Annotated in this window: 52 protein-coding genes and 1 pseudogene (1 of these 53 running past the window's edge); 17 read left to right on the top strand and 36 right to left on the bottom strand. The window is 74.6% G+C overall.

Annotated features, from left to right (window positions below):
* Positions 1–1,312: the 5' portion of a type VII secretion integral membrane protein EccD gene (eccD, locus tag F1D97_RS16650; RefSeq protein ID WP_236121590.1), read on the bottom strand. It extends 38 nt beyond the left edge of the window; 1,312 of the gene's 1,350 nt are visible here — the first part of the coding sequence; it begins with the start codon at positions 1,310–1,312; its stop codon lies beyond the left edge, outside the window.
* A 233-nt stretch (positions 1,313–1,545) separates the two neighbouring features.
* On the opposite strand from eccD, the gene F1D97_RS16655 reads away from it, so the two are divergent.
* The 7 genes from F1D97_RS16655 to F1D97_RS16685 all read left to right on the top strand — a co-directional run bounded on the left by F1D97_RS16655 (position 1,546) and on the right by F1D97_RS16685 (position 6,373).
* The gene (locus tag F1D97_RS16655; RefSeq protein ID WP_236121591.1) at positions 1,546–1,857 is read left to right on the top strand and encodes a WXG100 family type VII secretion target; all 312 of its coding nucleotides are present in this window, start codon (positions 1,546–1,548) and stop codon (positions 1,855–1,857) included.
* A gap of 14 nt (positions 1,858–1,871) precedes the next feature.
* Positions 1,872–2,156: a WXG100 family type VII secretion target gene (locus tag F1D97_RS16660; protein ID WP_236121592.1), complete on the top strand. Its 285-nt coding sequence runs from the start codon at positions 1,872–1,874 to the stop codon at positions 2,154–2,156.
* A 256-nt stretch (positions 2,157–2,412) separates the two neighbouring features.
* Positions 2,413–2,724: a WXG100 family type VII secretion target gene (locus F1D97_RS16665; RefSeq protein WP_236121591.1), complete on the top strand. Its 312-nt coding sequence runs from the start codon at positions 2,413–2,415 to the stop codon at positions 2,722–2,724.
* Between the two features lie 14 nt (positions 2,725–2,738).
* Positions 2,739–3,023 (top strand): WXG100 family type VII secretion target, encoded by a 285-nt coding sequence (locus tag F1D97_RS16670; protein WP_236121592.1) that lies wholly within the window; start codon positions 2,739–2,741, stop codon positions 3,021–3,023.
* Positions 3,024–3,180: 157 nt separating this feature from the next.
* Positions 3,181–3,612: a hypothetical protein gene (locus F1D97_RS16675; protein ID WP_236121593.1), complete on the top strand. Its 432-nt coding sequence runs from the start codon at positions 3,181–3,183 to the stop codon at positions 3,610–3,612.
* The gene (locus F1D97_RS16680; protein ID WP_236121594.1) at positions 3,609–4,979 is read left to right on the top strand and encodes a S8 family peptidase; all 1,371 of its coding nucleotides are present in this window, start codon (positions 3,609–3,611) and stop codon (positions 4,977–4,979) included. Before F1D97_RS16675 ends, F1D97_RS16680 begins: the two co-directional genes overlap by 4 nt.
* 2 nt (positions 4,980–4,981) lie before the next feature.
* Complete coding sequence (locus F1D97_RS16685; RefSeq protein ID WP_236121595.1) at positions 4,982–6,373, top strand: WXG100 family type VII secretion target; 1,392 nt, start codon at positions 4,982–4,984, stop codon at positions 6,371–6,373.
* A gap of 258 nt (positions 6,374–6,631) precedes the next feature.
* Here F1D97_RS16685 and F1D97_RS16690 read toward each other — a convergent pair whose 3' ends face one another.
* Together F1D97_RS16690 and F1D97_RS16695 are read right to left on the bottom strand one after the other, a co-directional pair.
* A complete protein-coding gene (locus F1D97_RS16690; protein ID WP_236121596.1) occupies positions 6,632–8,065 on the bottom strand; it encodes an RDD family protein in 1,434 nt (477 codons plus the stop codon).
* On the bottom strand, positions 8,062–9,468 hold the full coding sequence (locus tag F1D97_RS16695; protein WP_236121597.1) for a hypothetical protein: 1,407 nt from the start codon (positions 9,466–9,468) through the stop codon (positions 8,062–8,064). Before F1D97_RS16695 ends, F1D97_RS16690 begins: the two co-directional genes overlap by 4 nt.
* A gap of 254 nt (positions 9,469–9,722) precedes the next feature.
* Here F1D97_RS16695 and eccCa point away from each other — a divergent pair, with 254 nt between their 5' ends.
* Complete coding sequence (gene eccCa / locus F1D97_RS16700; RefSeq protein ID WP_236121598.1) at positions 9,723–13,691, top strand: type VII secretion protein EccCa; 3,969 nt, start codon at positions 9,723–9,725, stop codon at positions 13,689–13,691.
* Between the two features lie 2 nt (positions 13,692–13,693).
* On the opposite strand, the gene F1D97_RS16705 is transcribed toward eccCa, so the two are convergent.
* Together F1D97_RS16705 and F1D97_RS17555 are read right to left on the bottom strand one after the other, a co-directional pair.
* Positions 13,694–15,184 carry an RDD family protein gene (locus F1D97_RS16705; RefSeq protein ID WP_236121599.1) on the bottom strand — a complete coding sequence of 497 codons (1,491 nt, stop codon included), beginning with the start codon at positions 15,182–15,184 and terminating at the stop codon, positions 13,694–13,696.
* 198 nt (positions 15,185–15,382) lie between these two features.
* Positions 15,383–15,595 (bottom strand): annotated as a pseudogene (locus F1D97_RS17555) (hypothetical protein); the annotation flags it as partial.
* A gap of 67 nt (positions 15,596–15,662) precedes the next feature.
* Between F1D97_RS17555 and F1D97_RS16710 the strand changes: the two are divergent.
* On the top strand, positions 15,663–15,830 hold the full coding sequence (locus F1D97_RS16710) for a hypothetical protein (RefSeq protein ID WP_236121600.1): 168 nt from the start codon (positions 15,663–15,665) through the stop codon (positions 15,828–15,830).
* A gap of 33 nt (positions 15,831–15,863) precedes the next feature.
* Here the strand turns inward: F1D97_RS16710 and F1D97_RS16715 are convergent, their stop codons facing one another.
* The 17 genes from F1D97_RS16715 to F1D97_RS16795 form a co-directional block, all read right to left on the bottom strand.
* On the bottom strand, positions 15,864–16,871 hold the full coding sequence (locus tag F1D97_RS16715) for a polyprenyl synthetase family protein (RefSeq protein ID WP_236121601.1): 1,008 nt from the start codon (positions 16,869–16,871) through the stop codon (positions 15,864–15,866).
* Positions 16,872–16,968: 97 nt separating this feature from the next.
* Positions 16,969–18,732, bottom strand: coding sequence for an NADH-quinone oxidoreductase subunit NuoN (gene nuoN / locus F1D97_RS16720; RefSeq protein WP_236121602.1), 1,764 nt, complete (start codon positions 18,730–18,732; stop codon positions 16,969–16,971).
* Complete coding sequence (locus F1D97_RS16725) at positions 18,729–20,267, bottom strand: NADH-quinone oxidoreductase subunit M (protein ID WP_236121603.1); 1,539 nt, start codon at positions 20,265–20,267, stop codon at positions 18,729–18,731. Before F1D97_RS16725 ends, nuoN begins: the two co-directional genes overlap by 4 nt.
* Positions 20,268–20,275: 8 nt before the next feature.
* The gene (gene nuoL / locus F1D97_RS16730) at positions 20,276–22,264 is read right to left on the bottom strand and encodes an NADH-quinone oxidoreductase subunit L (RefSeq protein WP_236121604.1); all 1,989 of its coding nucleotides are present in this window, start codon (positions 22,262–22,264) and stop codon (positions 20,276–20,278) included.
* A gap of 10 nt (positions 22,265–22,274) precedes the next feature.
* Positions 22,275–22,574, bottom strand: a complete 300-nt coding sequence (nuoK, locus tag F1D97_RS16735) for an NADH-quinone oxidoreductase subunit NuoK (protein ID WP_236121605.1) — start codon at positions 22,572–22,574, stop codon at positions 22,275–22,277.
* Complete coding sequence (locus F1D97_RS16740) at positions 22,571–23,569, bottom strand: NADH-quinone oxidoreductase subunit J (RefSeq protein ID WP_236121606.1); 999 nt, start codon at positions 23,567–23,569, stop codon at positions 22,571–22,573. The genes nuoK and F1D97_RS16740 overlap by 4 nt, the downstream gene beginning before the upstream one ends.
* Positions 23,566–24,393 (bottom strand): NADH-quinone oxidoreductase subunit NuoI, encoded by an 828-nt coding sequence (gene nuoI / locus F1D97_RS16745; protein WP_396022539.1) that lies wholly within the window; start codon positions 24,391–24,393, stop codon positions 23,566–23,568. The genes F1D97_RS16740 and nuoI overlap by 4 nt, the downstream gene beginning before the upstream one ends.
* Positions 24,386–25,729, bottom strand: a complete 1,344-nt coding sequence (gene nuoH, locus F1D97_RS16750; protein WP_236121607.1) for an NADH-quinone oxidoreductase subunit NuoH — start codon at positions 25,727–25,729, stop codon at positions 24,386–24,388. The genes nuoI and nuoH overlap by 8 nt, the downstream gene beginning before the upstream one ends.
* 1 nt (position 25,730) lies before the next feature.
* Entirely contained in the window at positions 25,731–28,325 is a 2,595-nt protein-coding gene (locus F1D97_RS16755) for an NADH-quinone oxidoreductase subunit G (protein ID WP_236121608.1), read from the bottom strand.
* Positions 28,322–29,662, bottom strand: coding sequence for an NADH-quinone oxidoreductase subunit NuoF (gene nuoF / locus F1D97_RS16760; protein ID WP_236121609.1), 1,341 nt, complete (start codon positions 29,660–29,662; stop codon positions 28,322–28,324). The genes F1D97_RS16755 and nuoF overlap by 4 nt, the downstream gene beginning before the upstream one ends.
* 3 nt (positions 29,663–29,665) lie before the next feature.
* Entirely contained in the window at positions 29,666–30,556 is an 891-nt protein-coding gene (gene nuoE / locus F1D97_RS16765) for an NADH-quinone oxidoreductase subunit NuoE (RefSeq protein ID WP_236121610.1), read from the bottom strand.
* Positions 30,556–31,917, bottom strand: coding sequence for an NADH-quinone oxidoreductase subunit D (locus F1D97_RS16770; protein ID WP_236121611.1), 1,362 nt, complete (start codon positions 31,915–31,917; stop codon positions 30,556–30,558). The genes nuoE and F1D97_RS16770 overlap by 1 nt, the downstream gene beginning before the upstream one ends.
* Positions 31,917–32,717: an NADH-quinone oxidoreductase subunit C gene (locus F1D97_RS16775; protein WP_236121612.1), complete on the bottom strand. Its 801-nt coding sequence runs from the start codon at positions 32,715–32,717 to the stop codon at positions 31,917–31,919. The genes F1D97_RS16770 and F1D97_RS16775 overlap by 1 nt, the downstream gene beginning before the upstream one ends.
* A complete protein-coding gene (locus F1D97_RS16780; RefSeq protein ID WP_236121613.1) occupies positions 32,714–33,265 on the bottom strand; it encodes a NuoB/complex I 20 kDa subunit family protein in 552 nt (183 codons plus the stop codon). Before F1D97_RS16780 ends, F1D97_RS16775 begins: the two co-directional genes overlap by 4 nt.
* 96 nt (positions 33,266–33,361) lie before the next feature.
* On the bottom strand, positions 33,362–33,724 hold the full coding sequence (locus F1D97_RS16785; protein WP_094180814.1) for an NADH-quinone oxidoreductase subunit A: 363 nt from the start codon (positions 33,722–33,724) through the stop codon (positions 33,362–33,364).
* Positions 33,725–33,767: 43 nt separating this feature from the next.
* Complete coding sequence (locus F1D97_RS16790) at positions 33,768–35,060, bottom strand: geranylgeranyl reductase family protein (RefSeq protein ID WP_236121614.1); 1,293 nt, start codon at positions 35,058–35,060, stop codon at positions 33,768–33,770.
* 271 nt (positions 35,061–35,331) lie between these two features.
* Positions 35,332–36,027: a demethylmenaquinone methyltransferase gene (locus F1D97_RS16795; protein ID WP_236121615.1), complete on the bottom strand. Its 696-nt coding sequence runs from the start codon at positions 36,025–36,027 to the stop codon at positions 35,332–35,334.
* Positions 36,028–36,212: 185 nt separating this feature from the next.
* On the opposite strand from F1D97_RS16795, the gene F1D97_RS16800 reads away from it, so the two are divergent.
* A complete protein-coding gene (locus F1D97_RS16800) occupies positions 36,213–37,604 on the top strand; it encodes an isochorismate synthase (protein ID WP_236121616.1) in 1,392 nt (463 codons plus the stop codon).
* 91 nt (positions 37,605–37,695) lie between these two features.
* Here the strand turns inward: F1D97_RS16800 and F1D97_RS16805 are convergent, their stop codons facing one another.
* The 3 genes from F1D97_RS16805 to F1D97_RS16815 form a co-directional block, all read right to left on the bottom strand.
* Entirely contained in the window at positions 37,696–39,297 is a 1,602-nt protein-coding gene (locus tag F1D97_RS16805) for a S1C family serine protease (RefSeq protein WP_236121617.1), read from the bottom strand.
* Between the two features lie 119 nt (positions 39,298–39,416).
* On the bottom strand, positions 39,417–41,330 hold the full coding sequence (gene menD / locus F1D97_RS16810; RefSeq protein ID WP_236121618.1) for a 2-succinyl-5-enolpyruvyl-6-hydroxy-3-cyclohexene-1-carboxylic-acid synthase: 1,914 nt from the start codon (positions 41,328–41,330) through the stop codon (positions 39,417–39,419).
* The gene (locus tag F1D97_RS16815) at positions 41,330–42,265 is read right to left on the bottom strand and encodes an o-succinylbenzoate synthase (protein WP_236123645.1); all 936 of its coding nucleotides are present in this window, start codon (positions 42,263–42,265) and stop codon (positions 41,330–41,332) included. Before F1D97_RS16815 ends, menD begins: the two co-directional genes overlap by 1 nt.
* Positions 42,266–42,382: 117 nt before the next feature.
* Between F1D97_RS16815 and F1D97_RS16820 the strand changes: the two genes are divergently transcribed.
* Complete coding sequence (locus F1D97_RS16820) at positions 42,383–43,348, top strand: 1,4-dihydroxy-2-naphthoyl-CoA synthase (RefSeq protein ID WP_236121619.1); 966 nt, start codon at positions 42,383–42,385, stop codon at positions 43,346–43,348.
* A 31-nt stretch (positions 43,349–43,379) separates the two neighbouring features.
* On the opposite strand, the gene F1D97_RS16825 is transcribed toward F1D97_RS16820, so the two are convergent.
* Together F1D97_RS16825 and F1D97_RS16830 are read right to left on the bottom strand one after the other, a co-directional pair.
* Positions 43,380–43,535 (bottom strand): hypothetical protein, encoded by a 156-nt coding sequence (locus F1D97_RS16825; protein WP_236121620.1) that lies wholly within the window; start codon positions 43,533–43,535, stop codon positions 43,380–43,382.
* Positions 43,536–43,678: 143 nt separating this feature from the next.
* Positions 43,679–44,764 (bottom strand): DUF3048 domain-containing protein, encoded by a 1,086-nt coding sequence (locus F1D97_RS16830; RefSeq protein WP_236121621.1) that lies wholly within the window; start codon positions 44,762–44,764, stop codon positions 43,679–43,681.
* Positions 44,765–44,859: 95 nt separating this feature from the next.
* Between F1D97_RS16830 and menE the strand changes: the two genes are divergently transcribed.
* Complete coding sequence (gene menE / locus F1D97_RS16835) at positions 44,860–46,083, top strand: o-succinylbenzoate--CoA ligase (protein ID WP_236121622.1); 1,224 nt, start codon at positions 44,860–44,862, stop codon at positions 46,081–46,083.
* Complete coding sequence (locus tag F1D97_RS16840) at positions 46,080–46,949, top strand: 1,4-dihydroxy-2-naphthoate polyprenyltransferase (protein ID WP_236121623.1); 870 nt, start codon at positions 46,080–46,082, stop codon at positions 46,947–46,949. The genes menE and F1D97_RS16840 overlap by 4 nt, the downstream gene beginning before the upstream one ends.
* Before the next feature lie 33 nt (positions 46,950–46,982).
* Here F1D97_RS16840 and F1D97_RS16845 read toward each other — a convergent pair whose 3' ends face one another.
* Positions 46,983–47,273 carry a DUF4229 domain-containing protein gene (locus F1D97_RS16845; RefSeq protein ID WP_236121624.1) on the bottom strand — a complete coding sequence of 97 codons (291 nt, stop codon included), beginning with the start codon at positions 47,271–47,273 and terminating at the stop codon, positions 46,983–46,985.
* A 77-nt stretch (positions 47,274–47,350) separates the two neighbouring features.
* On the opposite strand from F1D97_RS16845, the gene F1D97_RS16850 reads away from it, so the two are divergent.
* Both F1D97_RS16850 and F1D97_RS16855 read left to right on the top strand, forming a co-directional pair.
* Positions 47,351–47,692 (top strand): PLD nuclease N-terminal domain-containing protein, encoded by a 342-nt coding sequence (locus F1D97_RS16850; protein WP_236121625.1) that lies wholly within the window; start codon positions 47,351–47,353, stop codon positions 47,690–47,692.
* A 28-nt stretch (positions 47,693–47,720) separates the two neighbouring features.
* A complete protein-coding gene (locus F1D97_RS16855; protein WP_236121626.1) occupies positions 47,721–48,047 on the top strand; it encodes a hypothetical protein in 327 nt (108 codons plus the stop codon).
* 121 nt (positions 48,048–48,168) lie between these two features.
* On the opposite strand, the gene ccsB is transcribed toward F1D97_RS16855, so the two are convergent.
* From ccsB to F1D97_RS16885, 6 genes are read right to left on the bottom strand one after another with little or no spacing between them, the layout of a single operon-like run.
* Positions 48,169–49,227 carry a c-type cytochrome biogenesis protein CcsB gene (gene ccsB, locus F1D97_RS16860; protein WP_236121627.1) on the bottom strand — a complete coding sequence of 353 codons (1,059 nt, stop codon included), beginning with the start codon at positions 49,225–49,227 and terminating at the stop codon, positions 48,169–48,171.
* The gene (resB, locus tag F1D97_RS16865; RefSeq protein ID WP_236121628.1) at positions 49,214–51,037 is read right to left on the bottom strand and encodes a cytochrome c biogenesis protein ResB; all 1,824 of its coding nucleotides are present in this window, start codon (positions 51,035–51,037) and stop codon (positions 49,214–49,216) included. The genes ccsB and resB overlap by 14 nt, the downstream gene beginning before the upstream one ends.
* Position 51,038: 1 nt before the next feature.
* On the bottom strand, positions 51,039–51,920 hold the full coding sequence (locus tag F1D97_RS16870) for a cytochrome c biogenesis CcdA family protein (RefSeq protein WP_317618905.1): 882 nt from the start codon (positions 51,918–51,920) through the stop codon (positions 51,039–51,041).
* A complete protein-coding gene (locus F1D97_RS16875; RefSeq protein WP_396022540.1) occupies positions 51,917–52,561 on the bottom strand; it encodes a TlpA family protein disulfide reductase in 645 nt (214 codons plus the stop codon). Before F1D97_RS16875 ends, F1D97_RS16870 begins: the two co-directional genes overlap by 4 nt.
* A gap of 1 nt (position 52,562) precedes the next feature.
* The gene (locus tag F1D97_RS16880; protein WP_236121629.1) at positions 52,563–53,321 is read right to left on the bottom strand and encodes a histidine phosphatase family protein; all 759 of its coding nucleotides are present in this window, start codon (positions 53,319–53,321) and stop codon (positions 52,563–52,565) included.
* A gap of 49 nt (positions 53,322–53,370) precedes the next feature.
* Positions 53,371–53,895 carry a MarR family winged helix-turn-helix transcriptional regulator gene (locus F1D97_RS16885; protein WP_236121630.1) on the bottom strand — a complete coding sequence of 175 codons (525 nt, stop codon included), beginning with the start codon at positions 53,893–53,895 and terminating at the stop codon, positions 53,371–53,373.
* A gap of 237 nt (positions 53,896–54,132) precedes the next feature.
* Between F1D97_RS16885 and F1D97_RS16890 the strand changes: the two genes are divergently transcribed.
* A complete protein-coding gene (locus tag F1D97_RS16890; RefSeq protein WP_236121631.1) occupies positions 54,133–54,696 on the top strand; it encodes a YceI family protein in 564 nt (187 codons plus the stop codon).
* Between the two features lie 139 nt (positions 54,697–54,835).
* Here the strand turns inward: F1D97_RS16890 and F1D97_RS16895 are convergent, their stop codons facing one another.
* Both F1D97_RS16895 and F1D97_RS16900 read right to left on the bottom strand, forming a co-directional pair.
* A complete protein-coding gene (locus F1D97_RS16895) occupies positions 54,836–55,486 on the bottom strand; it encodes a redox-sensing transcriptional repressor Rex (protein ID WP_236121632.1) in 651 nt (216 codons plus the stop codon).
* Positions 55,487–55,498: 12 nt separating this feature from the next.
* Positions 55,499–55,771, bottom strand: a complete 273-nt coding sequence (locus F1D97_RS16900) for a glutaredoxin family protein (RefSeq protein ID WP_236121633.1) — start codon at positions 55,769–55,771, stop codon at positions 55,499–55,501.
* 91 nt (positions 55,772–55,862) lie between these two features.
* On the opposite strand from F1D97_RS16900, the gene F1D97_RS16905 reads away from it, so the two are divergent.
* Positions 55,863–56,690: an HAD family hydrolase gene (locus tag F1D97_RS16905; RefSeq protein ID WP_236121634.1), complete on the top strand. Its 828-nt coding sequence runs from the start codon at positions 55,863–55,865 to the stop codon at positions 56,688–56,690.
* Positions 56,691–56,747: the final 57 nt, after the last annotated feature.

A 56,747-nucleotide genomic window follows, 5' to 3' on the forward strand; every position in this document is an offset into this window, starting at 1 on the left:
GGACGGCCAGGCAGGTCATCTCGACGGTGTCCCCCACGCGCGCGAGCGCGACACGGCGTCGCGGTGCGACCAGCCCGAGCGCGACGAGCGCCGCGACGCCCACGGCCGCCGCGCACACGAGCGCGGTGCGCCACGACGGGTGCACGAGCGCCGCGACGACGAGCGTGAGCGCGAGCCCCGTGACCCCGAGGCACACCACGACGAGCACGTCGGCACGCGCGTACGACTGGCGCGTCGCGAGCAGCAGACCCACCCAGCCGACGACGAGCAGCGTCGTGCCGAGCAGCCCCGAGGCCACCAGCGCCGGCGTCGCGACGAGCGCGAGCACGCCCACCGCGACGCGCAGCGCGAGCTGGATGCGGTAGCCCGCGTCGAGCTGGCGGCGCACGCGGTCGGGGTCGACCGGGGCCGGGTCGAGCAGGATCTCCGCGTCGGTGCGCGGCGACACCACGCGCAGCGGCGTGCTCGCCAGCGCGAGCCAGGGCACGCCGATGCTCGCGGTGAGCACGACCGCGACGACGACGGCGAGGACGTCCTGCGCGGCCGTCCCGGTCAGCTCGACCGTGGCCCCCACGACGCCCAGCGCCAGGCCCAGGCCGATGGGCGCGATCGCGGTCTCCCGGCCCGAGGGCAGGGCGACGACGGCGAGCAGGCCCGCGACGACGAGGCCCGCGCCGGCCAGCGCGGCCGGCCAGCCCCACGACGGGCTCTGCGTGCCGACGGTCAGCCCCGCCACCGCGGCGGGCAGCCCCGCTGCGAGCACGAGCACCCGGCCCGCGGACGCGTCGCGACCCGTGCGCGCCACCACGGTGCCGGCGGCGACCGCGAGCAGCGCGGCGAGCGCCGCGACGACGGGCGCGAGCTGCGACGAGCGCTCGGCCGTCAGGAGCAGGAGCGAGGTGGCGGCGACGATCGCCGCGGCGCCCCACGCGGCGCCCAGGGCGCTGTCGTGCGGCGTCCACGGACGGAAACGCGCCTCGACCGCGTCCGCGACGGCCTCGACCACGTCGTCGTACACGCGCGGCTCGGGCTGCTCGGCGCCGGACTCGAGCGCGAGCACCGCGCCGTCCTCGACGCCGGACGCGATGAGGCTGCGCGCCGGGTCGAGGCTCTCGCCCTCCGCCGTCACGAGCCGGTAGCCGCCGTACACCGACGCGGCGTCCAGCACCCCGAGGGCACGTGCGAGCCCCGGCACGATCTCCACCACGGCCACGTTGCCCGGGGCCCCGAGGTCGATGCGGCGGTCGCCCGCCGTCACCGAGATCCGCAGCAAGGTGCCGACGGGGGCCGTCGGTGTGCTCGGATCGGTCATCGGCGTCCTCGTGCTCGTCGGCAGGTCGGCGGTCAGCATAGCCAGGCGAGCAGGGTGGCGAGGTGCGGTCGACGCGTGCGGCCGGTTGTCCACAGGGCGTCACCCGGCCCGAGCGCGGTCGTGCCCGGGTCGGTTACGTTGCCACCGGTTCGCGACGAAGCCGCGGACTCACGTGGCTCGTCCGGGTCGCGTGCCGGCGTCGGCCCGCAGGGGTCGGGCATGGGGGAGGTGTCATGGCCGCTGAGGTCTCCGCAGCAGATGGTGCGATCAAGCAGGGCGCGGACGTGGTCGCGCGTACGCGAAGCGAGCTGCGTTCGGAGCTGAGCTCGCTCGAGGGCAAGCTGTCCGGGATCGGGTCGCACTGGCAGGGCCAGGGCGCGGTCGCGTTCAACCAGCTGATGGTCCGCTGGCGCGACGACGCGTCGAAGATCGTCGCCGCGCTCGACGAGTTCGAGCAGAACCTGCGCACGTCGCAGTCCACGTACTCCGCGTCGGACGAGACGCAGCAGTCGACGTTCTCGCGCCTGTCCGGGCGCCTGGGCTGAACGAGGGGATGATCATGAGCGACCTGAAGGTGAACTTCGGTGGCCTGTCCACCGCCGCCGCCGACATCCAGTCCGGTGCCTCGCACATCGAGTCCAAGCTGAACGACATGGACTCCTCGCTGCAGCCGCTGCGCGCGAACTGGTCCGGTGAGGCCGCCGGTTCCTACGAGGCCGCACGGGCCAAGTGGACCGCCGCGATCACCGACATGAAGGCGCTGCTGGCCGAGATCGGCCGCGCCGTCGCCACGTCGAACGACGACTACCAGGCCACCGAGCGAGCCAACGCCGCCCGCTGGTGACCTGACCGGCGTCGGGCGGGTGACCGGGCGACCGGCACCCGCCCGACGCACGCACCACCCGCTCGACGGTCCCGAGCACCCGTTCGGGTCAACCGATCGGGCGAACCTGCCCACCAGGTGGTTGACCCATCCACCGGGTCGGGTCGGTCCGGTTAGGGTAGGGCCGGTTTCGCGACCGATTCGTCCGGAACCGACGTGGCTCGTCCGGGTCGCGTGCCGGCGTCGGCCCGCAGGGGTCGGGCATGGGGGAGGTGTCATGGCCGCTGAGGTCTCCGCAGCAGATGGTGCGATCAAGCAGGGCGCGGACGTGGTCGCGCGTACGCGAAGCGAGCTGCGTTCGGAGCTGAGCTCGCTCGAGGGCAAGCTGTCCGGGATCGGGTCGCACTGGCAGGGCCAGGGCGCGGTCGCGTTCAACCAGCTGATGGTCCGCTGGCGCGACGACGCGTCGAAGATCGTCGCCGCGCTCGACGAGTTCGAGCAGAACCTGCGCACGTCGCAGTCCACGTACTCCGCGTCGGACGAGACGCAGCAGTCGACGTTCTCGCGCCTGTCCGGGCGCCTGGGCTGAACGAGGGGATGATCATGAGCGACCTGAAGGTGAACTTCGGTGGCCTGTCCACCGCCGCCGCCGACATCCAGTCCGGTGCCTCGCACATCGAGTCCAAGCTGAACGACATGGACTCCTCGCTGCAGCCGCTGCGCGCGAACTGGTCCGGTGAGGCCGCCGGTTCCTACGAGGCCGCACGGGCCAAGTGGACCGCCGCGATCACCGACATGAAGGCGCTGCTGGCCGAGATCGGCCGCGCCGTCGCCACGTCGAACGACGACTACCAGGCCACCGAGCGAGCCAACGCCGCCCGCTGGTGACCTGACCGGCGTCGGGCGGGTGACCGGGCGACCGGCACCCGCCCGACGCACGCACCCACGTCTCCACCACGCTGCACCCCGCCCGGTGCAGCCGCGGGCCACCACCCTCGTCGTGGCCGGCCCGCACCGCATCTCGCATGACCACCCGGGGGGATCCGTGTCGAAGAACGACGTCGGCGTCGACATCGACCTGCTCGAGCAGCAGGTGAGCACGTTGCTGCGGTTGTTCGACCGCATCGACGTCGTCATCGGGCGGACGCAGGTCGTTCGCTCGAACCAGGACTCCGCGACCTGGTCGACGATGCCCGCCGCCCAGGACTTCGCCGCGGTGTATCGCGCCGAGATCACGCAGCTGGAGACCGAGTTCGCGACGCTGCGCGAACGCGTCGAGCTGATCCGCGACAACTTGCGCCTCAGCGCCAGTGCGCAAGCACGCACCGACGACGAGGTCCAGGGCCAGCTGGAGCGGTTCGACCCGAAGCCGTCGACGACCCCGTACTTCCCGCCCGGCTACCCCGGGCCGGTCGCGCCCGGCGCGGACCCGGTGTCCCCCTGGCGCCCCTCGGGGTCAGGCGACGACTTTCGATGAGAGCCGCGCGCACCGGTGCGGTGGCCGCGACCGGGCTGCTCCTGGCCGTCGCCGCGGGCGTCCCCGCGGTGGCGGCGGATGCCGACGACGGCATGTGGTACTACACCGCCACTCGCATGGCGGACCTCCACGAGCGCACCACCGGCAAGGGTGTGCAGGTCGCGGTGGTCGACACGGCGATCTGGCCCGACGCCGGCGACCTCGCCGGGACATCCGTGCGCGTGCACGAGCCGTCGTTCTGCGCCGACGAGGTGCTCGGCGACCCGTTGCCCGCCGCGCAACGCACGGCCGGAGCTGCGCACGGCACCAACATGACCTCGCTCGTCGTCGGCACCGGCAAGGGCCAGAACGGGCAACCCGGCATCCTCGGCGTCGCCCCCGACGCGGACGTCTGGTTCTACTCCACACTCGTCGGCCCTGACGGCGAGGAGGCCTGCAACCCGGAAGCCGTCGGCGACGTGAAGTTCGCGTTCGGTGAGGCGATCGACCAGGCGGTGACCGACGGGGCGGACATCATCTCGATCTCGCTGAGCAGCAACATCCTGCTGGACTACTGGGCCGTCACGCGCGCGTTGCACGAAGGGGTCATCGTCGTCGTGGCGCTGTCGGACGACCCCGGCCAGCCTCACCCGGGCTCGTTCAACGGGGTCGTCACGGTCGAGTCGGCCGGTCCGGACGGGAACGTGCGTCCTGGGTCACGTCCCGGGGCGGACGTCATCGCGCCCGGCGAGTCGATCCGCCATCTCGACGACGATCTGAGCTCCTACGTCCTGACGAACGGGTCGTCAGCCGCCACGGCCTTCACCGCCGGAGCACTGGCGCTCGTCTGGTCGGCCTACCCCGAGGCCACGGGCAACCAGATCATCCAGACCCTCATCCGCAACACCGACGGCCAGGACCACGAGCTCTACCACGACCCGCTCGCCGGGTACGGGATCGTCAACGTCCGGCACATGCTCGAGCACGACCCGACGACGTACCCGGACGAGAACCCGCTGCTCGACCACGACCCCGACAGCATCCCCACCTACGAGCAGGTCCAGGACCTCTCCCTCCTGGACGACCCCACCCTGCGCGACTCCCCCCGACGCGAGACATCCAGCCCCGCACCGACCACCCCCGCGCCCACGAGCACCGCAGACGCGACCGAGACGACGCAGCCCACCGCGACGGGGTCCGAGGGAACGTCGAGCACGAACGCCCCGGTGCTCCTGGCCGCAGGCGGTGGCATCCTGGCTGCAGCCATCGCCGCCATCGCGCTCCTGGCGGCACGCCGACGCCGCAGGGTCCCCGCACACGACATCCCACCCAGCGCCGCACAGACGGCAGACGAGCACGGTCCGGACCTACCAGAAGGGGGCAAGTGACGATGGCCGAGAAGTCCTCCGCCGAGCTCCAGCGGGCGCTCGACGCCAACCCGGACGCGGCGATCGCCGACGCCGAGAGGCTCGAGGCGCTCGGGGAGCCGCTCCAGGAGATCAGCACCGAGCTGCGCCGCCTCGCGAGCGACCTCGGGCTCGAGGGCATGTCCGGCGACGCCGCGCAGGCGAGCATCGCGGACACTGCCAGGAGCATGCTCGCGAAGGTCGACGCGTTGGCGGCGATCGCGGTCGTCGTCAAGGAGGCGGCGAGCACTGTCGAGACCGCGCAGAGCGAGTACCGGGCCCTCCCTCTCGGACGGCTCACCTACGCCGAGCGACGCGAGCTCGAGGCGAACGGCGCCTCGACCGGCATCCCCTACATCGAGAACGCTCGCGCGCAAGAGCGCGAGCGAGAGGCAGCAGCCGCTCTCTCGACGGTGAACGCGCGCCTCAACGAGCTCTCGCTCCAGGTGAAGGGTCTCGCGGACCAGGACCGCCAGGAAGAGCCCACTCCCAAGAACCCGGGTGACGACGGCGGTGGTCGCACGCCTCGGACGCCGTACGTGCCGCCGTCGGTCCCCAACCCTGGGGTCCAGAACCCTGTCGACCCGCCGGGCGGTGGAGGCAGGAACCCCGACCCCGACCCCGTCGACGCGCCGGTCCGGCCCCCCGTGACCTACGAGCCCCCGGAGACGGTGACGCCCTACGAGCCCCCGGAGACGGGGACGCCCGTCGGCCCGACTCCGATCACGACCGAGCCCGTCATCGGCAACCCGCGTGACACGCACGGCGACGACCGGCCCAGCCCCGGTTCGCCCGTCGCGCCGGTCGTCGGCGGTCCCGCGATCGGCGGTGGCGGCATCATCGGCGGTGACCCCGGCAGCGGCGGGACGATCGGTGGTCCCGGCGCCGGCGGCGGCACGATCGGCGGTCCTGGCTCGGGCGGGGTGGCCGGTGGTGCCCTCGCGGGTGGCGCTGTGGTCGGTGGCACCGCGCTCGGCGCGATGGGTGCGGCCCGCATCGGCGGTGGCGCGCTCGGCGGCGCGATGGGCGGCGTCCTCGCGGGCACGCCCGGGGCGGCCGGAGGTGTCGGTGGAGCAGCCGTGCTCGGCGGCGGTCCGGCAGGAGCCGGGGCGGCCGGACGCGGGGGCGCGCTGGGCGCCGCCGCGGGTGCGGGCGGCCGAGGGGGCGCGACGAACGGCATGGTCGGCGCGGCCGGCGGCGGGGCCGCGGGGAGCTCGAAGCGCAAGCGGCGCGCGGGCTCGCTCGGCTACGTCGCACCTGAGCTCGACGAGGACGAGCCCACGACGACGTCGCGCTCCGCAGGGCTCGCCCGCGGGTCGCGCGAGGACGCCCCGAAGGTCACCGTGAGCACGCCCGAGGAGGACGAGACCTGGTGACGACCCGCTGACGGGCGGAGGCCCCACGCCGCGGGTGCGGGGCCTCCGAGTCCACCTGCCGTGGCGGCGGCCGGGAGGCTGCTCCACGTGCACCGAGCAGTCCTCGATGCGCCGAGCAGTCCTCGATGCGCCGCGCACGACGTCGCACCCGGTGCCGCAGACGCGGCGCACGTGGACGGCTCGGACCCACTCGGCCCTCGTCACCCGTCCCGCCCTGGACCGCGCAGCGCAGAAGCCGTGCGCGGCCGTGTGAAGCGGTCAGCCCGGGAGCTGCTCCACGAGCACCGAGCGGTCACCGATGCGGATGGTCGACCCGCTCGGCACGGGCGTCGGGCGCTCGGGCTCGACCACGACGGACTGCCCCGAGGGCAGCACGACGACCGTGCCGTTGCCGGAGCCCGCGTCCGCGACCCAGAGCCCGCGCGCGTCGATCCCGAACCGCGCGTGCGTGCGGGACAGGGACCGCTGCGGGTCGTCGACCGTCACGACGTGGTCGCACCGCTCGCCGTCGCGCGGACGCGGCGCGCGCCCGATGACGCCCGGTCCGCTCACGCTCATCGCCTCGCCCGTGTCGAGCGTGAGGACGAACGTCCGCGGCCGCGCGGGTGCGGGCGGGTGCGACGGCTGCTGCGGCACGTGGTGCACCGGGGCGGGGTGCGGGGCGCCGGTCGTCGCCGCGGCGTGCGCGGGGCCGGCGGGCGGGGGCGGGAACCCGGCGCCGGGCGGCGGCGGGTAGCCACCGGGCGGCGGCGGGTAGCCACCGGGCGGCGGCGGGTAGCCACCGGGGGGCGGCGGGTAGCCGCCGGGCGGGGACGGGAAGGTCGCGGGCGGGGGCGGGAGGACCGCTGCGGGAGCCTGCCCGGCGCCCGGCCCTCCGGGCGCTCCGGCGTACGTCCCGCCGGCACCGCGTGCGAGGGGGGCCGACGACCCCGGCAGCGGCGGTCCCGAGTACGTGACGGACGGCGCGGCGGATGCCGCGGCGCGCGTGACGGTCGCCCGGGGGCTGCGCACGTCGACGACGACGGCCCGGCCGGCCCGGTCGTGCCAGCCCTGCCGCAGCGGGGAACGGTCCCCCGCGACGGACCCGACGACGACCCACTGCCCGACCCCGCCGACGAGGTGCCCGGCGCCGAGCACGAGCGCACGCCGCGCCGCGCGGCCCAGGCCGGGCGCGTACGGCGTCTCGACCCGGGCGGCGCGCAGGCCGAGCGCGAGGTTGCCGACGGTCCGGCCCGTGCGGGCCTCCCACACGACGAACCCGACCGCGAGCTCGAGCGCGACGAGCGCGGCGAGCACGGGCTGCTGCGTGGCCCCGAGCACCGCGCCCGCGGCGCCGAGCACGACGAGCGTGTCGATGAGGAAGGCGCCGAGCCGCGCACCGACGCCGACGGTCCGGACCCCGTCGAACGCGGCCCCCAGGCCGTTCACCAGGCCCGGCGCGCCGGCGAGGCCGGATCCGGCCGCAGCACCCGCCGTAGCGCCCGCCACGGGACCGGCAGCGGCCGTCGTCGGGACGGACGGACGCGACGACGACCGCGCGGCGGCGCGGCGGCCGCCCGACGCCTTGCGGCGGGTGACCGGCGGCTGCGCCTCGACGACGATCATCGGCGCGGCGGGCGCGCCGCAGCTCGTGCAGAACCGCGCGCCCTCCCGCAGCGCGCGTCCGCACGACGCGCAGGTCTGCTCGCTCATGAGCCCACCGTCCTCCGCAGCACCTCGACGAGCCCGGACGCGACGACCGCCGCCGGCAGCGCGAGCGCGACCGCGAGCCCTTCCACCATGTCCGCGAGCCGCGACGCGACCACGGACTGCCACCCGCGCGCGAGCGCGGTGCCGACGACCGCGACGACCGCCCCGAGCGCGAGCGCGCCGACCGCGACGGGCACGCGCCACTCGAGCGGCACCGCGGCCCCGGCCTCGACGAGCAGGGCTCCCGCGGCGAGCCGCGGCAGCCACCGCCCGGCGGTGTCCCGCGAGCTGCGCGGGACGAGCACGAACGCGAGCAGCACGCACGCGACGAGCGCGTACGAGCCCCATCGCTGCACGGCCGCGACCGGACCGTCGGCCTGCTGTGCGGCGGAGACGACGCCGGGCAGCAGCGCGACGGCGACGAGGCACGCGAGGGCGGTCGCGGTGATGACGCGCCGCTCGGCGCCCTCGACGGTGCGCGCGACGAGCCGCTGGCTCACGCGGCCGAGCGCGCGCGGGCGCGGGGCACGCACGGACTCCGCGGTGCGGGCGACCTGCGAGACGTCGACGAGCTGCTCGTCGGGGATCCCGAGCGCGAGGCGCGGCGCGATGCGCAGCACGAGGGGTGAGAGGCCGACGAGCAGCGCGGCGCCGGCCTGCGCGGGCAGGTCGAGCAGGAGCGTCGCGGACTGGGCGGCGACGGCGACGGTGAGCCCGCCGAGGACGACGACGGCGACGTCCTCGCCGTCACGCAGGCGCCGCGTCACGACGGTGCGGGCGCTGGCCGCGACCGTGGCGCACACCAGCGCGACCACGACGGCGAGCCGGCGTCCGGGTCCGTCGTCGGGCGGCACGGCCCACGCGCCGGCCGCGGCACCGAGCGTGGGCGCGGCGAGCGTCGCGGCGACGGACGCGGACGGTGCGGTTCCCCGCCCGGTGCGGCCCGTGACGGCGACGGCGAGCGCGACGAGCGTGAGCGCGACGGTGACGCCCGTCGAGGCCCATGCCGGCAGGTCCGGGACCGGACCGAGCATCGCGGTGAGCAGCAGGACGGCGCCGAGAGCGCCCGCGAGCGCGAGCAGCCCGGCCTGCGGGCGGGGGCGGCGCGCGAGCAGCTCGGGGTCGACGGTGCGGTGACGGCGCGGCTTCGGCGCGGGACGCACGACGTGCAGCGCGGCGCCGTCGGCGACCTGCTCCCCCACCGCGGCGCGCACGTCGAGGCGCTGCCCGGCGGAGTCGAGGACGAGGGTCGCGGGGTCGTCGAGCGGGACGAGCGCGGCGCGCAGGGCGTCACCGAGCACGACGTCGCGGCGCAGCGCCACGTGCCGCTGCTCGGTGCCGACGGCGACGACGAGCCGCACGTGCGAGTGCGGGCGGGCGTCGGTCGCCGAACCGGGTGCCGCCACGCCCACCTCCTCGTCCGTCCTGCTGGGTCCGTCCTGCTGGGTCCGTCCTGCTGGGTCCGTCCTGCTGGTCGTCGCGCTCGTCGTCGTGCTCGTCGTCGTGCTCGTCGTCCTGCGCCTTGCGCGGGCCCGCCACCTGCGAACCCGGTCGGGTGGCCGCCCACATGCTACGGGTCCGGATCGCCCCGGTGCGGGTACCGTTGCGCCGTCCCGTGCATGCTCGACCCCGGCGCACGCTCCGGGCAGCGAGGAGAGCGATGTCGATCACCGCCGACCGAGGCGTTCAGGCCGGCCCCCCGCCCGTCCCCACGGGCCAGGTGGTCATGCAGCCGCCCCCGGAGATCCAGCCGTCCGACGGCGTCAGCGGCGTGCTCTCCAACCTCGTGCCGATGCTCGGCTCGGTGGGCTCGATCGTCTTCATCTCGATGTCGCAGCCCGGCGGCAAGGGCATGATCGCGGGCGGCATGTTCCTGGTCGCGTCGCTCGGCTTCGTCGCGGTCAACGGGTGGCGTCAGCGCGCGCAGCACCAGGCGCAGGTCGTCGGCGCACGGCGCGAGTACCTGGCCTACCTGGCGGACCTGCGCCGCACGGTGCGCCAGGCGGCGCGTGCGCAGCGGCGCGCGGCGCAGTGGTTCGCGCCCGAGCCGGGCGCGCTGCCGGCGATCGCCGAGGAGCGTTCGCGCGCGTGGGAGCGCACGCCCGACCACCCGGAGTTCCTGCGCGCGCGCCTCGGGACGGGCGCGCAGCAGCTCGCGCTGCAGCTCGAGGCGCCGCAGACGCCCCCGCTCGCGCAGCTCGACCCGGTGGCGGCCTCGGCCGCGCACCGGTTCCTCGTGACGCACCGCGTGCAGCAGGACATCCCGTTGGCGGTCGACGTGCGCAGCGCGGCGCGCATCGAGGTCGCGGGCGCCGAGACCGAGGCCCGCGGGCTGGCGCGCGCGGTCGTCGCGCAGCTCGCGACGTTCCACTCCCCCGACCAGCTGCAGATCGCCGTCCTCGCGAGCGAGCGCGCCCTGCCCGCGTGGGACTGGGTCAAGTGGCTCCCGCACGCGCACTCGACCCGCGAGCGCGACGCGGTGGGCCCCGCGCGGATGATCGGCACGACGCTCGCCGAGATCGAGAACCTGCTCCCCGAAGGCCTCGCGGACCGGCCGCGGTTCGGCCGCGCGCCCGTCGGCTCGACGCCCCAGCCGCACCTGCTCGTCGTCGTCGACGGCGGTCACGTGCCGGTCGGCAACGGGATCCTCACGCCGGACGGCGTCCTCGGCATCACGGTGCTCGAGCTGCCGGAGCACTGGGAGGAGCTCGAGGACACGCACACGCTGCGGTTCCTGCTGGGCGCCGCGCTGCCGGACGGCGGCGTGCCCGTCGAGGTGCTGCGCGTCGGGATGGAGCCCACGCGGCTCAAGGGCGACCAGCTCTCGCTGCCGGAGGCCGAGGCCACCGCGCGCCGTCTGCTCCCCCTGTACGTGGACGCCGGGCCGCAGCGCGAGGAGGGCCAGGTCTCGGCCGAGCTCGTCGACCTGCTGGGCCTGGGCGACGTGCGCGACCTCGACCTGTCGCGCGCGTGGCGTCCGCGGCTCGCGCGCGACAGGCTGCGCGTCCCGATCGGCCTGACCCCGCAGGGGCAGCCCGTCGCGCTCGACATCAAGGAGTCCGCGCAGCAGGGCATGGGGCCGCACGGGCTCATCATCGGCGCGACCGGGTCCGGCAAGTCCGAGGTGCTGCGCACGCTCGTCCTCGCGCTCGCGCTCACGCACTCGTCCGAGGACCTCAACTTCGTCCTCGTCGACTTCAAGGGTGGCGCGACGTTCGCGGGCATGGCGGACATGCCGCACGTGTCCGCGATCATCACGAACCTCGGCGAGGAGCTCACGCTCGTCGACCGCATGCAGGACGCGCTGCAGGGCGAGATGGTGCGCCGCCAGGAGCTGCTGCGCGCGGCGGGGAACTTCGCGAACGTCGCCGACTACGAGAAGGCGCGCCGCACGGACCGGCCCGACCTGCAGCCGCTGCCCGCGCTGCTCATCGTGGCCGACGAGTTCTCCGAGCTGCTGGCCGCCAAGCCCGAGTTCGTCGACCTGTTCGTCGCGATCGGACGCCTCGGCCGGTCGCTGCAGATGCATCTGCTGCTGTCCAGCCAGCGCCTCGAGGAGGGCCGCCTGCGCGGCCTGGAGTCCCACCTGTCGTACCGGATCGGTCTGCGCACGTTCTCCGCGTCCGAGTCGCGCGCCGTGCTCGGCGTGCCCGACGCGTACGAGCTGCCGCCCGTCCCCGGCATGGGCTACCTCAAGCCCGACCCGACGACGATGATCCAGTTCCGCGCCTCCTACGTCTCGGGTCCGCCCAAGGCGCGGCGCCGCTCCGCCGCGGGCGCCGGTCCCGTCGCCACGGGTCGCGCGCGCCTCGAGTCGTTCACGGCCGCGCCCGTCCTGACCGCCGCCACGGGTCGCGACGAGCCCGACGAGCCGGAGATCGACGACGACGAGAAGCGCGCCACGTTCGACATCGCGGTCTCGCTCATGCGCGGCCAGGGTCCCGCCGCGCACCAGGTGTGGCTCCCGCCGCTCGTCGTGCCCGAGACGTACGACCGCCTCATGCCCGACCTCGCGGTCGACCCCCAGCTCGGGCTCGTCTCGCGCGGCTGGCGCGAGGCCGGTGCCCTGACGTTCCCGCTCGGCATCGTCGACCGCCCGCTCGAGCAGCGGCGCGAGAACCTCACCATCTCGCTCGCCGGCGCGGGCGGTCACATGGCCGTCGTCGGCGGCCCGCGCTCCGGCAAGAGCACCGTGCTGCGGTCCGTCACGACGGGCCTCGCGCTGACGCACACCCCGCTCGAGGTGCAGCTCTACGTGCTCGACTTCGGCGGCGGCACGTTCACGCCGCTCGTCGGGCTGCCGCACGTCGCCGGGGTCGGCACACGCGCCGAGCCCGACGTCGTGCGCCGCATCGTCGCGGAGGTCGAGGGGATCGTCGACGCACGCGAGCGGTACTTCCGGGCCCACGGCATCGACTCCATCGAGACCTACCGCCAGCGCCGCGTCGCGGGTCAGGTCGACGACGGGTACGGCGACGTGTTCGTCGTCGTCGACGGCTGGTCCACGATCCGTCAGGAGTTCGACGAGCTCGAGCCGCGCCTGCAGGCGCTCGCCGGTCGCGGCCTGACGTTCGGCATCCACGTCCTCGCGTCCGCGAGCCGCTGGATGGACTTCCGCACCCAGATCAAGGACCTGTTCGGCACGCGGCTCGAGCTGCGGCTCGGCGACCCGACGGACTCCGAGCTCGACCGCAAGGTCGCCGCCGCCGTCCCCACGGGCCGCCCGGGACGCGGCATGGTGGCGTCCAAGCACCACGTCCTCACCGCGCTGCCCCGCATCGACGGCGACGGCTCCGCCGAGACGCTCGGCGCCGGCGTGCAGCACCTCGTGCAGGCCGTCGCGCAGTCGTGGCGCGGCGCACCCCCGCCCAAGCTGCGCCTGCTGCCCGAGCAGGTCACGCTCGACGAGCTGCGCGCCCGCGCGCCGCAGGCGCCCGGCATCCTGCTCGGCATCGACGAGGCCGCGCTCGCACCCGTCGTCATCGACGTCCGCGAGGAGCACCACCTGTACGCGTTCGGCGACTCGGGCGCGGGCAAGTCCGCGTTCCTGCGCGCCGTCGCGAGCGAGGTGCAGCGCCTGCACACGCCCAAGGAAGCCCAGATCATCGCGGTCGACTTCCGCCGCGCGATGCTCGGCGAGATCCCCGAGCCGTACCTCACGAGCTACCTGACCACGCACGAGCAGGCGACCGCCGAGATCGCCGACCTCGCGGGCTACCTGCGCGGCCGCCTGCCCGGCCCGGACGTCACGCCCGACCAGCTGCGCGCGCGGTCCTGGTGGAGCGGCGCCGAGGTGTACGTGCTCGTCGACGACTACGACCTCGTCGCCACGTCGTCGGGCAACCCGCTCACGTCGCTCGTCCCGCTGCTCGCGCAGGCCGGCGACGTCGGGCTCCACCTCGTGCTCACGCGCCGCACCGGCGGCGCGTCACGCTCGCTGTACGACCCGGTGCTGCAGGCCGTGCGCGACCTCGCCGCACCCGGGATCGTCATGTCGGGCAGTCCCGACGAGGGCGCGCTCGTCGGCGCCGCACGGCCCGTGCCGTCCGTGCCGGGCCGCGCGCAGCTCGTCACGCGCGAGGCGGGGCTGCAGGTCGTGCAGCTCGCCTGGACGCCGTCGACGACCTGACGTCAGCGGGCCTCGACGCGCACGGTGCGCTCGCCGAGGCGCAGCGACCAGCCGGGGCCGACCGTCGCGCGCGTGCCCGCGGGCAGCGTCGCGGCCGTCCCGTCGGGGCGCACGACGAGCGTGCCGTTGGTCGAGCCGCGGTCCACGACCCACAGCGTGCCCGGCTCCGCCGGGCCGAACGCGAGGTGCGTCTTGGACAGCGACCGCGCGGGGTCGTCGATCGCGACGACGTGCGGGACCTCGCCCTGCGGCGCGCGCCCGACGACACCGTCGCCCATCACGTCGACGCGCTCACCCGTGTCGAACACCAGGCGCAGGCCCGGCGGGACGGGCGGCAGACCCGTGACGGGCGTGCGCAGGCGCGTGAGCTCGATGTCGTCGAGCTCCTCCGTCCAGCGCGGGTGCTCGCTCGCGAACCGCACGACAGGCTGCGCGGCGGTCGCCGTGGTCTCCGCGGGCTTCCGCGGCGGCTCGACCTGGTCGTGACCCGAGGGCGGGGTGTCGCCCGACGCGCGCCGGGCCTCGCCCGCGAGCGCGTCGGACCAGCCCGACGTCGCCGCGGTGGCCGCGGGCGACGCCGGCCCGGCGGCGGGCGACGGGGCGGAGTCCGGGGTGGACGCTGGGGTGGAGGCGGACGTCGGCGTGGTTCCTGGCGCCGCGGGCGCCCCGACGGGCGGGCCCGTGATGAGGCCACCGGCCGGCGGGCGCTCCGTGGGGCGGCCCGTCCCGACACCCGGCGGCAGCGGCACGAGGCTGATCGTCGGAGACGGCTCGGGCTCGTTCGCCGACGGGACGTCGGTCGCGGCCGGCGGGACCGACGCGTCGACCGAGCCGGCCGCGGGAGTGGTCGCGGCGGGCGTGCCGATCACGGGCGCGGCGACCGCCGGTGCGGATGCCGCGGGGGCGACGACGGGCGCCTGCGCGACGGGAGCCGGAGGCGGCGCAGATGCGGGTGCGGGGCTCGGCGGCGGCGGGGGCACCGGTCCGACGGCCCGCGCGACGGCCCGGTCCCACGCCTGCGCGGGGTCCTCGGAGCGCGCGACGCCCGTCGCGTTCGCGAGCAGGACGATCGTGCCGGCGGCCTTGTCGTGCCAGCCGCGCTGTGCGGGCGACTTGTCGAAGACCCCCGACGCGGCGACGAGCCACGACCCGACCCCGCACGCGATGCTGCCGAGGCCCACGACGAGCTGTCGCACGAAGATCCGCAGCAGGCCGGCAGGTCGGCCCGTCTCGGCCGAGACGGTGCGGATCCCGAGCAGCGCGCCGCCGAGGGTCGCACCGGTGACGGACTCGCCGACCCACAGCGTGAGCCCGCCGAGCCCGGCGAGCACGTGCGGCAGGAACGACACCGCGCTCGGCGTCGCGCCCGCCTCGGGGGTGCCTGCGACGGCCAGCGAGATCAGCACGCCCGCGCCGGCGAGCAGGAAGAGCGCGACCACGTCGATGGCGTACGCGGCGACACGACGCCCGACCGGCGCGACGCTGCCCGGCACGACGGGGAACGCACCGACCCCGCGGGCGTCCCGTCGCCCGCCGGGAGCGGCGGGACCGGCGGGAGTTGCGGGAGCGGCGGGAGCGGGCGCCGGTCCCGACGCGGCCACCGACGGAGCGGGAGCGACGGGCGCCGGCGGGACGGGAGGCGTCGACGCGGGGGCGGCCTGCACGCGTGCGCCGCACTCGGCGCAGAACATCGCTCCCGCCTCGAGCTCTGCCCCGCACGTGCCGCACAGCTTGACGCTCACGCTCGCCACCCTCCTCGTCGCGGTGGCCGGTCCGCTCTCGCGATCCCCGGCCTGCCGCGAGAATCGTGCCAGATGCGCCCGATCCGTTCGGCCGGTCCGCGCCCAGGACGGGGCGGGCTGGTCGTACCGCGAGACGGTCGTGCGGTCGGGTGTCACCCGCACGGGTGGCGGTGCCGGTGGGCGGGCCTAGCCTCGGGCTCCCCCGAGACCGACACGAGAAGGACGCCCCATGCGTTGCGACCACACCGGCGAGATCGACGTGCGATGGACCGAGCTCGGTCTGCCCAGCATCATCCGGACGAACATCTTCGAGTGCATGGACTGCCACGCGAAGGCCGTCCTGAACATCCACGTCGCCGACCCGTGGGACACCCTCACGGCGACGGACGGCTCCTGATCCCCGCAGCCGGCGAGGGCTCGGCCGGTCGCGTCAGGACGCGCGGTCGACCAGGGCGTCGGCGAACGAGACGAGCGCGTCCTTGACCGGACCGGGGGGCAGCGGCTCGAGCACGCGTACGGCGTCGTGAGCCAGCGCGACGGCCTGGGCGCGGGTCTCGCCGACGACCGCGTGGGCGCGCAGCAGCGCGACGGCCTCGGCGAGCGCGGCGTCGTCGGACAGGTCGCCGTCGAGGCGCGCGAGCAGCGCCTGGTCCTCGGCGGTGGCGTCCGGTCCGGCGCAGCGCGCGCGCAGCAGCAGAACGGGCATCGTGGGGACGCGCTCGCGCAGGTCCGTGCCGGGCGTCTTGCCGGTCAACGCACCGTCGGAGGTGAGGTCGATGACGTCGTCGGCGAGCTGGAACGCGACGCCGATGCGCTCGCCGAACTCCATGACGGTCGACACGACCTCGGGCGGGCAGCCCGCGAACATCGCGCCGAGCCGTGCGGACGTCGCGAGCAGCGACGCGGTCTTGTCCGCGAGCACCTGCAGGTAGTGCGCGACGGGGTCGTCGCCGTCGCGCGGGCCGACGGTCTCGTGGAGCTGGCCGAGGCACAGGCGCTCGAACGTGCGCGCCTGGATGCGCACGGCCTCGGGGCCGAGGCCCGCGACGGTCGTCGACGCGCGTGCGAACAGCAGGTCGCCGGTGAGGATCGCGACGGAGTTGCCCCAGACCTCGTGCGCGGCGGGTGCGCCGCGGCGCAGCGGCGCGGAGTCCATGACGTCGTCGTGGTACAGCGTCGCGAGGTGCGTGAGCTCGACGACGACGGCCGCGTCGATGACCTCCCGGCGCGCGCCGTCACCGAGCTCGGCGACGAGCAGGGTGAGCAGCGGGCGCAGGCGCTTGCCACCGGCGTTGACCAGGTGGCGCGACGCGGAGTCCGCAAGCGCGTCGGCGTTGCCGACGGCGTCGCGCAGCGCCTCCTCGACGAGCGCGAGGCGCGCGGTGAGCCGGTCGGCGAGGGCCTGGTCGGCCAGCGGGATGGCCGCGGTCGAAGTCACGAGACGAACCTATCCCGGCCGCGAGGGTGCTCCCGCACGGCCGACCGGGTGGAACGGACGAACCGGGCGGTGAGCTCGGGAATCGGGCCGGTGCCGGTCAGGGCAGGAACTTCGCGACGTCGGAGATGAGGTCGAGCACCGGGGTCGGGAAGACGCCGAGCACGACCGTGAGGACCGCGGCGAGGCCGATCGCGACCGCCGCGAGCCCCTCGGACGGCACGACGGTCGTCGTGGTCGTCGCGACGGGCGCGGCGACGAGCGTCGCGACGGCGACCGAGCCGTCGGCGCCCTCGAGCGCGACGTCCTCGTCGGAGGTGCCCTCGACGGCTGGCTCGACGGCGGGCTCCCCCGCCGACGACTCGGGCGCCGAGGCCGACGCGACCTCGTCGCGACCCGGCGCGGGCGTGAAGTACATGAGGACGATGATCCGCACGTAGAAGAACGCTGCCGCGGCCGAGCTCAGCACGCCGACGAGCGCGAGCGGCCAGGCGCCGCCGTCGATCGCGGCGGAGAACACGGCGAACTTCCCGATGAACCCGGCCGTGAGCGGGATGCCCGCGAACGACAGCAGGAACAGCGCGAACGCCCCGGCGAGCGCCGGGTGGGTGCGGCCGAGACCGGCCCACTGCGACAGATGCGTGGCCTCGCCGAGCACGGAGGTGCGCAGGTCCTCGTCGGACTCGCCGAGCTCGTCGTCGGACCCCTGCGGGACGGTGCGCTCGCGCACGAGCCACACGACGCCGAACGCGCCGACGGTCGCGACGCCGTAGGCCAGCAGGTAGAACAGCACGGCGCTGACGCCGGCCTCGTCGAGCGCGACCACGCCCGTGAGGATGAACCCCGCGTGCGCGATCGACGAGTACGCGAGCAGGCGCTTGATGTCGGTCTGGACGAGCGCGACGACGGTGCCGACGACCATCGTGGCGATGGCGACGGTCCACAGGAACACGTCCAGGTCCCACTGCAGGCCCGGGAAGATCGTGTAGTAGACGCGCAGCAGCGCGGCGAACGCGGCGGCCTTGGTGCACGCGGCCATGAAGCCGGTGATGGGGGTCGGGGCGCCCTGGTAGGCGTCCGGCGTCCAGGAGTGGAACGGCACCGCGCCGACCTTGAACAGCAGGCCGACGAGCAGGAGCACGGCACCGACGAGCAGCAGCGGGTCGAGCGCCGAGGGCTGGGCAGTGGCCGCGGCGATCTCGGAGTAGCGCAGCGTGCCGGAGTAGCCGTAGACGAGCGCGACGCCGAAGATCAGCAGCGCCGAGGCGAACGCGCCGAGCAGGAAGTACTTGAGCGCGGCCTCCTGCGAGAGCAGGCGGCGGCGGCGCGCCATGCCGGTGAGCAGGTACAGCGGGAGCGACAGCACCTCGAGCGCGACGAACAGCGTGAGCAGGTCGCCGGTCGCGGGCAGGATCATCATGCCGCCGGTGGCGAGCAGCAGCAGCGGGTAGACCTCGGTCTGCGTGAGACCCTTGCGCCGCGCGAGCTCCTCGTACTCCGAGCCGGGGATCGACGCCGCAGTGGGCGCGAACGCGTCCTGGCCGGTGGCCGTGCGGTCCGCGACGACGAGCAGCGCGAGGACCGTGAGGACCGCGATGACGCCCTGGATGACGAGCGTGGGGCCGTCGACGAGCAGCGACCCGTCCAGCACGTCCGTGCCGCCGGACGACGCGACGCCGTCCCACAGCGCGGCGACCGCGACGACCGCGCCGACGGGCGCGCCGAACGCGAGCACGAGCTGCGTGGTGCGGCGCGCACGGTCGGGCACGAACGCCTCGACGAGCACGCCGAGGATGCCCGCGACGAGCACGATCACGACGGGGCTGAGGGCGCCCCAGGCGATGTCCGGTGCGGTGAAGCTCACTGGTCGCTCCCTTCGAGAGCAGCGGCCGGGACGTCCTGCACGCCGACGACGTCGAGCGTCACGGACGCGGGCGGACGCACGAGATCGAGCGCGGGGCCGGGCACGAAGCCGAGCACGAGCATCGCGGCGACGAGCGGCGCGACGGCCCAGCGCTCGGTCGCGGTGACGTCGCGGAAGCCCGCGACCTCGTCGCGCGGCGGTCCCGTGAAGATGCGCTGGTAGGTCCACAGCACGTAGATCGCGGCGAGGACGACGCCGAGCGTCGCGACGACCGCCGCGGCCGGGTGCCGGCCGAACGTGCCGACGATGACCATGAACTCGGACACGAACGTCGACAGGCCGGGCAGCGACAGGGCCGACAGGCCGGCGACGAGGAACAGGCCAGAGAGCACCGGCACGATCTTCTGCAGCCCGCCGAACGCGTCGATCTGCTGCGAGCCGCGCCGCGCGACGAGGAACCCGGCGACGAGGAACAGCGCACCGGTCGAGAGCCCGTGGTTGACCATGTAGAACGACGAGCCGGCGACCGAGGTCGACGTGAACGCGAAGATGCCGAGCACGATGAACCCGAAGTGCGACACCGACGTGTACGCGATGAGCCGCATGAGGTCCTTCTGGCCGATCGCGAGCAGCGCGCCGTAGAGGATCGACACGAGCGCGAGCACGATGACCACCGGCGCGGCCCAGCGGGACGCGTTCGGGAACAGCGGCAGGCAGAGCGTCAGCATGCCGAACGTGCCGACCTTGTCGAGCACGCCGACGAGCAGCGTCGACGTGCCGGCGGGCGCCTGCTCGGCGGCGTCGGGCAGCCACGTGTGCACGGGGAACATGGGCGCCTTGATCGCGAACGCGATGAAGAACGCGACGAACAGCCACCGCTCGGTGCCGCTCGACAGGTCGAGACCGGTGAGCTTGTCCGTGAGGAAGCCGTCCTCGCCGCGCGGGCCCTGCAGGTACAGCGCGATGACGCCGACGAGCATGATGAGGCCGCCCGCGAGCGAGTACAGCAGGAACTTCACGGCGGCGTACCGCCGCTCGGCTCCCCCGTACCCGCCGATCATGAAGTAGACGGGGATGAGCATGGCCTCGAACAGCACGTAGAACAGGAACACGTCCCGCGCGGAGAACACCGCGACGATGAACGCCTCCAGCACGAGCGCGAGCGCGAGGTAGTTCCGCAGCGCGTCGCTCGTCGTGGTGTCCGAGCCCTGCTCGCGCCACGCCGCCAGGACGACGAGCGGGACGAGCAGCACGGACATCGCGATGAGCGCGAGGCCCACGCCGTCGACGCCGACCGCGTAGGACGCGCCGATCGCGGGGATCCACCGGTGCGTCTCGGTGAGCTGGACCGTGCCGGCGTCGGCCGTGTCGAACGCGGTGAACGCGAGGACGAGCAGGACGAGCTCGACGAGGGCGACGCCGAGCGCCACGACGCGCGCCCGGGGACGCAACGCCTTCGGCGCGAACCACAGCACCAGCGCACCGAGGACCGGCCACGCGATCAGCGTGGTCAGCCAGGGGAAGTCGGGCGACATCGCTCTCCTCAGCTCTGGACGGCCAGCACGACGACGAGGAGGACCACGAGGCCTCCGAGCATCGTCGCGGCGTACGTGCGGACGTATCCGGTCTGCAGGCGGCGCAGCAGCGCGCCCAGACCGACGGTCGCGTGCGTGACCCCCTTGACCCCGCCGTCGACGACCGCGTGGTCGGCGTAGACCAGCGAGCGTGTCAGGTGCTGGCCGGGCTCCACGAGGACGGCGTCGTTGACGGCGTCCTGGTACAGGTCGACGCGCGCGGCGCGCGTGAGCGCGGTGCCGAGCGGCGGGACGACGGGCACGGTCGCGGTCGCGTACCGGCGCCACGCCAGGACGAGACCGGCGACGACGACGAGCAGCGTGAGCGCGATCAGCACCCCGGCGGGCAGGACGGGCTCCTCGTGCTCGACGTGCCCCGTGACGGGCTCGAGCCAGCCGGTGAACCGGTTGCCCAGCGCGAGGAACAGGCCGAGGCCGACGGAGCCGACCGCGAGGATGATCATGGGCCACGTCATGAGCGCCGGGGACTCGTGCGGGTGCTGCTCGGAGCCGTCCTTGCGGGTGGTCCAGCGGCGCTCGCCCTCGAACGTCATGAAGAACAGGCGCGACATGTAGAACGCGGTGATGCCCGCGCCGACGAGCGCCACCATCCCGAACACCCACGCGCGCCACGTGGCACCGTCGGTCGGGATGAACGCGGCCTCGATGATCTTGTCCTTGGAGAAGAACCCGGAGAACGGCGGGATCCCGAGGATCGCGAGCCAGCCCATCATGAACGTGACCCACGTGATCTTCATGTAGCGGGCCAGGCCGCCGAAGCGCCGCATGTCGACCTGGTCGTCCATGCCGTGCATGACGGACCCGGCGCCGAGGAACATGCCGGCCTTGAAGAAGCCGTGCGTCACCAGGTGGAAGATCGCGAACGCGTAGCCCACGGGGCCGAGGCCCGCGGCGAGCACCATGTAGCCGATCTGCGACATCGTCGAGGCCGCGAGGGCCTTCTTGATGTCGTCCTTCGCGCAGCCGACGATCGCCCCGAACAGCAGGGTGATCGCGCCGATGACGACGACGACGAGCTGCGCGGTCGGCGCGGCCTCGAACACGGCCCCGGAGCGGACGATCAGGTAGACGCCCGCGGTGACCATGGTCGCGGCGTGGATCAGCGCGGAGACGGGCGTCGGGCCGGCCATCGCGTCGCCGAGCCACGACTGCAGCGGGAACTGCGCCGACTTGCCGCAGGCCGCGAGCAGCAGCATCAGGCCGATCGCGGTGAGCGTGCCCTCGCTCGCGTGCGCCGCCGGGTCGGCGAGGACCGTGCCGAAGTCGAGCGCTCCGAAGTGCGCGAACATCAGCCCCATCGCCACGAGCAGACCCACGTCACCGACACGGTTCGCGACGAACGCCTTCTTCGCGGCGACCGCGTACGGGGTGTTGTGGTTCCAGAACCCGATCAGCAGGTACGACGCGAGACCCACGCCCTCCCACCCGACGAACAGCAGGGCGAACGAGTCGGCGAGCACCAGCAGGAGCATCGCCGCGACGAACAGGTTGAGGTAGGCGAAGAACCGGCGCCGGTCCGTGTCGTGCTCCATGTAGGCCACGGAGTACACGTGGATGAGCGTGCCGACGAACGTCACGAGCAGCACGAACGTGAGCGACAGCGGGTCGAACCGCAGCCCCGCGTCCAGGTGCAGCGCACCGGCGTCGATCCACGTCCCGAGCCGCAGGTCCCACACGCGGGACGACGCGTCCTGGCCGAGGACCTCGAGCATCGCGAGGAGGCCGACGACGAACGCACCGCCGGACGCGAGCACGCCGAGCCAGTGTCCCCACCTGTCGGAGCGCCGGCCGAGGAGCAGCAGCACGGCCGCGGACGCCAGCGGCAGGGCCACGACGAGCCAGGCGAACGACCAGACGCCGCCCGAGGCGGTGGCCCCTGCGGGGTTCACCACGGGGGACAGCGCGGGCAGGGTCGCCGCGAGAGCAGTTGAGTGCACAGCCGTCCCCTCAGCTCTTCAGCAGGTTGACGTCGTCGATCGACGCCGATCGACGGGTACGGAAGATCGCGACGATGATCGCGAGGCCGACGACGACCTCGGCGGCGGCCACGACCATGACGAAGAACGCGAGCACCTGGCCCGTGAGCTCGCCGTGCATGCGCGAGAACGTCACGAGGCAGAGGTTCGTCGCGTTGAGCATGAGCTCGACGCCCATGAACGCGATGATCGCGTTCCGGCGCAGCAGCACGGCCGCCGCACCGACGGAGAACAGGATCCCCGACAGCACGAGGTAGTGGGTGAGCGTCACTTGCCCTCCTCCGAGTCCGGTGCGCCCGCGTCGACGCCGGCGACGGCGTCACCGATGCGCGGCTCGCCGATCGGCGCCGATGCCGGCTCCGCGTGCGGGGGCGGGGTGGTGCCCTGCTCGTCGTGCGCGGTCACGCCGCGGTCGACAGCGGCCTTGCCGGCGAGCACCCGGTCGATGCGCGCGGCGTACTCCGCGGCGTCGGCCTCCTGCCCGCGCACGCGCAGCACGCGCGGCACCGAGCTCTCGATCGGCTGCCCGTACGGGTCGAGCGCGGGCACGTCCATCGCGTTGTGCTTGGCGTACACACCGGGTGCGGGCAGCGGTGCGAGGTGCTCGCCGTCGCGCACACGCGCCGCGGCGCGCTCGCGCTGGCCGACGCGCGGCGTGAGCCGGCGGCGGTGCGTGTAGACGAGCGCGCCGAGCGCGGCGGTCACGAGCAGCGCGCCCACGACCTCCATCGCGAACACGTACCTGCCGAAGATCAGGTGCGCGAGGCCCACGGGGTTGGACGCCTCGTTCGCGCTCGCCAGCCCTCGCGGCGTCGGGTACGCGGCGGTGCCGATCACGCCCGCGAGCACGACCAGCAGCCCGAGCCCCGCGACCCAGCCGATCCAGCGCTGCCCGCGGATGGTCTCGACGAGCGAGTCCGCGGTGCTCACGCCGACGAGCATGAGGACGAACAGGAACAGCATCATGATCGCGCCGGTGTAGACGACGACCTGGACGACGCCGAGGAACACCGCGCCCTGCGTGACGTACATGAACGCGAGGCTGATCATCACGAGGATGACCGAGAGCGCGGCGTGCACCGCCTTGCGGGCGAACAGCAGCCCGAACGACGCGATCACCATGATCGGCGCGAGCACCCAGAACAGCACGGCCTCGGCCGTGGAGGGGTCGCCCGCCGAGTCGATCGCGCGGGGCAGCACGCCCGCCGCGGGCACGCTCGACGTGAGGTCGGTGGCCAGGGTGGCCGCCGAGACCAGTGCGCTCATCGGGCACCGCCCTGGCGGTGCGCGGCGGCGACGCTCGCGGCCATGACCGCGGCGGTCGGGCCGACCTGGTCGGCCGGGGTGAGCCCCGAGCCCTCGGGCAGCGTCGGGTCGTCGGGCCGCTGCTCGCGGACCCACGCCTGCTGCTCGGCCGTGGCTCCCGTGACCTCACCGCGGTAGTAGTCGGTGTCCGTGGTGCCCTCGACCATCGGGTGCGGCGCGGCGAGCATGCCGTCGCGCAGCGGGGCGAGCAGGTCGTCCTTCTCGTAGATCATCCCGGCGCGCGTCGGGCCGGCGAGCTCGTAGTCGTTCGTCATCGTCAGCGCGCGGGTGGGGCACGCCTCGATGCACAGCCCGCAGAAGATGCAGCGCAGGTAGTTGATCTGGTAGACGCGGCCGTACCGCTCGCCGGGCGAGTACTGCGCGTCGGGGGTGTTGTCCCCCGCCTCGACGTAGATCGCGTCCGCGGGGCACGCCCACGCGCACAGCTCGCAGCCGATGCACTTCTCCAGCCCGTCCGCGTAGCGGTTGAGCTGGTGGCGGCCGTGGTAGCGCGGCTTCGTCGGGACCGTCTCGCGCGGGTACTGCTCGGTGACGGTCTTGCGGAACATGTTCGACAGCGTCACGCCGAACCCGCCGACGGGTGCGAGCAGCGCGCGCAGACCCGAGGACTGCGGGATGAGCGACTCGTACCGCGGTGCGGCGGGCGCACCCACCTCACCGGCGGGCTTGCGGGCGACCGCCTTGCCGCCGGCGGGCGCGCCCGTCCGGGGCGCACCGGCCCGCTGCGGGCGCGGGGCGGGCGGCTTCTTGCGCGGCTCAGCCACCGTGCACCTCCTTCGTGTCGGTCTGCGCATCGTCGTCGGGCTCACCCGGCGCGCCCGCGGGCACGCGCGCACGGCGCGGCGACGGCGGGAGCACCTGGCCGGGCAGGGGCGGGACGGGGTAGCCGTCGGCGAACGCGTCGAGGACGCGCGGCGGCGCGGCCGCCTCCTCGCGCTTCTTCTCGGGGATGAACAGCGAGATCACGACGCCGACGATCACGATGCCCGCGATCACGAACAGGATCGTGCGCAGCTCGAGGTCCGCGAACTCCGGGAACTGGCGCAGGCCCTGGACCACGGCGACGAGCACGAGCCACGCGAGCGCGGCCGGGATCAGCACCTTCCAGCCGAGCTTCATGAACTGGTCGTACCGGAACCGCAGCACCGAGCCGCGCACCCAGACGAAGAAGAACATGAGCGCCCACAGCTTGGCCAGGAACCACAGCACGGGCCACCAGCCCGTCTGCAGGACGTGGTCCGCCGGGATGAACGGCGCGCGCCACCCGCCGAGGAACAGCGTCGTCGCGACGGCCGAGACGTTGAGCATGTTGATGTACTCCGCGAGGAAGAACCACGCGAACTTCATCGACGAGTACTCGGTCATGTAACCGGACACGAGCTCGCCCTCGGCCTCGGGCAGGTCGAACGGCAGGCGGTTGGTCTCGCCGACCATCGAGACCACGTAGATCACGAACGCGGGCAGCAGCGGCAGGAACCACCACAGCTGCGTCTGCGAGGAGACGATCTGCGAGGTCGACATCGACCCGGCGAGCACGAACACGCTCACCAGGGACAGGCCCATCGCGAGCTCGTAGGAGATGACCTGCGCCGTGGAGCGCACGCCGCCGAGCAGCGGGTACGTCGAGTTCGACGACCAGCCGCCGAGCACGATGCCGTACACGCCGACCGACGCGCACGCGAGGATGTAGAGCACCGCGACCGGGAAGTCCGTGAGCTGCAGCGGCGTCTCGACGCCGAACATGTTCACGCTCGGCCCGAGCGGGATCACGGCGAACGTCAGCAGCGAGCAGAACACCGCGATGAGCGGCGCGACGATGTAGACGACCTTGTCGGCCGCCTTGACCGTCATGTCCTCCTTGAACAGGAGCTTCATGGCGTCGGCGAGCGACTGCAGCAGGCCGAACGGGCCGTGCACGTTGGGGCCGGGGCGCACCTGCATGCGCGCCACGACCTTGCGCTCGAACCAGATCGCGAACAGCACGCTCGTGAGCAGGAACACGAGGATCGCGACGGCCTTGATGAGCCAGATCCACCACGTGTCGTTCGAGAAGTCGGCCGTCACCGGCGCGACCGGCTCGGCGAGCAGGATCGTGTGCACGTCAGACCTCCTCGTCCACGGCGTCGACGACGGCGCCCGGCGCGAGCCGCACCAGGTCCCCGCCGACCGCGTGCAGCGTGTCGCGCACGGCCGAGCCGGGCGCGTTCGTCGGCAGCCAGACGACGAAGTCCGGCACGTCGCTGACCTTCACCGGCAGGGTGATCGTCCCCGCGTCGGTGCTCACGGCGAGCGGCGCGCCGTCGGCCACGCCGACCGACGCCGCGGTCGCGGCGGACACGCGGGCGACCGGGCGCTTGGCCGTCCCGGCCAGGTGCGGCTCGCCGTCCTGCAGCCGGCCCGCGTCGAGCAGCTGGTGCCACGTCGCGAGGACGGCGTGGCCCGCGGGCACCGCGGGCGGCTCGCCGGGCTGCACGGTGGGCGCGTCGGTCCGCGCACCGTCCCAGCCGCCGAGCTGGTCGAGCTCGGCGTGCACGTCGGTCACCGAGCCGAGGCCCAGGTCGAACCCGAGCTCCGCGGCCAGGCCGTGCAGGACACGGTGGTCGCTCAGCGCGTGGGACACGAGCGCCTGGGGGAACGGCCGCGGGCGGCCCTCCCACGTGACGAACGTGCCGGGCTTCTCGACGGGCGGCGCGACGGGCAGCACGACGTCCGCGCGGTCGGTGACGTCGGACGGGCGCACCTCGAGCGAGACGACGAAGCCGACCTTCTCGAGCGCGTCGCGCGCGAGCGCCGGGTCGGGCAGGTCCGCGGGGTCCACGCCGCCGACGACGAGCCCGCCGAGCGAGCCGTCGCGCGCGGCGGCGACGATCTGCGCGACGCTGCGGCCGGGCGCCTCGGGCAGCCGGTCGACGCCCCACACCGCGGCGATGTCGACGCGCGCGGCCGCGTCCGCGACCGGGCGGCCGCCCGGCAGCAGCGTCGGCAGCGTGCCGGCCTCGACCGCACCGCGCTCGCCCGCGCGGCGCGGCACCCACGCCACGCGCGCACCCGTGCGGGCCGCGAGCCGCAGCACCGCGGACAGCGCACCGGCCGACGAGGCCGCGCGCTCCCCGACGAGCACCACGGACCCGGGCGTGGCGAGCGCCTCGGCGGCGCGCGCCAGGACGGGCTCGTCGGAGCCCGCGTCGATGCCCTCGAGCACCTCGGCCTCGGTGCCCGGCGCGGCCGGCACGAGCGTGCCGGACAGGCGCTCGAGCCCGCGGGTCGCGAGCGCGGCGACCGAGTACACGGCCGTGCGGCGCTTGACGACCGCGTCGCGCAGCCGCAGGAACAGGATGCCGCCCTCCTCCTCGGCCTCCAGGCCGACGAGCAGGACCGTCGGGGCGGTGGTGACGTCCGCGAACGTCACGTCCAGCGTGCGGCCCGCGACGTGGTGACCGAGGAACGCGGCCTCCTCGTCGGAGTGCGGGCGCGCCCGGTGGTCGACGTCGTTCGTGCCGAGCACGACGCGTGCGAACTTGGCGTACGCGTACGCGTCCTCGAGCGTCACGCGACCGCCGGGCAGCACGCCCACGCCGCCCGCGGCGAGAGCGTCGCGCAGGCCCGCGGCCGCGGCGCCGTACGCCTCGACCCAGCTCGCGGGGCGCAGCTCGCCGCGCGTGCCGTCGGCGTTGCGGTCCCGCACCAGCGGGGTCGTGATGCGGTCCGGCGACGACTGCCAGCGGAACGCGAAGCGGTCCTTGTCGGTGATCCACTCCTGGTTGACCGCCGGGTCGTCGCCCGCGAGGCGGCGCATGACGACGCCGCGGCGGTGGTCGACACGGATCGCGGAGCCCTGCGAGTCGTGCTCGGAGACGCCCGGCGTGGAGACCAGGTCGAACGGGCGCGCGCGGAACCGGTACGCGGCCGACGTCAGCGCGCCGACCGGGCAGATCTGGACGGTGTTGCCCGAGAAGTACGACGCGAACGGCCGGCCGCTCGTGTCGACGGTCGCCGCACCCACCGGGGTGTCGCCGGCGAAGCCGAGGACCTCGGTGTCGAACGTGCCGATCTGCTGCTGCGCACCGCGCTTCTGCAGGTCGATCCACACGTCGCCCGCGATCTCCTCGGAGAACCGGGTGCAGCGCTGGCACAGGACGCAGCGCTCACGGTCGAGCAGGATCTGCGTCGAGATCGCGATCGGCTTGGGGAACGTGCGCTTGACGTCGACGAACCGGCTCGTGGCGCGGCCGTTGCTCATCGCCTGGTTCTGCAGGGGGCACTCGCCACCCTTGTCGCACACCGGGCAGTCGAGCGGGTGGTTGATGAGCAGCAGCTCCATGACGCCGTGCTGCGCCTTGTCCGCCTCGGGCGACGTGTGCTGCGTCTTGACCTGCATGCCGGGCGTCGCCTCGAGCGTGCACGATGCCTGCGGCTTCGGCATCTTCGCCAGGTTGCCGTCCCGGCCGGGCGCCCACACCTCGACGAGGCACTGGCGGCACGCACCGGCGGGCGCGAGCAGCGGGTGGTCGCAGAACCGCGGGATCTGGACGCCCAGCTGCTCGGCGGCGCGGATGACGAGCGTGCCCTTCGGCACGGTCGTCTCGACGCCGTCGATGCTGAACGTGACGGTGTCCGTCGGCTCGGGCTGCGCCACGGGCGGCGCGGCCGGGACGAGCGGCGCGCCCGTCTGCGAGCGGTCCGAGGTGATCGTCATGCGTGCACCCCCGCGAGAGCCGCGCCGCGACGGCGAGGCGTGTAGTCGAACAGCGCGCTGCGCTCGGGCGGGAACAGGACGTCGGCCGGCGTGTGGCACCCGGCCTCGAACTCCTCCCGGAAGTACTGGATGGCGCTCGTCACGGGGCTCGTCGCACCGTCGCCGAGCGCGCAGAACGCGCGACCCAGGATGTTGTCGCACAGGTCGAGCAGCAGGTCGATGTCCGCCGGCGTGCCCTGTCCGCGCTCGAGGCGCTGCATGACCTGCGCGAGCCAGAACGTGCCCTCACGGCACGGCGTGCACTTGCCGCACGACTCGTGCTTGTAGAACTCGATCCACCGCGTGACCGCACGGACCACCGAGGTGGTCTCGTCGAAGATCTGCAGCGCGCGCGTGCCGAGCATCGACCCCGCGGCGCCCACCGACTCGTAGTCGAGCGGGACGTCGAGGTGCTCGGCCGTGAAGATCGGCGTCGACGACCCGCCCGGGGTCCAGAACTTCAGCTCGTGACCCTCGCGGATGCCGCCCGCCATCTCGAGCAGCTCGCGCAGCGTGATGCCCAGCGGCGCCTCGTACTGGCCCGGCCGCGCGACGTGCCCCGACAGCGAGAACAGGCCGTGGCCCGTCGAGCGCTCGGTGCCCATCTGCTTGAACCAGTCCGCGCCGCCGACCACGATCGCCGGGACCGACGCGATCGACTCGACGTTGTTCACCACCGTCGGGCGCGCGTACAGACCCGCGACCGCGGGGAACGGGGGCTTGAGGCGCGGCTGGCCGCGCAGGCCCTCGAGCGAGTCGAGCAGCGCGGTCTCCTCGCCGCAGATGTACGCGCCGGCGCCGGCGTGCACCGTGAGCTCCAGGTCGAAGCCCGAGCCGAGGATGTTCGTGCCGAGGTAGCCCTTGGCGTACGCCTCCTCGACCGCGCGCAGCAGGCGGCGGTACACGTGCACGACCTCGCCGCGCACGTAGATGAAGGCGTGGTGGCACCCGATCGCGTAGGACGTGATGATCACGCCCTCGATGAGGTGCTGCGGGCTCGCCATCATGAGCGGGATGTCCTTGCAGGTCCCCGGCTCGGACTCGTCCGCGTTCACGACGAGGTAGCGCGGGCCGCCGTCGGGCGCGGGCAGGAAGCCCCACTTCATGCCCGTCGGGAAGCCGGCGCCGCCACGTCCGCGCAGGCCGGAGTCCTTGACCGCGGTGACCACGTCGGCCGCGGGCATGCCGAGCGCGCGGCGCAGGCCGCGGTACCCGCCGTGGGCCTCGTAGGTCGCCAGGGTCCAGGAGCGCTCGGCGTCCCAGTGGTCGGTGAGCACCGGTGCGAGGGTCGTCGCCATCGCTCAGTCCTCCTTCGCGTCGGACGAGGCCTGCTTGGTGTCCTGCTGCTGCGACGAGGCGTCGCGCTCGCCCGTGACGGGGCGCTCCGCGCTCGACTGCTCGTCGCCCGTGCGGGGCTTCGCGGCCGCACGGCCCGTGCCCGCCGCGGCGCGCGTCCGCGGGGCCTTCTTCTCGGGCTTCTCCTCGCCCGGCAGCGGCGGCGCCGTCCAGCCCTGCTCGTGCGCGAGCACCGTGCCGCGCAGCGACGCCTCACCGGCTCCTACGCCCTCGTCGGCCCGGCCGTCGGAGAAGCCCGCGAGCACGCGCGACATCTCCTTGAACGTCACGACCTGGTCCGCCCCGCGCGTCGGCGCGACCGGCTCGCCGGCGCGCAGCGCGTCGACCACCGCGGCCGCCGACTCCGGCGTCTGGTTGTCGAAGAACTCCCAGTTGACCATCATCACGGGCGCGTAGTCGCACGCCGCGTTGCACTCGACGCGCTCGAGCGTGATCGTGCCGTCCTCGGTCGTCTCGTCGTGCCCGACGCCGAGGTGGTCGCACAGGTGCTCGTAGATCGCGTCGCCGCCCATGATCGCGCACAGCGTGTTCGTGCAGACGCCCACGGTGTAGTCGCCGTTGGGGTGGCGCTTGTACTGCGTGTAGAACGTCGCGACCGCGGACACCTCGGCCGTCGTCAGGCCGAGCGTCTGCGCGCAGAACGCGATGCCGCGCGGGCTCACGTACCCGTCCTGCGACTGCACGAGGTGCAGCAGCGGCAGCAGCGCCGAGCGCTCCTGCGGGTAGCGCGCCTTGATCGCGGTCGCGTCGGCCTCGAGCCGGGCGAGCGTCTCGTCGTCGTACGACGCGGCGTGCACCTGACCCGGCTCGCGCGGGACCAGCTCCTCGACGGACATCAGCGGTCCACCCCTCCGAGCACCGGGTCGATCGACGCGACGGCGACGACCACGTCGGCCACCTGCCCGCCCTCGCACACGATCGACGTCGCCTGCAGGTTGTTGAAGCTCGGGTCGCGGAAGTGCGCGCGGTACGGGCGCGTGCCGCCGTCCGAGACGAGGTGCACGCCGAGCTCGCCGCGCGGGTGCTCGACCGTCTGCCACACCTGGCCGGCCGGCACGCGGAAGCCCTCGGTCACCAGCTTGAAGTGGTGGATCAGGGCCTCCATCGAGGTGCCCATGATCTCCTTGATGTGCGCGAGCGAGTTGCCCATGCCGTCCGAGCCGATCGCGAGCTGCGCGGGCCACGCGATCTTCTTGTCCTCGACCATGACCGGGCCGGGGTTCTTCTCGAGCCGGTCGAGCGCCTGCCGGGCGATCTTGATGGACTGGTAGATCTCCTCGAGGCGCACCTCGACGCGACCCCACGCGTCCTCGCTCGTCACGGTCGGGACGTCGAAGTCGTACGTCTCGTAGCCGCTGTAGGGGGCGGCCTTGCGCACGTCGTACGGCAGGCCGGCCGAGCGCAGCATCGGGCCCGTGATCCCGAGGGCCATGCAGCCCGCGAGGTTGAGGACGCCGACGTCCTTCAGGCGCAGGTGCAGGATCGGGTTGGCCAGCATGAGGTCCTCGAGCTGGCGCAGGTAGTGCTCGACGTTCTTGAGCGCCTCGCGCGTCGCCTCGACGCCGCCCGCGGGCACGTCCTGCGCGACACCGCCGGGGCGGATGTACGCGTGGTTCATGCGCAGGCCGGAGATCAGCTCGAAGATCTTGAGCAGCTCCTCGCGCGCCGTGAACCCGACGGTCATGATCGTCGTCGCGCCCAGCTCGTTGCCGCCGGTCGCGAGGCACACGAGGTGGCTCGTGATGCGGTTGAGCTCCATCATCAGGACACGGATGACGCTCGCGCGCTCCGGGACGTCGTCCGTGACGCCCAGCAGCTTCTCCACGGCGAGGCAGTACGCGGCCTCCTGGAACAGGGGCGCCACGTAGTCCATGCGCGTGCAGAACGTCACGCCCTGGGTCCAGGTGCGGAACTCCATGTTCTTCTCGATACCTGTGTGCAGGTATCCGATGCCGGCGCGCGCCTCGGTGACGGTCTCGCCGTCGATCTCGAGCATGAGCCGGAGCACGCCGTGCGTGGACGGGTGCTGCGGACCCATGTTGACGACGATGCGCTCCTCGCCGAGGCGGGCGGCCTCCTCGGCGATGTCGGACCAGTCGCCGCCGGACGCCTCGAACGAGGGGATGCCGGTGGTCTCGTCGTCGACGATTCCCGAGGTCGCGCGCGGGGCGTGGGGGGCGGGGCGTGTGGTGCTCATCAGCTGTAGGACCTCCGCTGGTCCGCGGGCGGGACGGTCGCGCCCTTGTACTCGACCGGGATGCCGCCCAGCGGGTAGTCCTTGCGCTGGGGGTGGCCCGGCCAGTCGTCGGGCATCTCGATGCGGGCGAGCCCGGGGTGGCCGTCGAAGATGATCCCGAAGAAGTCGAACGTCTCGCGCTCGTGCCAGTCGTGGCCCGGGTAGACGCCCGTCGTCGACGGGACGTGCGGGTCGGCCTCGCTCACCGCGACCTCGAGCCGCAGGCTGCGCGAGTGCGTCACCGACGTCAGGTGGTACACGGCGTGCAGCTCGCGGCCCGTGTCGTGCGGGTAGTGCACCCCGGAGACGCCCAGGCCGAGCTCGAAGCGCAGGTCCTGGTCGTCGCGCAGGTGGCGGCACACCTCGACGAGGTGGTCGCGCACCACGTTGACGGTCAGCTCGCCGCGGTCCACGACCACGGACTCCACCGCGTTCGCGAAGCCGGTGCCCGACGCGTCGAGCAGCTCGGCGAGGATGTCGACGACCTCGTCGAACCAGCCGCCGTACGGGCGCTCGCTCGGCCCCGGCAGGACGACCGTGGTGACCAGCCCGCCGAAGCCCGAGGTGTCCCCCGAGCCCTGCGCGCCGAACAGGCCGTGGCGCACGTCGACCACGTCGAGCGGGGTGCGCGGGGCGCCACCCGTCGCGGGCACGTGCTGCGACCCCGCCTCGAGGGCCGCCTCCGTCGTGGACTGCGCGTCGGTCGTGCCCTCGCCGGGCTTGACCGCGTCCGCGGCGTCCTTCTTCAGCTCGTCGCTCATCGCAGCAGACCCGTCATGTGCGAGGTGGGCGTGGCCGCGAGCGCCGCCGCCTCGGCCGCCGCGGCGGCCTCCTTGCGGTTCACGCCGAGCGGCTCGTTCTGGATCTGGTCGTGCAGCGTGAGGATCGCGTTGATGAGCATCTCCGGCCGCGGCGGGCAGCCCGGCAGGTAGATGTCCACCGGCACGATGTGGTCGACGCCCTGCACGATCGCGTAGTTGTTGAACATGCCGCCCGACGAGGCGCACACGCCCATCGACAGCACCCACTTCGGCTCGGACATCTGGTCGTAGACCTGACGCACGACTGGCGCCATCTTCTGGCTCACGCGCCCGGCGACGATCATGAGGTCCGCCTGGCGCGGCGACGCGCGGAACACCTCCATGCCGAACCGCGACAGGTCGTAGCGCGGTGCGCCCGCGGCCATCATCTCGATCGCGCAGCACGCGAGACCGAACGTGACGGGCCACAGCGAGCCCTTGCGGAAGTAGCCGACGAGGTCCTCGATCGTCGTCAGCAGGAACCCGGAGGGTGCCTCCTCGATCCCCATGTCAGGACCTCCTCGTCGTCGTGCGTGTCGTGATCGTCGCCGCCCCTGACCGGGCGGTCCGTGACCTTGGTCCTACGTGCGGCCGCTGGTCCTGGTTCAGTCCCACTCGAAGCCCCCGCGCCGCCACTCGTAGACGAACGGCACCGTGATGAGCACCAGGAACGCGAGCATCGCCACCAGCCCGTACAGCGCGAGCTCCACGAAGCTCACGGCCCACGGGTAGAGGAAGACGACCTCGACGTCGAACACGATGAACGTCATCGCGACCAGGTAGTACTTGATCGGGAAGCGGCCGCCGCCCACGGCGTGCGGGGTCGGCTGGATCCCGCACTCGTACGCCTCGAGCTTGGCGCGGTTGTACCGCTTGGGTCCGATGATCGCGCTCGCGCCGACGCCCCCGAGGGCGAGGACCGCGGCGATGCCCATGAGCCACAGGAGCGGCACGTACGGGTTGGTCATCAGGCGTCCTTCCTCAACGCTGAGGTGCAGCTGGTCATGTCGGTCAGGCCGCCGGCGCGATCCGGGCCAGGGCGGCGATCGTCCGGTCCACCACGTCTCCGCCGTGCGGCTCGTAGCAGTCGGACAGGAGCTTGAGCACGAACTTCATGAGCAGGGGCCGCGGCAGGCCGTAGCGCGTGCAGATGCGCATGACCTCGGGGTGCTCGATGAGTCGCACGAACACCCGGCCGAGCGTGTAGTACCCGCCCAGGTCGTCCTTCATGCGGCGCTGGTACGTGGCCAGCGCGCGCTCGCGGCCCGCGACCGTACCGCGCGCGAGGCCCTGGGCGATCGCGTCGGCCGCGACGCGTCCCGCCTGCAGGCCGTACGCGATGCCCTCGCCGTTGAACGGGCTGACCATGCCCGCGGCGTCGCCCGCGAGCAGCAGGCCGTCCGCGTACAGCGGGCCGCGGTTGAAGCCCATGGGCAGCGCGGCGCCACGCACGGGGCCCAGCTGGTTGTCGGGCGTGAACTCCCACTCGGCGGGCGTGTTCGCCATCCACGCCGCGAACAGCGTCTTGTAGTCGACCTTCGTCGCGGCGGCCGTCGAGCTCACCGAGCCGAGGCCCACGTTCGCGGTGCCGTCACCGAGCGCGAAGATCCAGCCGTAGCCCGGCATGAGGTGGGAGCGGCCCGGCTCGCCGTCCCACAGCTCGAGGTGGGACTCCATCCACGCGTCGTCGTGCCGCGGGGTGCGGAAGTACGTGCGCACGGCCACGCCCATGGGGCGGTCGTCGCGCTTGGTGCGGCCCACGCCGGTCGCCAGCCGCGCGCTCACGCCGTCCGCCGCGACGACGACGCGGGCGCGGTAGGTCACCTCGTCGCCGGCCCGCTTCCCGTTCTCGTCGACCGGCCGCGCCGTCACACCCACGACCCGGCCCGTGCGCTCGTCGCGCACCGCGCCCGTGACGTTCGTGAGCTCGTGCAGCTTGGCGCCCGCGGCGCGCGCGTGCTCGGCGAGGATCTGGTCGAGGCTCGTCCGGGAGCGCGCCAGGCCGAACGACGGGTACGACGAGATCTCGGGCCACGCGAGCTCGAGGCGGTGCCCGCCGCCGATGACGCGCAGGCCCTTGTTGCGGATCCAGCCGTCCTGCTCGCGGATCGGCACGGCCATCCGGACGAGCTCGGCGACCGCGCGCGGGGTCAGGCCGTCGCCGCACACCTTGTCGCGCGGGAAGGACGCCTTCTCGAGCAGCAGGACGTCGAGTCCCGCGAGGGCGCAGTGGTACGCGGTCGCGGCCCCGGCAGGACCCGCGCCCACGACGATGACGTCGGCGTCATCGGTTGCGACCACCACGGACTGACCTCACTTGTGACGATGTTCACGTGCGACTCCGGGGAGTCTAGTCACGCCCTCGGGAGGGTGTCTGCGAAGGCTTACCTCACCTCGTCCGGGTGTCGCGGGAGCGGGTGAGGAACGCCCCGCGAACAGCCGGTTCGCGCACCCGTGGCGACCCGACGCGAACGGGCGTGGGGCCGCGACGTCCGCCTGTCGGACGTCGCCCGACCGCCAGTCGGTCGCCCGGGCCGACCACCGCGCGACGGGCGCCCGGAGCCGGCCGACGACGTCAGGCCGGACGCGTCCCCCGGTGCAGCGCGACGATGCCGCCCGACAGGTTCCGGAACGCCACGTGGTCCCAGCCCGCGCGCTTGATCGTGCGGCCCAGCTCGCGCTGGTCCGGCCAGTCACGGATCGACTCCGCGAGGTACGTGTACGCGTCCGAGTCGCGCGTCACCGCGCGCGCCACGCGCGGCAGCGCCTGCGTGAGGTACCCCGTGTAGACCGCCCGGAACGGCGCGAACGTCGGCGTGGAGAACTCGCACACGACGAGCCGCCCGCCCGGGCGCGTCACGCGCAGCATCTCCGCGAGCGCCGCCGGCACGTCCGGCACGTTGCGCAGCCCGAACGAGATCGTGACCGCGTCGAACGACGCGTCCGCGAACGGCAGGTGCAGCGCGTCGCCCGCGACGAACGGCAGGTCCGGGCGGCGGCGCTTGCCGACACCGAGCATCCCCTCGGACAGGTCGCACGGCACGACGAGCACGCCCGCGTCCGCCAGCGGCTCCGACGACGTGCCCGTGCCCGCCGCGAGGTCGAGCACCTTCTCCCCCGGCTGCGCGCCGAGGGCGGTGAGCGTCGCGCGCCGCCACTGCCGGTCCTGCCCCATCGACAGGACGTCGTTCGTCAGGTCGTAGCGCTGCGCCACGGAGTCGAACATCGCCGCGACCTCGTCGGGCTTCTTGTCCAGGTTCGCTCGCGCCATGCCCCCATCGTGCCAGCCCGCCGGGCACGTCACCGACCACGCGCGCGCCGCGCCGGGCGTCCGGAGCGCAGCCGGGTGTGACGAACGGACCAGTGTGACGAACGGACCAGTGTGACGAACGGACCAGGCCACGGGCTCGTCACCGCGACGAGCGCGACGCCGACGCGGGCATACCCTGGGACGCGATGAGCACGACAGCCTCCGCGCCCGCGGAGCGACTCCCGCATCCCCTCGTCGTCCGCACCGTCCCCCTGGACGCGCTCGCGCCCGACGCGGTCGCCGACCCGTCCGGCGAGCACCTGCCGGACCCCGCGGACCTCCTCGAGCTGCTGCCCGCACCCGGTGCGGAGCGCGCCGAGGGCGCCCCGCCGCTCGCGTGGGTGCGCCGCGGCGACGGGCTGGTCGCGTGGGGCGAGGTGCTGCGGTTCGAGGTCGCGGGTCCCGACCGGTTCGCCGACGCCGAGCGCGCGTGGCACGACGTCCTCACGCACGCCGTCGTGCGCGACGAGGTGCGGCTGCCCGGCTCGGGTCCCGTCGCGTTCGGCTCGTTCGCGTTCGACGACGAGTCCGCGGCCGGCGGCGTCGTCGTCGTGCCGCGCGTCGTCGTCGGGCGCCGCGGCCGCCGCACGTGGCTCACCACGATGACCACGGGCCCCGCGCTCGGCCCCGTGCCGGACCTCGAGGAGCTCGCGGGCGACCGCGTGCCTCCCACCTCCCCCGGCCGGGTCACCTACTGCGACGGTGCCGTGCCCGCGCACGGCTGGCGCGACGTCGTCGCCGCCGGCATCGCGGCCGTCCACGCCGACGAGGTCGACAAGGTCGTCCTCGCGCGCGACGTCGTGGCCCGCACGCAGCGCCCGCTCGACGTGCGCTGGGCGCTCGGACGGCTCGCGGACCGCTACCCGTCGTGCTGGACGTTCAGCGTCGACGGCATGATCGGCGCGACCCCCGAGCTGCTGGTGCGCTCCGAGAAGGGCCTCGTGACCTCGCGCGTGCTCGCCGGCACCATCCGGCGCACGGGCGACGACGCCGCCGACCTCGCGCGTGCCGCGATCCTCGCGCACTCGTCCAAGGACCTCGAGGAGCACGAGTACGCGGTGCGGTCGGTCGCGCACGCGCTCGAGCCGTTCTGCTCGTCGACGAACGTGCCGGACGTGCCGTTCGTGCTGCACCTGCCGAACGTGCTGCACCTGGCCTCGGACGTCACGGGCGTCCTGACCGACGGCTCGGACGGCGTCGTCGGCGCCCCGACGCACCCGTCGTCGCTCGCGCTCGCCGCCGCGCTGCACCCGACCGCCGCCGTGTGCGGGACGCCGACGCGCGCCGCCGCGGCGCTCATCCGCCGCATCGAGGGCATGGACCGTGCCCGGTACGCCGGACCGGTCGGGTGGTTCGGCGCCGACGGCGACGGCGAGTGGGGCATCGCGCTGCGCTCGGCTCAGACCTCGCCCGACGACCCGACGCGCGTGCGGCTGTTCGCGGGCTGCGGGATCGTCGCCGCGTCCGACCCGGCCGCCGAGCTCGCGGAGTCCGAGGCCAAGCTCGTCCCGATGCGGACCGCGCTCGCGTCCGACTGACCACCGGTCCCCGGCGGGCGCGCGCTCGTCGTCGGGACGCGCGGAGCCCGGCCGGACCAGGGGGAGTCCGACCGGGCGGCCGCGCACCGGGTCAACGACCCTGACCCGCCCCGTTCTCCTGCAGCCACTGCCACAGCTCGTCGGGCGTCATGTTCTGCAGGTCGGGCAGCTGCGAGCCGTCGCCGAAGCCCGGACGACCCTGCCCGTCGCCCTGCCCGTCGCCCTGCCCGTCGCCCTGCCCGTCGCCCTGCCCGCCACCCGGCTGGTCACCCTGCTGGTCACCCTGGCCGTCGCCCTGCTGCCGCTCGGGCGTCGTCGCCGGGGCGTCCTCGCGGGTCGCGAGCGTGACGTCGACGTCCCTCGCCTCGCCGTCGCGCACGACCGTGAGCGTCACGGACGCGCCCGACGCGAACGACCGCACGTACGCCGTCAGCGACTCCGCGCCGCCCACGGCCTTGCCGTCGATGCCGACGACCACGTCGTCGACCTGCAGGCCGGCCTTCGCGGCGGGCGAGCCCTCGTTGACCTGCTTGACCACCGCACCGGCCCGCGTGACGCCGTCGACGGTCGCCGTGCCGTCGTCGAGCCCCACACCGAGGAACGCGTGCTTGGCCGTGCCGGTCTCGACCAGCTGCCCGGCGATGTTCTTCACCAGGTTCACCGGGATCGCGAAGCCCAGGCCGATCGAGCCGGACTGCTGCGACGTGGTCGCGATGGACGAGTTGATGCCGATGACGCGGCCCTGCGCGTCGAACAGCGGGCCACCGGAGTTGCCGGGGTTGACCGACGCGTCGACCTGGATCGCGTTGGTGACCGTGGCCTGCGAGCCGTCCTCGCTCTGCGTCGAGACCGGCCGGTCGACCGCGGAGACGATGCCCGTGGTGACGGTGTTCTGCAGGCCGAGGGGGTTGCCGACCGCCATGACGGCGGCACCCACGCGCACCTGCGCCGAGTCGCCGAGCGCGGCGGGCTCGAGGTCGCTCGGCGGGTCGACGAGCTTGACGACCGCCAGATCCGTGGTCGGGTCGGTGCCGACGACCTTCGCGGTGAAGATGCGCCCGTCGGTGAGCGTCACCCGCACCTGGTCGTCCTGCGCGCCGGCCACCACGTGGTTGTTGGTGACGATGTGGCCCTCGTCGTCGATGACGACGCCCGAGCCGAGCGACGTCCCGCCCGCCGTGGTCGTCTCGATCGCGATGACGGACGGCTGCACGGCCGCGGCGACGGCCGACCAGTCCGGGGCGTCGTCCGACGAGCCCGCGACCGGCACGGTGTCCGTGGACGCGTGGCCGAGCTGCGCGAACGAGCTGGTGCCGTCCGACGAGCTCGGGGCGTCGTCGTCGCCGAACGCGCCCGTGAGGCCGAGCGTCGCGACGGCCGCGACGAGCGCGGCCGCGGCGGCCGACGTCACGGGGATCCAGACGCGGCCGCGGCGCTCGCGGCGCGCGGGGTCGGCCGGCGGCTGCTCGGCGGCGGCCCACGGGCCGGTCGGCGCGCCGGGGCCCGGCTGCTGCGCGGCGGGCGCGTACGGGTGGGCGACCGGGGCCGGCTGCGGCGGGACGGGCTGCGGCGGGACGGGCTGCGGCGGGACGGTCGGGTAGGCGGCCGTCGGCGTGGTGGGCGGCGCGGGGACCGGCGGCAGCGGCTGGGTCGGCTCCGCCTGCGGGTGGTTCTCGGGCGTAGGGGTGGTCATGTCGAGCTCCTCCTCGGGTCGGACTCCATGACACGTCGCTCTTCTGGGCGCAGCCTTCGGCGTACCTGTGAGTTCCCTGGGAGTTCGTCGGACGCGTGGCCGGTCGCGCGCAGGAGGCGTCAGCGGGCGCCCAGGACGCGCGCGGCGGCCGCCGCGACCTCCTGGGCGAGCAGCGTCGACTGCGCGCGACGCCCGGCGCGGTCGACCCGCACCTCGACGACGCTCACGCCACGCCCGGGCGCGGCCAGCGCGGGCAGGAGCCCGTCGACCTCGACGACGCGCGTGTGCCGCACGCCGTACCCGGCGCACAGCGCGGCGAGGTCCGCGCCGTGCGGCGTGCCGAACACGCGCTCGAACACCGCGGCGCGGTGCGGCTCGCCGTGCTCGAGCGTCGCGAAGATCGAGCCGCCGTCGTCGTTCGCGACGACGAGCTGCAGGTCGACGGGCGGCTCGGCCGGCCCGCGCAGCAGCCCGCCGACGTCGTGCAGGAACGTCAGGTCGCCGAGGAGCGCGCGCACGCGGCGGCGCGGCAGCGCGAGCGCCACGCCCGTGGCGGTCGACACGGTGCCGTCGATGCCGGCGAGCCCGCGGTTGGCGAGCACGAGCGGCGGGTCGTCCCAGCGGGCGACGAGGTCGAGGTCGCGCACCGGGTTGGAGGACCCGACGACGACCACGTCCTGCGGCGTGCTCGCCGTGGCGAGCGCGCGGGCGAGCACGGGCCCGGTGATGCGCGCGCCGGTGCGGGAGCGGCGGCCGCGCACGGCCTCGGGGCCGTCGTCGAGCACGCCGTCGACCGCGGCGCATGCGGCGGCGTCGGCCGCGAGCCACGACTCGAGCCAGCCCGCGGGGCCGGGCATGCGCCCCTGCCGCATGCGCGCGGACGTCTCGAGCAGCACCTGGTCGGCGGAGCGCGCGGCGTCGTACCAGTCCGCGCCGCGCGGGGCGAGCACGACGACCTCGACGTCCTCGCGGGCGAGCAGCGCGGACACGGGCCGCGAGAGCGTGGGGTGGCCGAGCACGACGACGCGGCGCACGCGGCCGCCGAGCTCGGGGTGCGCGAGCAGCAGCCGGTAGGCGCCGATCGCGCACGGGCCGCCGCGCGCGCCCGAGGACGGCTCGGCGAGCAGCGGCCACGCGTTGGCCTCGGCGATGCGTCGCGCGGCGAGCCCGGCGCCGTCGCCCGCGACGACGACGGTCGGCACTCCCCCGAGCCGTCCGGGCGCGCGGCGCGTGGGGCGCTCGTCGTCGGCGACGCGCTGCGTGGCGGCGACGACCGCGGGGATCGCGCCGGTCGCGGTCGGGACGCTCGGGCCCGGGCGGGACTGCACGTGCGTGAGGCCCGCGGTGCCGGGTGCGGGCCACGGCTCGTCGCCGGGGACGAGCGGCTCGCGGAACGCGAGGTTGAGGTGCACGGGTCCGGGGTCGCCCGTGCGCGCGCCGGTCGCGGCCGCCACCGCGCGCGCGGCGGCGTTGCGGACGTCGCGCGCCTCGTGCGGCAGGCCGGCGGGCGCGGGCACGTCGAGCAGCAGGCGCAGCGCGCTGCCGAAGATCCCGGGCTGGTCGGTGGTCTGGTTGGCGCCCGTGCCACGCAGCTCGTGCGGGCGGTCGGCGCTGAGCACGACGAGCGGGATCCCGCTGTGGTGCGCCTCGAGCACCGCGGGGTGCAGGTTGGCCACGGCCGTGCCGGACGTCGTCACCACGGCGACGGGGCGGGCCGTGCCGGGGCCGCCGTCGGCGTGCGCGGACGCCTTCGCCAGACCGAGCGCGAGGAAGCCCGCGGCGCGCTCGTCGACGCGCACGTGCAGGCGCAGCGCGGGAGCGTGCTCGGGGCGCTCGTCGTCGCCCAGTGCCGCGTCCGCGAGCGCGTAGGCGAGCGGCGCGCTGCGCGAGCCGGGCGCGAGCACCACGTCCTCGACGCCGAGCCGCGCGAGCGCCTGCACCAGGACGCGGGCGGAGGCGACGGCCGGACCGCCCGGGCCGGGGCCGGTCGAGGGGCCTGCGGGGTCCGGGACAGCCGTCGTCACGCGGGACATCATGCCTGCTCCGCGCGGGAGGCGACGCCGCGGACCGCGGCGGTGCGCACCCGCCAGCGCGCGGCCAGCTCCTCGTCGGCGGTCGCGGCGGCGACGAGCGCGGGGTCGGGCTGCGTGCGCCGGACCGGCAGCGCGCCGTCGACGGGCAGCAGCGGCTCGGCCACCAGGTCGGCGGTCAGGAGCTGGGCCGTCGCGAGGCCGCACGCGTACGGCAGCTCGGGCAGCGCCGCCGCGAGCGCGACGCCCGCGGCGAGCCCGACGGACGACTCGAGCGCCGACGAGACGACCACGGGCAGCCCGATGCGCTCGGCGAGCTCGAGGCACGCGCGCACGCCCCCGAGCGGCTGCACCTTGAGCACCACGACGTCGGCGGCGTGCGCGCGCGCGACCGCGTACGGGTCCGCCGCCCGGCGGATCGACTCGTCGGCGGCGATCGGCACGTGCGTGCGGCGGCGCAGCGCCGCGAGGTCCTCGACGGTCGGCACGGGCTGCTCGGCGTACTCCAGCCCGCCGGCCGCGCGGTCGAGCACGACCAGCCGGCGCGCGGCCTCGTCGACGTCCCAGCCCGCGTTCGCGTCGATCCTGATGGCTCCGTCGGCGCCGATCGCGTCCCGCACGGCCTCGAGCCGCGCGATCTCGTCGGACACGTCCTGCCCGCGCTCGGCGACCTTGACCTTCGCCGTGCGACAACCGCCGGAGCCGGTGACGATGCGGTGCGCCGTCGCGGGGTCCACCGCGGGCACGGTGACGTTGACCGGGACGCGGTCCCGCACCGGCGCGGGCCAGCCGAGCTCCGCCGCCTCGTGCGCGGCACGCCACCAGGCCGCCGACTCCTCGTCGTCGTAGTCCCAGAACGGCGAGAACTCCGCCCACCCCGCGTCCCCGCGGACCAGCACGCCGTCCCGGGACGTCAGCCCCCGGAACCGGGTGCGCATCGGGACCGACCACACGACGACGTCCGGGGCGAGCACCGGACCAGCGTACGTGCGCGTGCGAGGCGGCACGGGCGGCACAGGCACCTCCGGCGCACGCGAGCCTCGTAGGGTGAGGCCGTGACTGCGCACGACGACCTGCCCGCCCGCGTCTCCGACACGTTCGACCCCGCGCGCTGGCGCACGGTCGACGGGTTCGGTGACGGCACCCTCACCGACCTCACCTACCACCGGGGCGTCGAGCGCGACGCCGACGGCGCCGTGGTGCGGGACCTGCCCGTGGTGCGGGTCGCGTTCGACCGGCCCGAGGTGCGCAACGCGTTCCGCCCGCACACCGTCGACGAGCTGTACCGCGTGCTCGACCACGCGCGCATGACGTCCGACGTGGGCACGGTCCTGCTCACGGGCAACGGCCCGAGTCCCAAGGACGGCGTGTGGTCGTTCTGCTCGGGCGGCGACCAGCGCATCCGCGGGCGCGACGGCTACCGCTACGCGGAGGGCGAGACCGCCGAGGCGATCGACCCCGCGCGTGCCGGGCGGCTGCACATCCTCGAGGTGCAGCGGCTCATGCGGACCATGCCGAAGGTCGTCGTCGCGCTCGTCAACGGCTGGGCCGCGGGCGGCGGGCACTCGCTGCACGTCGTCGCGGACCTCACGATCGCCTCGCGCGAGCACGCGCGGTTCATGCAGACCGACGCGAACGTCGGCTCGTTCGACGGCGGCTACGGCTCGGCGCTGCTCGCGCGGCAGGTCGGGCAGAAGCGGGCGCGGGAGATCTTCTTCCTCGCGCGCGAGTACTCGGCGCAGGACGCCTACGACTGGGGTGCGGTCAACGACGTGGTGCCGCACGCGCAGATCGAGGAGGCGGGCCTGGAGTACGCGCGGATCGTCGCGACCAAGTCGCCGCAGGCGATCCGCATGCTGAAGTTCGCGTTCAACCTCGCCGACGACGGCCTCGCCGGCCAGCAGGTGTTCGCGGGCGAGGCGACGCGTCTGGCATACATGACGGACGAGGCGGTCGAGGGGCGCGACGCGTTCCTGCAGCGCCGCGACCCGGACTGGTCGGGCTTCCCGTACGCGTACTGAGCGCGTCCCGGCCGGCCCGCGGCGTCCGCCGTCAGTCGACGGCGAACCAGGACACGAGGTCGACGAGCTGCGCGACGACGAACGCGGCGCCGACGACGAACGCGAGCAGGACGACGCCCGCGGTGACGACGGCACCCACGGCCGCGATGTCGTGCTCGACGGCGTCGGTGAGAGGTTCTGTGGTCATGCCACCAGGCTCGTCGCCACAGGTCAGGCGGCGCGTCGGCCGCCGGGCTCGTCCTGCTGCGCGAGCGGACCGCCCGGGGGCGGGTGCACGACGGCCGGACCTCCACCCGCAGGTGGACGGCCCGGCCGACGCAGGGTGGAGGCTCAGCTCGTCGTGAGCGACCCCGAGCCCAGCGGGACGAGCTCGACCCAGGTGTTCCCCGGGGCGAGCAGGGCGTCCGAGCCGTCGGGGAGGAACAGGCGCAGGGGCGCGTCCTGCGCGTCCTTCTTCCACGTCACGGCGATCGTCTTGCCGCCCGTGGCGATGGTGCCCTCGCCCTGGCCGACCAGGTCGTACGTCGGCACGCGCGCACCGCCCTGGGCGGGGAAGCTCGTGTTCGGGTGGTTCGCGACGACGGAGACGACGTTCACCGCGGACAGGCGCGTGCCGCTGCGCGCGGTCGCGGGCGACGAGCCCTCCGAGCGCAGCCACGTGCCCGTCGCGTCGTCCCACGCCCACGACGGGTTGGACGCGCTCGACAAGCGGAACGAGAGCTTCGTCGCGGGGGTGCCGCCGGCGACGGCCGCGGACTCCTCGGCCGTCCGAGCGAACAGGAACTGCTCACCCGGCGAGGCCTGGTGCGCGTCGTTCGCCTGCGCCCACAGCGTCTTCATGTCGCCGTACACGTTGTGCGGCGCGGCCCGGTCGCTCGACCGGTACATGCCCTTGACGCCCTCGTCGTTCGACAGGATCTGCAGGCCGGACTGCTTCGCCATCGCGACGATGCCGCCCTGCCCGCCGGAGAACGCGAGCAGACCCTTCGTCGGCGCGAGGACCAGCGGGTCCATCGGTCGCACGGAGCGGATCGGGCCGACCGTCTCGGGGACCTGCGAGTGGTACACCGCGATGAACCGCGAGACCTGGAACTCGACGATCGTCTCCCACACGACGTCCGCCTGCTCCAGGCCCGACTGCGGGCGCGCCGCCGAGGTGTTCTCGACCTTGACCGCGAGCGACGGACGCTCGACCAGGTCGTCACCGGCCGGCTCGCCCGTGAGCGGCCACGTCGCGGGCAGCGACGGCGTCGGCACGGGCTGCTTGTCCGGGGTGATCACGGGGGCCGCCGTCACCGGCTCGGGCGTCTCGGGAGTGCCCGAGCTGCACGCCGCGGTGAGCGTGAGCGCGAACGCGCCGATCAGGCCGAGGGCGCGCAGGCGGGTGCGCGCGCGACGGTGGGACGTGGGCGTCATGTGGTCTCTCCCCTGGGGTCGTAGCGGGTCCAGGGTGCCACGGACCACGCGCGGGACGTGCATCCGCGCGCCGCGTGGCGACCTACTCTGGGACCGTGAGCCGGCCGCTGCGTGACGTACCGCCGCGCGCCGAGGACCTGCTCGACGCGCTGGGTCCCGCGCTCGACGGCACGGGTCCGGCCGTGCGGGTGACGCCGTCGCCCGCCGCCGTCGTCGGGCCGTCCTCGGCGGAGGTCGAGGTCGAGCTCGAGGTCGAGGTCGACGACGACGTGGCGCTCGCCGTGGCGACGTCCGGCTCGACCGGTGAGCCGCGCACCGCCCTGCTGACCGCCGCCGCCCTACGCGCGTCGGGGCTGGCGACCACGAATCGCCTCGCGGGGCCCGGGCGGTGGCTGCTGGTGCTGCCCGTCGAGCACGTCGCGGGGCTGCAGGTCCTGGTGCGCTCGGTGCTCGCCGGGACGCGGCCGGTCGTCGCGCTCGGCACGCCGTTCACGGGCCCCGGCTTCGCCGACGCGGTCGCCCGGCTGCGCGTCGGCACCCCCGCCGGCGCGCCGCTGTACACCTCGCTGGTCCCCACGCAGCTCGTCCGGGTCCTCGACGACGAGGCCGCGACCGACGCCGCGCGCGCGTTCGACGCGATCCTCCTGGGCGGGGCCGCCGCGCCCGCTCCCCTCCTGGAGCGCGCCAGCGCCGCGGGACTACGCGTCGTGACCACGTACGGCATGACCGAGACGTGCGGCGGGTGCGTCTACGACGGCGTGCCGCTCGACGGCGTCGACGTCCGGCTGGACGGGTCCGGCCGGATCCTGCTCGGCGGGGACGTCCTCACCGTCGGCTACCTCGGCCGCCCGGACCTCGACCCGTTCGTCACGGTCGACGGCCGCCGCTGGCTGCGCACCCACGACCTCGGTCGGCTCGACGACGGCGTGCTCACCGTCCTCGGGCGGGCCGACGACGTCGTCGTGACCGGTGGCGTGAACGTGGCCCCCGCCGCCGTGGAGGCCGCGCTCGCCCGCGTCCCGGGCGTCGCCGAGGCGCTCGTCGTCGGTGTCCCCGACGAGACGTGGGGGCAGGCCGTCGCCGCGCTCGTCGTCGCCGCGGACCCCGCCGGCCCACCCGCGCTCGCGGACGTGCGCGCCCACGTCGCCGACGCGCTCGACGCCGCGCACGCCCCGCGCCACCTCGTCGTCGTCGACGCCCTGCCGCTGCGCGGCCCCGGCAAGCCCGACCGCCGCGCCGCCGCCGCGCTCGTCGTCGAGAACCTGTCCTCCCCCGCGCCGGACGCGGGACCGACCACCACCCCTGGGAGCCCCGCGTGACCACACCGCAGGAATGGGTCGCCGGCGCGCGCCCCCGCACGCTGCCCGCCGCCGCAGCCCCCGTGCTCGTCGGCACCGGCGCGGCCGCACAGCTCGACGCGTCGCACCTCGGGCGCGCCGCGCTCGCGCTCGGCGTCGCGCTCGCGCTGCAGGTCGGCGTGAACTACGCCAACGACTACTCCGACGGCATCCGCGGCACCGACCTCGAGCGCGTCGGCCCCATGCGGCTCACCGCATCCGGCGCCGCGCGGCCGTCGGCGGTGCGCAACGCGGCGTTCACGGCGTTCGGCGTCGCCGCCGCGCTGGGACTGTGGCTCGCGATCGCCGCGGGCGCGTGGTGGCTCATCGGCGTCGGCGTCCTGTGCATCCTCGCCGCGTGGGGCTACACCGGCGGCCGCAACCCGTACGGGTACCGCGGGCTCGGCGAGGTCGGCGTGTTCGTGTTCTTCGGGCTCGTCGCCGTGCTCGGCACCACCTACACGCAGGCCGGGCGGCTGTCCTGGGTCGCGTGGGTCGGCGCCGTCGCGATCGGGCTGCTCGCGTGCGCGCTGCTCATGGTCAACAACATCCGCGACATCCCGACCGACGCGGTCTCCGGCAAGCGCACGCTCGCGGTGCGGCTCGGCGACCGCCGCGCGCGCTGGGCGTACGCCGCGCTCGTCGTCGTGCCCGTGCTGCTCGGCATCGTGTGCGCGTTCGCCTCGCCGTGGGCGCTGGTCGTCTCGATCCTGCTGTTCCCCGCCGGCCTGCTCGCGGTCACCGTGCTCCTCGGCGCGCGCGGCCGCGCGCTCGTCCCCGTGCTCGCCGGCACGGGACTGCTCGAGCTCGCGTTCGGCATCCTGCTCGGCGTGGGCCTCGCGGTCTGACGGGTTGCCCGCCGGGTCCGGCGTCCCGCGGGCTCAGGCCTCGTCGGCGGGGCGGTTCGCGCGGGCGGCGTCGTCGGCCGCGTCCTCCAGCCGCGCGTCCTCGTCGGCGGCCGTCGAGCGCCGCTGCCCGCGCTGCTCGGCGCGCTGCTCGACCCACGCCGCCGCCGCGCGTCGCTGCCTGCCGAGCAGCACGTACCCCAGTGCCCACGCGACCAGCAGACCCGCGAGCGGCGCGAGCCAGGAGCGCATGCCGACGGCCCAGAACACCGCGGTCATGATCGCGAACAGGGCCAGGCGCAGGAGCGTGTAGACGAGGACGGGCACGGTCCCAGCGTAGGCGTCGCGCGGTCGTCGTCCCCGCGCCCGCCCCTGTGGCGCGCGCCACCGACTAGCCTGGGGACGTGCGCTATCTCGGGACGTTGCTGCTCATCGGGTTCGTCGTCTACTGCGTGATCGACATCGTCCGCAGCGACGACGACGAGCGCCTCGGCGTCCACCCCGCGCTGTGGGTGCTGCTCGTCGTGCTGTTCCCCATCATCGGCGGCGTCGTCTGGCTCGCCGTCAGCCGCACCCGCCGCGGCCAGCGCACCACCTACCGCGCGCAGGCCGCCGCCGGCCCCGCGGCCCCCGTCGCCCCGGACGACGACCCCGAGTTCCTCTGGCGTCTCGAGCAGGAGCGCCGTCGCCGCGAGGCCCGCAACCCCGACGACGAGCCCCACGACCAGCCCGGCCCCACCGCTTGACCCCGGGCGGCGTGCCCTGCGCAGCCCGATGAGGGTGCTCGACCACGAGCAGTGGTCCTGGTTCCTGCTCGAGTCCGACGGCTCGCTGCTGCTCGACGTCCACGTCAGCCACGGCCCGGCCAGCGCCACGCTGCTGGTCGCCCTCACCGACGACGAACGCGCGGCCTACGACCGCGACGGCCGCACAGCGGTGATCCGTCTCGCAGCCGACATCCAGGACTCCGCCCCGCTGGCGGCGGCGTCGACCTCCCCCTACCGCTCCCGCGACCTCACCAGGACGCTCGGCGCCGAGGTGACGGCAGCCGTCGCGGCCTGGCGCGCCGGCGGCGCACCACCGCCCTCCGCACCGGCGTGAGGTCGCGCATCCCGCGTGAAGTCGCGCGTCTCTCGGTAGATCGCGCAGACGACTGCGCGATCTACCGAGGAAGTCGCGACCTCGCGGCGGATACGCGACCGGGCGGGCCGGTCGGGCGGGGTCAGAAGGCGTAGGAGTGGAGGCCCTTGATCGCCAGGTTGACGACCGTGAAGTTGGCGATCACGCACGCGTAGCCCGCGAAGACGAAGTACGCGGCCTTGCGTCCGCTCCAGCCGCGCGTGGTGCGGGCGTGCAGGTACGCGGCGTACACGACCCACGCGACGAACGTGCCGACCTCCTTGGGGTCCCAGTTCCAGTACCGACCCCAGGCGTCCTCGGCCCACACGGCACCGCCGATGAGCGTGAGGGTCCACAGCACGAACGCGATGGCGTTGAGACGGAAGGACAGGGCCTCGAGGCGGCGGGAGTCGGGGACCTGCTCGAGCCAGCGGAAGCGCGGGCCGGTCACCGCGAGGCCGGAGAACGCCTGGCGGACGCCGTCCGCGCGCTTCCAGGAGTGGCCGAGGTGCGTGCGGTCGGTCTCGCGGCCGTAGCGCATGACCTGCAGGACGGCGGCGGCGAACGCCACGGTGAAGATGCCGGTCGCGATGATCGCGACGCCGACGTGCAGGACCAGCCAGTAGTTCTGCAGCGCGGGGCGCACCTCGTCGGCGCGCACGTAGAAGCTCTCGATCGCGACGACGAGCGCCGTGGTGGCGATGCCCATGACGACGACGCCGAGGAACGCGATGACGCGGCGGCGCTGCACGACGGCCAGCACGGTGGTCGCGACGAGCACGCCGACGAGCGTGAACTCGTACATGTTGGCCGTGGGCCAGCGGCCGGCGGCGATGCCGCGCAGCACGATCGCGGCGAACAGCAGCGCGATGCCGAGGTACGTGGTGGAGCGCGCGATGCCCTCGGCGCGCGGGGAGCGGCCCGGGGCGGCGTCGGACGCGGTGCCGGCGATCGCGGAGTCGGTGCCGCCGCGGCGGGGCGCCAGGGTCGTCGTCGTGCCGCCCGCGCCCACGGCCGCGGGGACCGGTGCCTCCTCGTCGGCCGGGCGGCGCTGCGCGTTGTCCGCGAGGCGCGCCAGGTCGACGGTGTAGGCGACGAGCGCGACGAGGAACGCGGTCGCCGCCGCCCACACCAGAAGCGTGCTCAGGTCACCGGCCTGCATGGTCACTCCCGTCCGTCGACGCGTCGGTCGCGTCGGTCACGTCAGTCGTCGCCGAGGTCGTCGGCCGTGCGGGTCCCGACGAGCCCGTCGAGGCCCCGGCCCACGTCGTCCCGTCGAGGTCCGCCAGCGCGTCCGCGAGCACGCGTTCGAGCTCGGGCTGGAGGCCGACGTCGTCGCCGCGCGCGAGGCCCGCGGCGCTCACCACTGTACGGCCCGGCCCCTCGCCCGGCCCCTGGCCCGGCACTGCGCCCGGCACTGCGCCCGGCACCGCGCGCACCCACAGCCGCCGACGCGGCGCGAACAGGGAGGCGGCGAGACCCGCGAACGCGGCGAGCGCGAACACGAGCACCCAGGTCAGGGCGGGGTCGTGGCGCAGGTCGAGCGCGACGTAGCGGGTGAGCGAGTCGAACGACACGCTCCCCAGCCCGTCGGGCAGCTCGACGGTCTCGCCCGGCCGCAGGTACAGCGTCACCGGCTTGTCCTCGGCGTCGACGGCCTGCTCCATGCGCGACTCGTCGAGCTCGTAGACGTTCTGCGGCACGCCCGTGTCGAGCCCGAGGTTGCCGGACCACACGGACAGGACGAGCAGCGGCGCGTCCGGAGCCGGGTGGGCGGACTGGAACAACCCCTCGGTGACCTCGACGGCGGTGGGCAGGAGGTAGCCGACGAGGCCGATCTGCTGCTGGTCGCCCGAGACGTCGGGCACCTTGACCACGCCGCGCGAGGTGTAGACCTCGTCCTGCGGGAGGAACGGCACCGGGCCGGAGAACGCGACCTCGCCCGCGGCGTCGTGCACCGTGAGCTGCGGCGCGTAGCCGTTGCCCTGCAGGTAGATCTTGGCGCCGGAGCGCTCGAGCGGGTGGTTGACCTTGATGGTCTGCGCGGACTCGGTGCCGTCCGGGTCGGTCACGGTGACGAACGCGGCGAAGTCCCGGGGCTCGAGGGTCTGCTCGTCGAACCGCGCGGTGAAGTCGTCGAGGCGCAGCGTGAACGGCTCGAGGCTGTCCTCGCCGAACGCGGTGCCCTTCTCGAACGTGTCGTACTCCTTGACGGAGTTCGCCATGCCGCGGCCCTGCACGACGATCGCCTGGCCGCGGTAGTGCAGCATCTGGCCCGCGGCGATCGACACGAGCAGCCCGACGAGCGCGAGGTGGAACACGAGGTTGCCGGTCTCGCGCAGGTAGCCGCGCTCCCCCGCGGCGGACCAGGTGCCGCCGCCCTCGTCGTGCACGTCCACGCGGTAGGACCGCGCGAACGGCGCCCACCACGGGCCGCGGCGCATCGCGCTCGCCGCGCGCCGCGCGACGTCCTCGGGCGTCGCGTCGACCTCGCCGCCCGCCTGCGCGGGGAACCGCGTGAGGCGGCGCGGGGTGCGCGGCGGGCGGCCGCGCAGAGCGCCGAGGTGCGCGCGCGTGCGCGGCAGGATGCACCCGACGAGCGAGATGAACAGCATGAGGTAGATCGCGGAGAACCAGACGGAGGAGTACACGTCGAAGAACCCGAGCCGGTCGAGCCACGGCCCGCTGCCCGGGTGGTCCGCGATGTACTGCGCGACCTCGGAGACGTCCTGCGCGCGCTGCGGGAACAGCGTGCCGGGCACGGCCGCCACGGCCAGCAGCATGAGCAGCAGCAGCGCGACGCGCATGCTCGTGAGCTGGCGCCACGCCCAGCGCGCCCAGCCGGTGAGCCCGAGGCGCGGGAGCTGCGGGGGTGCGTCGGGCGCGTCCGACGAGCCGTCGGCGGCCGACGAGCCCGCGACGCGCGTCGCGTCGAACGTGTCCTCGAGGCCCTCGGGGCGGTAGGTCGCCACGTCACACCACCGGCACGAAGTCGTCGGCGAACACGCCCTGCAGCCACTGCGCCCACGTGTCCCACACGCCCGTGACGAGCGCGAGGCCGAGCACGACGAGCAGGCCGCCGCCGACCCGCATGATCGCGAGCCGGTGCCGGCGCAGGAAGGACAGCGCCCGCGCGGAGCGCTCGACGCCGAGCGCGACCAGCAGGAACGGCAGCCCGAGCCCCACGCAGAACGCGACCGCGAGCAGCGCGCCGCGCCCCGCGGACGCCTGGTCGAGCGACAGGCTGTAGATCGCGGCGAGCGTCGGGCCGATGCACGGCGTCCAGCCGAGCCCGAACGTGACACCCAGCAGCGGCGCACCCCACAGCCCGGCACGCGGCGCGAGGTGCAGGCGCTTCTCGTACTGCAGGAACGGCACGAGCCCGAGGAACGCCAGGCCCATGAGGACCACGACGACGCCCAGCACGCGCGACAGCACGTCGGACCACTGGACGAGCGCCGCGCCGAGCGTCCCGGCCAGCACGCCGAACACGACGAACACGAGCGAGAACCCGGCGACGAACAGGCCGACCCCGGCGAGCACGCGGGCGCGCGCCGGGTCACGCCGCGCGGGCGCGTCCTCGTCGGCCCCGACGACCGGCTGCCCGGGCGCGACCCCGCGCACGACACCCCCGGCGACGGCGGTGCCCGGCCGCGTGCTCGTCGCACCCGTCATGCCGCCCAGGTAGGCGAGGTAGCCGGGCACGAGCGGCAGCACGCACGGCGACGCGAACGCGACGACCCCGGCGACGACGGCCACGGGCACGGCCAGCAGCAGCGACCCGCTCGCGGCGGTCTGCCCGAACGAGCTGCCCGCGGCGAGCACCTCGGGTTGCGCGAGGACGGCGAGGGTCACGACGGCACCGGCTCGGCGAGCAGGTCGTCGACGACGGTGCGCAGCGTCGAGGCGTCGAGCAGCCCGACGACGCGCGCGGCGACCTTGCCCTCGCGGTCGAGCACGACGGTCGTCGGGACGGCGTTCAGCGGGACGACGCCCTGCAGCGCGAGCACGGCCTGCCCGCTGGTGTCCTCGAGGCTCGGGTACGGCACCTCGAACGTGCGCTGGAACGCCTGCGCGGCGCCGGCCTCGTCGGTCGAGTTCAGCCCGAGGACGCGCACGCCGGCGTCGGCGTAGTCGGTCGCGAACGCGACGAGGTCGGGGGCCTCGGCGCGGCACGGCGGGCACGCGGCGTACCAGGTGTTGAGCACGACGACGTCACCCCGCCACGAGGCGACGTCCTGCTCGGTGCCCTCGTAGTCCGTGCCGGCGAGCTCCACGGGGCCCTTGCGGTCGCCCGCGGCCCACGTCTTCGTCGAGCCGTCGCCCGAGACGTAGCCGTCGTCGGTGGTGTCGCCGGTCTGCTGCTGCGCGGGCCCGCACGCGGCGAGCACGCCGACGAGCAGCGCGAACGCGGCGCCGGCCGCGGCGCGACGGCCGCGCAGCCGACCGCGCGCCGGATCGCGTCGGGCCGCCCGGGCCCCGGCGAGGGACGTCACGTCACGCACCTGCCACGGTCGCGGCGCCGGGCAGCAGCGCGGCGGCGGGCTCGGTGTACGTGATGGAGACGAGCGAGTCGTCCTCGTAGTTGAGGCTCGTGAGCGACGCGAGCGAGCACTGCCGGCGGCGCGGGTCGTGCCACAGGCGGCGCTTCTCGAGCGCGAGGCGCGTGACCCACACGGGCAGCTGGTGCGAGACGAGCACGACCTCGTGACCGCGCGCGACGTCCCGCGCGGCGTCGACGGCCGCGAGCATGCGGTCGACCTGCTCGCGGTACGGCTCGCCCCACGACGGGCGGAACGGGTTGCGCAGGTACGGCCAGTGCTCGGGGTGACGCAGCGACCCGTCGCCGACACCGAACGTCCTGCCCTGGAAGTGGTTGTCCGCCTCGATGAGGCGCGCGTCGGTGCCGACCTCCAGCCCGAACGCGGCGGCGATGGGCGCGGCGGTCTCCTGCGCGCGCTCCAGCGGCGAGGCGATCACGGCGACGACGTCGCGGCGCGGACCGGCGAGCGGCACGGCGCCCGCGGCCTGCGCGAGCGTGCTGCTCGCGACGACGGCGTCGGCCGCGGCGTCTTCGTGCCCGAGCTCGCTCAGCCACTGGCCCTCGTACTCACGCCCGGACAGGTGCGCGGCGACGATCCGTGCCATCGCGCGGCCCCGCTCGGACAGGCGGTACCCCGGCAGGCGCCCGTAGAGCACGCCGTCGGGGTTGTGCACCTCGCCGTGGCGCATCAGGTGGACGGTGGTCGCGACCATGGGAGTCAGTGTCCCTCACGCAGCCGTGTGCTCGGGCCCGGGTCCGGGCTCAGGCGGGGTGAGACGCGCCACCGGACAGGTGCTCGCCGATGATGCCCATGGCCTGGCCGAGCGTGCGGAACTGCTCGGGCGTGAGCACGTCGACGAGGTGCGCGCGCACCGACCGCACGTGGCTCGGCGCGGCGCCGACGAGGCGCTGCCAGCCCTGCTCCGTCATGGTGCAGTTGACGCCGCGCGCGTCGTGGACGCACGGGCGCCGCTCGACGAGCCCCTGCTCCTCCATGCGGCGGATGGTGTGCGTGAGGCGGCTGCGCGAGTGCGCGAGGCCGGTCGCGATCTCGGACATGCGCATGGTCCGCTCGGGCGCCTCGGAGAGGCGCACGAGCACCTCGTACTCGTGGATCGACAGGCCGGTCTCCGCCTCGAGCTCGTGCGCGAGCACGTCGTTGAGCATGGCGACGCCGTTGCGGTACGAGCGCCAGCTCAGCTGTTCGTCGGCGGTCAGCCAGCGCACCTCGTCCTCGACCGGTGCCGGGGTCGAGGGTGCGGACGGCGTCGGTGCGGTCGTGGCCACGTGTCTCACCTCTCGTGCGGCGCCGGTCTCGGCGGTGCGTGCTCGTCGTGCGGGTCTCCGGGTGCCGGACGAGTGTCCCAGTCACCGCGCGGCACGACGAGTCCCTGGTCGGGTCTTGCGCTCGTGCCCTCACTGTAGTACAACTTTGAACTAGCAGCAGTTGAGAGTTCAACAATCAACTCGACCGACTGCCCCGGACCATCCCGCGCACCACCCGACCTCTCAGGGAGAACCACCATGAGCGCCACGACCACCACCACCCTCCCCGCCGGCCTCACCACGGGCACCTGGGCCATCGACCCCTCGCACACCGAGGCGGCGTTCAGCGTCCGGCACGCGGGCATCTCCAAGGTCCGCGGCACCGTCGCGGTCACCGGCGGCGCCATCACGGTCGGCGAGGACCTCGCCTCGACCTCCGTCACCGCCACGCTCGACCCCGCCACGGTCTCCACTGGCGACGCGAACCGCGACGGCCACCTCAAGAGCGGCGACTTCTTCGACGTGGAGAAGTTCGGCGAGTGGTCCTTCACCTCGACCGCGATCCGCCCCGAGGGCGACGCGTTCGTCATCGCCGGCGACCTCACGATCCACGGCGAGACCCAGCCGGTCGAGCTCGCGACCGAGTTCAACGGCGTGGCGGTCGACCCGTTCGGCAACACGCGCGCCGGGTTCGAGGCGTCGGTGACGATCTCCCGCAAGGACTTCGGCCTGACCTGGAACGCCGCGCTCGAGGCCGGCGGCGTCCTCGTCTCCGACAAGGTCACCATCACGCTCGACGTCTCGGCCATCAAGCAGGCCTGAGCCAGGGCGCCCCTGCGGCGCCCGTCCCCGCGGCAGCGCACCCCCTGGCGCCGCCGCGAGACCCGCGGGCGGGTCCGGCACCACGCCGGGCCCGCCCGCGGCGTCCCAGCAGCCCGTCCCAGCAGCCCGTCCCCGCGCGTCAGCGGCCGCGGCGACGCGCGTCGTGGAACGCGAGGATCTGCAGCTCGCTCGCGACGTCCACCTGGCGCACCGTCACGCGCTCGGGCACGTGCAGCGCACGCGGCGCGAACGTCAGCAGCGCCGTCACGCCCGCGCCGACGAGCGCGTCGCACACCGGCTGCGCGTGCGCCGCGGGCACCGCGATGACCCCGACGGACGCCTTCGTCCGTCGCACCACGTCACCGATCGCGTCCGCGGGCTCGACGACGAGCCCCGCGACCGTCGTCCCGACCACGTCGGGGTCCGCGTCGACGAGTGCCGCGACCTCGAACCCGCGATCGGCGAAGCCGCCGTAGCTCGCGAGCGCGTGGCCCAGGTACCCGATCCCGACGATCACCACCCGCCGCCGCGACTGCACGCCCAGCACCTCGCCGAGCTGCCGCTCGAGGTGCGCGACGTCGTACCCCACGCCCCGCCGCCCGTACGAGCCGAGGAACGACAGGTCCTTGCGCAGCTGCGCCGGCGAGACGCCCGCCGCCCCGGCGAGCTCCTCGGACGTCACGACGCGCGAGCCGCGCACCGACTCCAGCGCGTGCAGGTACCCGGGCAGCCGGGCGACCGTGGCGTCCGGCAGCTCCGCTCGGTCCGGTGAGTCGGGTGTGCTGCGCACGGTTCCCCCGGCTCAGCGCGCGGCCAGCGCGCGCCGCAGCCGCGCCGACTCGATGCGCCAGTACCCCTGCCGCACACCGTCGACCTCGACCACCGGCACGAGGTCTCCGTACTGCGACAGGTCCCGACCGGGCTCGTCGTCCCGGTCGACGTCGACCTCACGCCACGTCGTGCCCGCGAGCGCGGCCTCCGCCGCGACGATCGCGCGCGCGTCGGCGCACAGGTGGCACCCCGCGCGGGAGTACAGGACCACGCGGGCGGTGGTCGTCGGCTCGTCGTCGTGCACGTGCCCGACCCTAGTCCGCGAAGGACCCGCGCGTCGGCGGTCCGGGCGGTACGTGCGGCGCGTCCACGGCGGGGCTGACTACAGTGACCGGATGCCGGAGCAGAACGACGACCGTGCCACGGTCGACGGCGCCCCGGGCGGCCGCGCGGCCGCGTTCTTCGACGTCGACAACACCGTGGTGCGGGGCGCGAGCGCGTTCCACCTCGCGGTCGGCCTGTACCGCCGCGGGTTCTTCCGGCCGTGGGACCTGCTGCGGTTCGCGGGCCACCAGCTGCGCTACCGGCTCGTCGGCGAGAACCGCCGGCAGATCGACCGGCTGCGCGGCGAGGCGCTCGCGATCATGCGCGGCCACTCGGTCGCCGAGGTCACCGCGATCGCCGAGGACGTGTACGACCAGGTGCTGCACCTGCGCCTCTACCCCGGCACGCGAGCGCTGATCGACGCGCACGTCGCGGCCGGCGACGAGGTCTGGTTCGTCACCGCGTCCCCCATGGAGATCGCCGGCCTGCTCGCGCGGCGCCTGGGCACGACGGGGGCGCTCGGGACCGTCGCCGAGGAGCACGACGGCTTCTACACGGGCCGGCTCGTCGGCGACATGCTGCACGGCGAGGCGAAGGCACGCGCGGTGCGGGCTCTCGCGGAGCGCTCCGGGATCGACCTGTCGCGCTCGGCCGCGTACGGCGACTCGACCAACGACCTGCCGCTGCTCGGCACGGTCGGCCACCCGTGCGCGATCAACCCGGACCGCCGCCTGCGCCGGCACGCGGCCCGCCAGGGCTGGCCCGTGCGCGACTTCCGGCCCGCGCGGCGCTCGCTCACGCGCGGGGCGCGCGCGGCGACCGTCGCGGGCGCGGTGTGGGCGACCGCGGTCTCGGCCCGGGCGGCGCGGCGCGGGCTCACGCGACACGCCGGGGGCTGACGGCCCGCGCGCGGACGAGAGCCGCCGACGGACATCAGATGAACACGCGGCAGACCC

The sequence above is a fragment of the Cellulomonas palmilytica genome (assembly GCF_021590045.1).
GTDB lineage: Bacteria > Actinomycetota > Actinomycetes > Actinomycetales > Cellulomonadaceae > Cellulomonas > Cellulomonas palmilytica.

Coding starts and splice junctions, on each gene's coding strand:
- ccsB (WP_236121627.1), bottom strand. CDS start 49,227: ATGCAGGCCGGTGACCTGAGCACGCTTCTGGTGTGGGCGGCGGCGACC.
- nuoE (WP_236121610.1), bottom strand. CDS start 30,556: ATGTCCGTCGAGGAGCTGGTCCCGCGCGAGCCGGGTCAGGTGCACGCC.
- F1D97_RS16855 (WP_236121626.1), top strand. CDS start 47,721: ATGAGGGTGCTCGACCACGAGCAGTGGTCCTGGTTCCTGCTCGAGTCC.
- F1D97_RS16770 (WP_236121611.1), bottom strand. CDS start 31,917: ATGAGCACCACACGCCCCGCCCCCCACGCCCCGCGCGCGACCTCGGGA.
- F1D97_RS16755 (WP_236121608.1), bottom strand. CDS start 28,325: ATGACGATCACCTCGGACCGCTCGCAGACGGGCGCGCCGCTCGTCCCG.
- F1D97_RS16780 (WP_236121613.1), bottom strand. CDS start 33,265: ATGGGGATCGAGGAGGCACCCTCCGGGTTCCTGCTGACGACGATCGAG.
- F1D97_RS16680 (WP_236121594.1), top strand. CDS start 3,609: ATGAGAGCCGCGCGCACCGGTGCGGTGGCCGCGACCGGGCTGCTCCTG.
- F1D97_RS16785 (WP_094180814.1), bottom strand. CDS start 33,724: ATGACCAACCCGTACGTGCCGCTCCTGTGGCTCATGGGCATCGCCGCG.
- menD (WP_236121618.1), bottom strand. CDS start 41,330: ATGTCCCGCGTGACGACGGCTGTCCCGGACCCCGCAGGCCCCTCGACC.
- F1D97_RS16800 (WP_236121616.1), top strand. CDS start 36,213: ATGAGCACGACAGCCTCCGCGCCCGCGGAGCGACTCCCGCATCCCCTC.
- F1D97_RS16665 (WP_236121591.1), top strand. CDS start 2,413: ATGGCCGCTGAGGTCTCCGCAGCAGATGGTGCGATCAAGCAGGGCGCG.
- F1D97_RS16690 (WP_236121596.1), bottom strand. CDS start 8,065: ATGAGCGAGCAGACCTGCGCGTCGTGCGGACGCGCGCTGCGGGAGGGC.
- nuoF (WP_236121609.1), bottom strand. CDS start 29,662: ATGGCGACGACCCTCGCACCGGTGCTCACCGACCACTGGGACGCCGAG.
- F1D97_RS16890 (WP_236121631.1), top strand. CDS start 54,133: ATGAGCGCCACGACCACCACCACCCTCCCCGCCGGCCTCACCACGGGC.
- F1D97_RS16655 (WP_236121591.1), top strand. CDS start 1,546: ATGGCCGCTGAGGTCTCCGCAGCAGATGGTGCGATCAAGCAGGGCGCG.
- F1D97_RS16830 (WP_236121621.1), bottom strand. CDS start 44,764: ATGACGCCCACGTCCCACCGTCGCGCGCGCACCCGCCTGCGCGCCCTC.
- F1D97_RS16825 (WP_236121620.1), bottom strand. CDS start 43,535: ATGACCACAGAACCTCTCACCGACGCCGTCGAGCACGACATCGCGGCC.
- F1D97_RS16880 (WP_236121629.1), bottom strand. CDS start 53,321: ATGGTCGCGACCACCGTCCACCTGATGCGCCACGGCGAGGTGCACAAC.
- F1D97_RS16725 (WP_236121603.1), bottom strand. CDS start 20,267: ATGTCGCCCGACTTCCCCTGGCTGACCACGCTGATCGCGTGGCCGGTC.
- F1D97_RS16670 (WP_236121592.1), top strand. CDS start 2,739: ATGAGCGACCTGAAGGTGAACTTCGGTGGCCTGTCCACCGCCGCCGCC.
- F1D97_RS16905 (WP_236121634.1), top strand. CDS start 55,863: ATGCCGGAGCAGAACGACGACCGTGCCACGGTCGACGGCGCCCCGGGC.
- F1D97_RS16805 (WP_236121617.1), bottom strand. CDS start 39,297: ATGACCACCCCTACGCCCGAGAACCACCCGCAGGCGGAGCCGACCCAG.
- eccCa (WP_236121598.1), top strand. CDS start 9,723: ATGTCGATCACCGCCGACCGAGGCGTTCAGGCCGGCCCCCCGCCCGTC.
- F1D97_RS16710 (WP_236121600.1), top strand. CDS start 15,663: ATGCGTTGCGACCACACCGGCGAGATCGACGTGCGATGGACCGAGCTC.
- F1D97_RS16685 (WP_236121595.1), top strand. CDS start 4,982: ATGGCCGAGAAGTCCTCCGCCGAGCTCCAGCGGGCGCTCGACGCCAAC.
- F1D97_RS16660 (WP_236121592.1), top strand. CDS start 1,872: ATGAGCGACCTGAAGGTGAACTTCGGTGGCCTGTCCACCGCCGCCGCC.
- F1D97_RS16775 (WP_236121612.1), bottom strand. CDS start 32,717: ATGAGCGACGAGCTGAAGAAGGACGCCGCGGACGCGGTCAAGCCCGGC.
- F1D97_RS16815 (WP_236123645.1), bottom strand. CDS start 42,265: ATGCGCACCCGGTTCCGGGGGCTGACGTCCCGGGACGGCGTGCTGGTC.
- F1D97_RS16795 (WP_236121615.1), bottom strand. CDS start 36,027: ATGGCGCGAGCGAACCTGGACAAGAAGCCCGACGAGGTCGCGGCGATG.
- F1D97_RS16740 (WP_236121606.1), bottom strand. CDS start 23,569: ATGAGCGCACTGGTCTCGGCGGCCACCCTGGCCACCGACCTCACGTCG.